This window comes from Cohnella abietis (assembly GCF_004295585.1).
GTDB lineage: Bacteria > Bacillota > Bacilli > Paenibacillales > Paenibacillaceae > Cohnella > Cohnella abietis.
On record NZ_AP019400.1, the window covers coordinates 645172 to 702842 of the forward strand.

The 57671-nt window shown below is 43.5% G+C and carries 39 protein-coding genes (1 of these 39 running past the window's edge); 31 read left to right on the forward strand and 8 right to left on the reverse strand.

Features of this window, described 5'->3' with window-relative positions:
• Window positions 1-357 precede the first annotated feature (357 nt).
• The 13 genes from KCTCHS21_RS02775 to KCTCHS21_RS30765 all read left to right on the forward strand — a co-directional run bounded on the left by KCTCHS21_RS02775 (window position 358) and on the right by KCTCHS21_RS30765 (window position 23121).
• Window positions 358-1884 carry a PIN-like domain-containing protein gene (locus KCTCHS21_RS02775; RefSeq protein WP_130605015.1) on the forward strand — a complete coding sequence of 509 codons (1527 nt, stop codon included), beginning with the start codon at window positions 358-360 and terminating at the stop codon, window positions 1882-1884.
• A gap of 202 nt (window positions 1885-2086) precedes the next feature.
• Window positions 2087-3250, forward strand: coding sequence for a hypothetical protein (locus KCTCHS21_RS02780; RefSeq protein WP_130605016.1), 1164 nt, complete (start codon window positions 2087-2089; stop codon window positions 3248-3250).
• On the forward strand, window positions 3240-4820 hold the full coding sequence (locus tag KCTCHS21_RS02785) for a hypothetical protein (protein WP_130605017.1): 1581 nt from the start codon (window positions 3240-3242) through the stop codon (window positions 4818-4820). Before KCTCHS21_RS02780 ends, KCTCHS21_RS02785 begins: the two co-directional genes overlap by 11 nt.
• Before the next feature lie 329 nt (window positions 4821-5149).
• A complete protein-coding gene (locus KCTCHS21_RS02790; protein ID WP_130605018.1) occupies window positions 5150-7585 on the forward strand; it encodes a hypothetical protein in 2436 nt (811 codons plus the stop codon).
• An 851-nt stretch (window positions 7586-8436) separates the two neighbouring features.
• Window positions 8437-10110 carry a hypothetical protein gene (locus KCTCHS21_RS02795; protein ID WP_130605019.1) on the forward strand — a complete coding sequence of 558 codons (1674 nt, stop codon included), beginning with the start codon at window positions 8437-8439 and terminating at the stop codon, window positions 10108-10110.
• A gap of 18 nt (window positions 10111-10128) precedes the next feature.
• Entirely contained in the window at window positions 10129-11721 is a 1593-nt protein-coding gene (locus KCTCHS21_RS02800) for a methylation-associated defense system protein MAD7 family protein (RefSeq protein WP_130605020.1), read from the forward strand.
• Entirely contained in the window at window positions 11714-16801 is a 5088-nt protein-coding gene (locus KCTCHS21_RS02805) for an FtsK/SpoIIIE domain-containing protein (RefSeq protein WP_162309251.1), read from the forward strand. The genes KCTCHS21_RS02800 and KCTCHS21_RS02805 overlap by 8 nt, the downstream gene beginning before the upstream one ends.
• A 27-nt stretch (window positions 16802-16828) precedes the next feature.
• The gene (locus KCTCHS21_RS02810) at window positions 16829-17704 is read left to right on the forward strand and encodes a DUF4007 family protein (protein WP_130605022.1); all 876 of its coding nucleotides are present in this window, start codon (window positions 16829-16831) and stop codon (window positions 17702-17704) included.
• Window positions 17704-21039 carry a DUF6079 family protein gene (locus KCTCHS21_RS02815; RefSeq protein WP_130605023.1) on the forward strand — a complete coding sequence of 1112 codons (3336 nt, stop codon included), beginning with the start codon at window positions 17704-17706 and terminating at the stop codon, window positions 21037-21039. Before KCTCHS21_RS02810 ends, KCTCHS21_RS02815 begins: the two co-directional genes overlap by 1 nt.
• A 27-nt stretch (window positions 21040-21066) precedes the next feature.
• On the forward strand, window positions 21067-21864 hold the full coding sequence (locus KCTCHS21_RS02820) for a phosphoadenosine phosphosulfate reductase domain-containing protein (RefSeq protein WP_232058052.1): 798 nt from the start codon (window positions 21067-21069) through the stop codon (window positions 21862-21864).
• Window positions 21865-21959: 95 nt separating this feature from the next.
• A complete protein-coding gene (locus KCTCHS21_RS02825) occupies window positions 21960-22352 on the forward strand; it encodes a hypothetical protein (RefSeq protein ID WP_130605024.1) in 393 nt (130 codons plus the stop codon).
• A gap of 95 nt (window positions 22353-22447) precedes the next feature.
• Complete coding sequence (locus tag KCTCHS21_RS31045) at window positions 22448-22615, forward strand: hypothetical protein (protein WP_162309252.1); 168 nt, start codon at window positions 22448-22450, stop codon at window positions 22613-22615.
• Between the two features lie 362 nt (window positions 22616-22977).
• Complete coding sequence (locus tag KCTCHS21_RS30765) at window positions 22978-23121, forward strand: hypothetical protein (protein ID WP_157993927.1); 144 nt, start codon at window positions 22978-22980, stop codon at window positions 23119-23121.
• 152 nt (window positions 23122-23273) lie between these two features.
• Here KCTCHS21_RS30765 and KCTCHS21_RS32025 read toward each other — a convergent pair whose 3' ends face one another.
• Complete coding sequence (locus KCTCHS21_RS32025; RefSeq protein ID WP_331871754.1) at window positions 23274-23426, reverse strand: hypothetical protein; 153 nt, start codon at window positions 23424-23426, stop codon at window positions 23274-23276.
• A 5-nt stretch (window positions 23427-23431) separates the two neighbouring features.
• On the reverse strand, window positions 23432-23761 hold the full coding sequence (locus KCTCHS21_RS31050) for a hypothetical protein (RefSeq protein ID WP_179952617.1): 330 nt from the start codon (window positions 23759-23761) through the stop codon (window positions 23432-23434).
• A 305-nt stretch (window positions 23762-24066) separates the two neighbouring features.
• On the opposite strand from KCTCHS21_RS31050, the gene KCTCHS21_RS02835 reads away from it, so the two are divergent.
• A complete protein-coding gene (locus tag KCTCHS21_RS02835) occupies window positions 24067-27633 on the forward strand; it encodes an S-layer homology domain-containing protein (RefSeq protein WP_130605025.1) in 3567 nt (1188 codons plus the stop codon).
• 404 nt (window positions 27634-28037) lie between these two features.
• On the opposite strand, the gene KCTCHS21_RS02840 is transcribed toward KCTCHS21_RS02835, so the two are convergent.
• The 6 genes from KCTCHS21_RS02840 to KCTCHS21_RS02865 all read right to left on the reverse strand — a co-directional run bounded on the left by KCTCHS21_RS02840 (window position 28038) and on the right by KCTCHS21_RS02865 (window position 35580).
• The gene (locus KCTCHS21_RS02840) at window positions 28038-29726 is read right to left on the reverse strand and encodes an alpha-glucosidase (RefSeq protein WP_130605026.1); all 1689 of its coding nucleotides are present in this window, start codon (window positions 29724-29726) and stop codon (window positions 28038-28040) included.
• A gap of 16 nt (window positions 29727-29742) precedes the next feature.
• Window positions 29743-31428 (reverse strand): glycoside hydrolase family 13 protein, encoded by a 1686-nt coding sequence (locus KCTCHS21_RS02845; RefSeq protein ID WP_130605027.1) that lies wholly within the window; start codon window positions 31426-31428, stop codon window positions 29743-29745.
• A gap of 47 nt (window positions 31429-31475) precedes the next feature.
• Window positions 31476-32303, reverse strand: a complete 828-nt coding sequence (locus tag KCTCHS21_RS02850; RefSeq protein ID WP_130605028.1) for a carbohydrate ABC transporter permease — start codon at window positions 32301-32303, stop codon at window positions 31476-31478.
• 5 nt (window positions 32304-32308) lie between these two features.
• Window positions 32309-33169, reverse strand: a complete 861-nt coding sequence (locus KCTCHS21_RS02855) for a carbohydrate ABC transporter permease (protein ID WP_130605029.1) — start codon at window positions 33167-33169, stop codon at window positions 32309-32311.
• A gap of 65 nt (window positions 33170-33234) precedes the next feature.
• Window positions 33235-34482: an ABC transporter substrate-binding protein gene (locus KCTCHS21_RS02860; protein ID WP_130605030.1), complete on the reverse strand. Its 1248-nt coding sequence runs from the start codon at window positions 34480-34482 to the stop codon at window positions 33235-33237.
• Window positions 34483-34572: 90 nt separating this feature from the next.
• Window positions 34573-35580, reverse strand: coding sequence for a LacI family DNA-binding transcriptional regulator (locus KCTCHS21_RS02865; RefSeq protein ID WP_130605031.1), 1008 nt, complete (start codon window positions 35578-35580; stop codon window positions 34573-34575).
• A gap of 289 nt (window positions 35581-35869) precedes the next feature.
• Between KCTCHS21_RS02865 and KCTCHS21_RS02870 the strand changes: the two genes are divergently transcribed.
• The 17 genes from KCTCHS21_RS02870 to KCTCHS21_RS02940 all read left to right on the forward strand — a co-directional run.
• The gene (locus KCTCHS21_RS02870) at window positions 35870-36481 is read left to right on the forward strand and encodes a GNAT family N-acetyltransferase (protein ID WP_130616318.1); all 612 of its coding nucleotides are present in this window, start codon (window positions 35870-35872) and stop codon (window positions 36479-36481) included.
• A 275-nt stretch (window positions 36482-36756) separates the two neighbouring features.
• Window positions 36757-38919 (forward strand): beta-galactosidase, encoded by a 2163-nt coding sequence (locus KCTCHS21_RS02875; protein WP_130605032.1) that lies wholly within the window; start codon window positions 36757-36759, stop codon window positions 38917-38919.
• Between the two features lie 35 nt (window positions 38920-38954).
• Entirely contained in the window at window positions 38955-41105 is a 2151-nt protein-coding gene (locus KCTCHS21_RS02880) for an alpha-amylase family protein (protein ID WP_130605033.1), read from the forward strand.
• Window positions 41106-41143: 38 nt separating this feature from the next.
• On the forward strand, window positions 41144-42775 hold the full coding sequence (locus KCTCHS21_RS02885) for a response regulator (protein WP_130605034.1): 1632 nt from the start codon (window positions 41144-41146) through the stop codon (window positions 42773-42775).
• 35 nt (window positions 42776-42810) lie between these two features.
• Window positions 42811-44556: a sensor histidine kinase gene (locus KCTCHS21_RS02890; RefSeq protein ID WP_162309253.1), complete on the forward strand. Its 1746-nt coding sequence runs from the start codon at window positions 42811-42813 to the stop codon at window positions 44554-44556.
• Between the two features lie 225 nt (window positions 44557-44781).
• Window positions 44782-45771 (forward strand): ABC transporter permease, encoded by a 990-nt coding sequence (locus KCTCHS21_RS02895; RefSeq protein WP_130605036.1) that lies wholly within the window; start codon window positions 44782-44784, stop codon window positions 45769-45771.
• Between the two features lie 35 nt (window positions 45772-45806).
• A complete protein-coding gene (locus KCTCHS21_RS02900) occupies window positions 45807-46739 on the forward strand; it encodes a carbohydrate ABC transporter permease (protein WP_130605037.1) in 933 nt (310 codons plus the stop codon).
• 121 nt (window positions 46740-46860) lie between these two features.
• Window positions 46861-48468, forward strand: a complete 1608-nt coding sequence (locus tag KCTCHS21_RS02905) for an ABC transporter substrate-binding protein (protein ID WP_162309254.1) — start codon at window positions 46861-46863, stop codon at window positions 48466-48468.
• A 690-nt stretch (window positions 48469-49158) separates the two neighbouring features.
• Window positions 49159-49281: a hypothetical protein gene (locus KCTCHS21_RS31890; protein ID WP_269472740.1), complete on the forward strand. Its 123-nt coding sequence runs from the start codon at window positions 49159-49161 to the stop codon at window positions 49279-49281.
• Window positions 49282-49654: 373 nt separating this feature from the next.
• Window positions 49655-50278 (forward strand): hypothetical protein, encoded by a 624-nt coding sequence (locus KCTCHS21_RS02910; RefSeq protein ID WP_130605039.1) that lies wholly within the window; start codon window positions 49655-49657, stop codon window positions 50276-50278.
• Complete coding sequence (locus tag KCTCHS21_RS32070; RefSeq protein ID WP_197726530.1) at window positions 50268-50384, forward strand: ATP-binding cassette domain-containing protein; 117 nt, start codon at window positions 50268-50270, stop codon at window positions 50382-50384. The genes KCTCHS21_RS02910 and KCTCHS21_RS32070 overlap by 11 nt, the downstream gene beginning before the upstream one ends.
• Window position 50385: 1 nt before the next feature.
• Complete coding sequence (locus KCTCHS21_RS31615) at window positions 50386-50517, forward strand: ATP-binding cassette domain-containing protein (RefSeq protein WP_269472741.1); 132 nt, start codon at window positions 50386-50388, stop codon at window positions 50515-50517.
• Window positions 50518-51118: 601 nt separating this feature from the next.
• On the forward strand, window positions 51119-52819 hold the full coding sequence (locus KCTCHS21_RS02920; protein ID WP_130605040.1) for a TolB family protein: 1701 nt from the start codon (window positions 51119-51121) through the stop codon (window positions 52817-52819).
• 275 nt (window positions 52820-53094) lie between these two features.
• A complete protein-coding gene (locus KCTCHS21_RS02925) occupies window positions 53095-54453 on the forward strand; it encodes an extracellular solute-binding protein (protein WP_130605041.1) in 1359 nt (452 codons plus the stop codon).
• Between the two features lie 59 nt (window positions 54454-54512).
• The gene (locus KCTCHS21_RS02930; protein ID WP_130605042.1) at window positions 54513-55376 is read left to right on the forward strand and encodes a carbohydrate ABC transporter permease; all 864 of its coding nucleotides are present in this window, start codon (window positions 54513-54515) and stop codon (window positions 55374-55376) included.
• 2 nt (window positions 55377-55378) lie between these two features.
• A complete protein-coding gene (locus KCTCHS21_RS02935; RefSeq protein WP_130605043.1) occupies window positions 55379-56200 on the forward strand; it encodes a carbohydrate ABC transporter permease in 822 nt (273 codons plus the stop codon).
• Between the two features lie 48 nt (window positions 56201-56248).
• Window positions 56249-57671: the 5' portion of a sensor histidine kinase gene (locus tag KCTCHS21_RS02940; protein ID WP_130605044.1), read on the forward strand. It continues 368 nt past the right edge of the window; only the first 1423 of its 1791 coding nucleotides appear in the window; it begins with the start codon at window positions 56249-56251; its stop codon lies beyond the right edge, outside the window.

Here is a 57671-nt window from a genome sequence, read left to right on the forward strand (position 1 = left end):
GTTTCACCATAGACGTATTGTTTATGACTATTGCGGTTCGTAAATCTTTTTTCATCATATCTCTGTCTCTCGGTTGCTTCCATAGTTACTTATATAACTAATGGCAAATCACAATAATAAATTAAAAACGCAAATATTTTATTATATTATCAGCCCGATCAAGGATTTGCTTCGTTAGGTATTGTCCTAGTTTAGCTTAGTAGTTTCTGGCACTATTCTAACAAGTTTAGGTAAGATTCTTAAGGATTAAGTTGTTAAGAAAAATAGAAATATTCGCTGATGTGGGTTTAAGGCGATCAGCGACAATTCTGAATAATTATATGTTATTATTTGTAATAATTGATAGGGGGAGATTAAGTGAGTTATTCATATCCTTTTGAGAATTTTAGAGCACTTTGGGATTTGGAACCATTAATTATTTCTGATACAAATGGACTTCTAAATATATATCGTTTTTCACCAGGTACAACCGGTGATATTCTTAAAATCTTTGAGCAAATTTCAGATCAAATATGGCTTCCAGCACAAGTTTTAGAAGAGTTCAACAGGAATCATAAAAATGTTGTTAATAAAGAACGCAACAAATATAGAGAGGTTAAGGCAGAGGTAGAACGTATCACAGATAGAGCCAAAAATGATTTTGAGAAACAGTTCCTTAAGTTTGGTAAGTTTAGGTTCCCTCAAGTTAAGGAACTCGGTAGTTTCGTAGAATCTGCAATTGAGGGAATTCGTAGTAAGTCCCAAGAGTATGAGTCTCAAATTACAGAAGAAGTAGAAAAAAATAAAGCAATGCTAAATGAAGATAAAGTTAAATTATTTGTTGATGCGCTCGTTCAAAATGGTCGTGTTGGAAATGCTTATAGTATAGCGACATTATTATCTATCTTCTCAGAAGGGGAAAAACGTTACGAATATCAGATACCTCCGGGCTACAATGATATTGGAAAAGATAAGGATGATCCTACAAAAAGACAAAAGTTTGGGGATCTCATTCTCTGGAAGCAGATTTTAGACCAAGCCCGTATATGTCAGAAGCCCATTATCTTCATAACAATGGACGAAAAAGAAGATTGGTGGGTCCTGGATGAGAAAAATAAACATGTTCCTCTAAGACCAAGAGATGAGCTTTTTATTGAGTTTAAGGAGTATAGTGATCATGAATTAGCGCTGATGAGTCTCACGCAGTTCGTCAGACACATAACTCAAATAAATGATATCATTATCGGGAACAAAACCTATTTAGAGTTGAATTCAGATTTAGTCAGTAGAGACTTAATTGAACAAGCAGATTGGTCTGTAATAATGGTTGGTTCAGATCTAACTAGTTATTTTATCCATAGTGGTGAACTACAAGATTTTTTGGATAATTCGCTTGCAGATGTGGAGTTAGAGGATTTCTCGATACCTAATATAACAATAAGCTCAGTTGATATTGATGAGGATCAGGTTGTCATTGAAGGCAGATTTGAATCTGAAGTAGAAACCATTGTTACAGAATCATATTCTAAGCATTATTCTACTAAAAAGAGAGTTCAAATTACGATTAGGGGTTCCATCAGTTTAGAATTCACGGCTGACTTTAGTAAAGAGGAAAATCTAGTAGAAGCGGAGTCCGTTGAAGTAAAAGTAGGTGGCTTTGAAATATTGGATGTAGGCTATTATGGTGTTGATTCTAAAGATTTTGATGATGATTATGATAATGAAGATTATAATGAGTCTTGCGTTGACTGTGGGAATCCTAACATTTCGTATTTTATGGAAAATGATGATCCAATCTGTCAATCATGCTCAATTTGTTACAAGACCTGTTCTGATTGTGGGAGATTGTTTGATTCAGGGATGATGGGGGGAGCATTTTGCATCAGTTGTGAAGGGCAAAAATAAGTTCCGTGTTTAAATCATATGCAACCTGAACGATTGTTTTGGAGAACTTCATGTAAAATTTATGTTTTCATGCGGAGGAGCTGGCTACACCAGCTCTTTATTCTAGTTCTATTAAGAACACTAGTTCTGAATGTAGTATTAGAGATCAAGTGTTACAATAGATAGAAAAAACATTTTTCCTTAAATTTAGGGGGAGTTTTACATGGCACTTGCAGAACGGGAAGTACCCGAATCTGAAGAGGAAGTTAATGAAATAACGGAGCTTCTCAGCTTGATTCGCTCTGTAACAAAGGAAGCGCTAATTCTCTTTCTGAAAATAAAATATGGACTTGATTTAAAGAAAACGACTAAACTGACTGAATTACATACTTTGGTGGCAACGTATAGCGATAATGAGTATATTATTCAATCTTTAGTAGAAATAAGTGATTGCATCAAAGAAATTAACCATGAAACCTTTGCAGAATTGTGTGATAACTATGGAGTAAAAGATATCATTTATAATGAAGATATCCGTCTTACAGTTGTGCGCTGTTATTTAGAAGTAGATATTGAACTTTTTCGTAGAATTAAGGTCGTTGCAGCCGTTAACAAAGATAAGAATTTTGAAGTTTTAGCAGGGAAAGTAATAAGCAATCAAATTACTTTTATAGAAGAGCATAAGCAAGAGATTTCCGAAGTCATAGCGGGTTTAATTGAAAAGGGTAGGAATTATATCATTAATACTGAACTTGTTAAAAATGATATCATAATGACTGCACATTTCGAACAACGAAAAAAGACCTTTACTACAATCTCAAAAGGCAAACAAATATCATCTGTTACTGTAATTCCAACAACTAAGGCAGTTGCTAAGTATAATATAGAGTCTAATAGGATTCAATTGAAATGCGGAAGAAACAAAAGAATTAGAGAAAGTATAATAAACACATTTGGAGTTGTTTTTTTCAAAGATAACACACATTTTTCTGATGAAGAACAACAACGGGTATATAGACTTGACAAAGTTAAAGATGCTGAATTCGATGTTAGCATCGATGATGAACTAGCAGTAGAACTAGAATCAGCTCAGGTAGTAGAAGAGACATTAAGAGTTCCGTTTGATGATGGGTGGGCAGTATTAACTTTGAAATCAAAGGATGTTGAGTTCTTACTTAAGGAACTTTCAAATGAAAAATATGATTTGAAATCAATGGAGAGAATAGAAGTAACTATAGAATTAAAATTAAAGCCTAAAAAAGAAGGGGAAAAGTCTAAGCTGATTAAAGTTACAATTTCAGATACAAGTAAAATCGATTGTGATCCCCAATATACAAAATTAATTAACAAGTGTCTTTTTAAGTGGGGGATTCATATTGGAATATAATGATGAATCACTAATAGAGGTTGCAGTAAAGAGGTTAAGCAAAAATTCCCTTGATTTTTTTACTAATCAAGAATACTCGTTGTTAAAAAGTGAAAGCAAGGGTGAGTGGTTCAAGTCTAAAAGAATGGATTCAAAATTATGCTCTATTTGTAGGGGGAAAACTTGTACTATAAATTTCGAGTCAATTGATCGGTTTGTTCCATGTCCATATGGGGAAAATCAAATAATAAATATCTCCGATCAGGATAGAATTAGTTATAAATTTGATTTTGATAAATTTCTTAGGGGAATCCAATCTCAACTTGAAATTAATCATGATGTTGAAACATACGAAGGATTTTATTTACTAGGGAATGTCGAGATAGATAATGATAACTGGCAAATTGTATTCAGTTTTAGAAAGCGTATTTCGCTTGGTAAAATCCTAGGATTGAAATATAAATATTCATCCCCATTTACACTTGTTATTATAGATAATGCAGAATTTGATGATTCATTTGACATGGCCACTTTAAGTACATTCGGAGTGTTTCTAATTGTATGGAAAGATCCGCCTTTAGAGTACTTACGTCTGAAGTATGCTAATAATTCTGGACAACTATTAGCTCTTAAAGAACTGTCACAAAACCCAGAACTGTACAAGCTATTAAACGAACAACTAGATCGCACAGCTACTGAAGGCAAAGGTACACCTTTTGAAAAAGCTGTATTTGGAGCAATTGAAAAATTGTTTAGTATTGTGCTTCCCTTTGGGGGAAATCTTAGTGGCTTTAGTATACCTGATGGTTTAATTATGGATGCTACTGGGGATAGACCCTATCCTACACTATTTTACGATTGCAAATCATTCGATGGAATGAGTTTCAAACATAGTGCTGGTATACCTATGCAAGCCAATTATTATCATGATTTCCTAAGTCCCTTTTATAGCCTTCGATCATATAGTAGGACTGGATTTATAATTTTTGCGAGTTCTTTTCCCGATAATGTTAAAGCACAGATATATGGATCGCCGCAATGGAAATATGTATTTGAAAATTTCAAAATCTTTTTTATCAATATTAGTTTTCTTCAAAGAGCAAATAAGCTAATAAGTAAGTTTCGACTTCAGAGTGACCAAATAAATAAAGCAGACTTCATGAGGTTTTGCTTTCAGGAAGAAATTTCAGTGCTCCAAGACTCAGAGGTAGAAACATATTTCAAAAGAAATTATGATAAGAGTGCATTTGAGAATTATAGGTTTATAGATGAAGTTATTGCTGAATTAGGCTTAATTTCATCAGTTATAAATTCTGCAAAAGACTTTAGTTTTCTTTCTGGAGTAGAAACTGATCTTAAAGATGTAATAAAAAAAGCAAAACATGATAATCAAAGTAAAGACGTTAAAAGACCACTCATTTCATCATATTTAAGAGAATTTGTGAATAGAGCCAAAGATAACAGTATAACAGATATATTGCACCCTCTATCAATTTTGCTAACTTTAAATCGTTTCGAAGATGACCTCAGATTACAACTCCCCAATTTCGAAAATTTATATGATCAAATGAAAGAAGTAATACAGACTTAATTAATCAAGAGAGTGTCGAGTATTTTTGTAAGCGTTTAAACGTATTGAAATGCATTAATAGGTGTTCTGTTTAGGCTATAGAAGTCCGACTGAGTGAATGTGATTTGATTGGTCCCAAATAATTCAGCAAAACACCTTTCTCACAGCTTGAGACGGTGTTTTTTGTATACAGCGAAATCAGGATCAGTATTCAATATGGAAGGGATTGGGGGTGATTTGTCGAATATTGTATCTGTAGATTCAAGAAGACCTGCTGCATGGCTAACCGGATGTATGATTTGACTGACATAAATAGTGCTATTATAGCCAGCGGAAGGTAGGAAATAAACGTGGAAGTCAATGATAACTTGAAAAGTATTATGCTACAAGCTGGAGTAAACTGGAATTCAAAACACAAAATATTCGTTGCAGGTATCCATAAGGATCTTTTCTTAAGAGAAGAGGAAGTCTCGAAAGAGGAAGATTTAAAAGCTTTCTGTAAATTAGTTCATTATCTTAAAAGCCACTCTGAATACGGTGTTTCTACCATGTGGCATAAATCAAAGCTTAATCGGTATGTTTTTTTATCAAACAAGAATAAACTGGAGGGTATGTTTCCGCCTCATACTCTAAATGCATTAGAGAGATACTATAAAGAAACGGATATATTGAAATTATATAAGCGGCTAGGAGCAGATAATCCCAATATTATTGATTTAATTGGAACTACTGCTGTGGGGAAAACCACATTTTGTTCACAGTTAGTTGATGATATTAGTAAGGATTATCTTGAGTTAACAATAGGCACAGGAAACAGTACCCTGATTCAAACCGATATTTTGATACTCGAGAAGACAGATAGAAAACTAATACTGTCAGTCAGAACAAAAGAAGAAATCTTAACTGACTTTATTTTAGTAGCCTTGAAAGGAGATTTCAAAAAATTAGAAAGCATAAAACAATTCAAAAAGTCCTGTGGAGAAAATATTCAATTACAATTGGATGAGGATGTTGTCCAGAATGTATTGGATATGTTTGATCGAGAAGATTTATATAATGCATTTAGACGATTTGTTACAAACGTTAAGAAGTGTTTTGATGAAACTGATACAAACAAGGTAGAATTCGATTACTTTAAATGGGCAAGAGAGGCATCTCAACAATCTGAATTAGCTGTTGAACTAGATGAAATAATTCGAACCGAGTTTTTAGCCACTACTGATATGGATTTAAATAATGTCTATGGTTATAGACACGAGTTTTATTTATCTGGTTCCAAGAGTAATATAAATAACTCGGAAAAGATTGTGTTAAAAACTATAGCAAAAAAAGAGTTTATAAGCAGAAAAGAAGATCTGGATAATTATCCAGAAATGAAAAATATGGTATCATTAAGAATCATATTTGAAAATGCAATGTTTGTTTTTCCTCCTGATATTGAAGCGAGGAGACACATTAATTTTATCAATGGTGTAGTTTTACGGGATTCACAGGGGCATAAAACTAAAGAGCAATATTCACTAGCCTCCGATTTTTCTGTAAAGAGCAAAATTATGCTTATTTCTGTGAGTACTGGAGGTTCATTAATTGATGAAGAAAAGAGAGATTTTCTTCAGAAAATAGCGATTTCAGAGCCTAAAGATACTGTTTTTATTATAACCAAAATAGATAAGACTGATGAATACAGTAAGTTCATGGATGAATCACAAAATGAACTCCGATTTTTAAGTAGTTTAAAAACAAAGATAAAAGATACACACAAAAACATGCTAGATTCTTGGAAAAATAGAGCTCCGCAAACCTACATAGACATCGATAGTTCCGAATATGAACTAAACGATAAACAGGCTTTTAAGTTCTTTATAGAAACCTTTAATAATGCTTTTTTAACCTCCTTAAAGAGTAAAAAGAAATTAGCGTATAGAATTAATTGTGACATTGCTCCTGATGGAAGCCTCATTGATAAAGATGATGTTAAAATAAAAAAGTTAAATTCGTGGTATGAAATACTAGTGGGGCTAATTAACAATTCTAACGTATCTAGCTATGCAAATTTGGACAAGAATGCTATCAAAAAAGTAAATAATAATGTTCATAATATCTTGAAATCTGGGCTAATAGAAAACGTAAATCGTATCGTACAGCACTATAATAGCCAAGAGAAATGGGAAGTAAGGGTCACAGAAGCATTAAACTGGTTCGAAGAAGATTTTAGAACTTGGCGTCCAGAAGGTGAAATATGGTTCTATGGTTCATTCAGAAACGAAAGAGTTATTTCGAATATTACCAGTGTATTTAAAGATCCTGTTTCGCTAATGTTAAATCAGTTAAATAAATATACAATGAAAGATGGCGGGTACAATGCGATAGATAATTTGCTAACTGATAAGTTGTCATCTGAACTGTTAAAATATTACGAATGTACTGATAGTGACCTCTTAAGAGACATATCTAAACGAATTGTTAATAGAAGTCTGGAAGCTGCAATTAAAATTGCTTACAAAGTTTATGATAGAAAGTTATATAATCAAAGTTGGTATGAAATTCTAAAACCTATCATTAACGACATTAATTCTGATGATAAGTATATAGTTGGCAATGCTCCGGAGTGGTTAAAGTATCAGCAAAGATGGTATGGATACATTAATACTGAAACTGGGCAAAGATTAGCGATGTATTGTCACTTGCTATCTGTCTTTAAGAAGAACTTGGAAACCCATTTTGAGTCAAATTTTACCACTGTTTTGGCAGATGAATTGACGTTACTAGATTCGAAAGTCCTATAGAGATCTGTACATCTAATGTTATGAACGAAAGAATACTATCTAACAATAGGGCATATTGTATCAAACTCCTGTCCGTTTTTTGTAGACAAGATGTAGACAAACACAATAAATAGAATGATTTACAGTAATGCGGAATGATATGTACTAACAATCGAAATCTCGAGAAGCCTTAGAGGATAAGGCTTCTCGAGATTTCGACAACATAAATTAGAGTAGGTCGGAGGGTCAGGGACTAGAGTTCGACTCCCCTCTCCTCCACCATATAAATCCACAACCGCACGCACGAGGTTGTGGATTTTTGCTTTCACTGTTTAACCTACCCCTGCATGCTAATTCATCCGATCAAGTCTCTATTTCGGATGGATTACCAAACTCGGTGTAGTCGAACAAATTATTTGCTGCGTTATTCTTAAAGAAAATTTTGACACAGGCATTATTATGGAATCTCCGATTATTTTACGTGCTGAGTAGACTTTAGACTCAGTAGAGAGGAGGTAAGGTGCGTATCAAAAGTAACCTAGCCTCTTCTTGTACTATGTAAAATCTACTCTGCATTTTTAAATGTGGCATTCCGTCTTTCTTGATTAGGTCTGTACCAAGATGGACCTGAAGAGAGCTATAAGATCCAAGCATTCTTGGAAGCAAGTCCAAGGTTATTGAATAGGTTATTGAATCCCGAGAAAGTCGAATAACAAGTCTAAATACCTAAAATGTCGAAAGGTTGTCAAATTTGACACTCTTTTGATAGTTCAATTGTACCAATGGGATAATGATGATAATATGGGGGATATGGAATTATTGACCATGGCTTCATGGCATTGGGGCTAGAGTGCTCGAATCAGGAGGATAAGATGAATTCTTTCATTCAGTATTTGGATCAATTTAATGTTCTTTCCCCAAATCACGCCAAAATATATGACGAGTACACTCAGCACTCAGATCAATACCGATTTTCTATCGACACGAAGATTGAGCAGTTTCTAATGACACTATTTGTCGAAGCGCCTCGAAGCGTCATCATGACCGGGAATGCGGGAGATGGCAAGACACGATTGTGCAGAACGATCTACGAGGAAATAACAGGACAGTCGTTGCATCAATGGCCAAAAAGCGGAATTGTAGAGGCACCATTCAGCAACGGAAAGATTCGTATTGTGAAGGATCTATCGGAGCTAACGGAAACGGTCATTTATGAAGAACTGGCACGTCTTCAGGATCAAGTTATTAATGGTCATTCAGATCACATTTATTACTTAATTGCCGCCAATGAAGGGAAATTAACGAAATTCCTTGCTCAGAATGCCTCATTGAAGCCTCTATCGGAACAAGTGGAGGTGCGCTTTCTTAGTCACAGCAGGAATGACGAGCAGTTCCACTTGGTGAACTTGCAAGATGTTACATCTTCTATCTACGCTGGCCGCATTATGGAAGAGTGGAATAAAGAAAAAAATTGGGCAGCTTGTGACTCATGCAGTAAGGTGAACAGTTGTATGATTCACTTGAATCATCGCAGAGTATCACAAGAGTCCATAAGGAACAATCTTATCGAGCAATACCGACTTCTGGATTGCATGGGAATTCATATAACGATGCGTGAAATTCTCATTCACATCAGCTATGTACTGACAGGCGGTTTAACCTGTGAGAAGGTGCTAGAAGCACATTATCTAGACATAGAAGACCACGCTAAGCGTGCGTATTATGACAACTTTTATGGAATTCACCTGTCGGATGCTGGTTCTGCTGAACTAGGGGCCATTCGACAGTTCAGACGGTTAGACCCGGGTCAATTATCTATTTCAACAATTGATGATTTTCTGCTGAATGGGGACATAAGTGGAGAGAGTCATATTGAAAGCAGGCACTCGGCGCTATTTGATGAAGAAATCGATTTGCTATTCGGTTATTATCGTAAGTTAATTGAGAAATATCGTACACATGATCCAAATATGGATTTTAAAGTGATATTAGAGCAGATGCCTAAATTCAGACGTAAATATTTTTTCGAGTCAGATGAACAAGAGCAGCATATACGAAAAAAGTTGGTTCCTTATTTATATTTTTTCCAATTTACAGATAGTTTAACAAACAAACAAGCGCTTGCTTCCACTCGCAAAGAACTCATTCAAGGATTAAATCATGCTTTCTCTAAGAAGTTAATCGATCGAGCGGAAAGTCAACTATTCGTCGTAAATGAAAACCTGCTTATTCATGAGACATTCTCGGCTAGTCAGGTCAAGTTGGCCACTGATGAGGAACGTTCGGATATTGATTATTTACCATCTAAGCTATACATAACAGTAAACCAAGAAACGAAGTTGGAAGTAAAACTTCCGGTATTCGAATATTTACTTCGGCTTTCTCGCGGAGGGCTTTTCATTACACTTAGGCAAGAGGTAGATATCTTGTTAAGCACGTTCAGAAATGACTTGATTAATCGCAGTGAGCTAGATGAATTTAGCTTGCAAGTGTTCGCGATTGAACCTAACAAGGGTGTATATACCCGCTGCGAAATTGACATTTAATAACGGAGGTACTGCGACATGGCTACTATAGAAGCCTCGAATAAGCTGGACAGATTTACGTCGCAGTTGTCTGCGCATATCTGGGGGCATCGGTTCAAAGAAGGACAGCGGGGTCCGGAGTATGTATTGGAATTTCTAAACGTACTGTTCGGTGCTAGCTATTCTTTAAGTCATGAATATTATCATCGTAAGAGATCGGTTGGCCTTCGTAAATTCATATTCGAGGGAGTCAAAGAAGGTAGCGGATCGAATGATATTCTAGTTCTTAAAGAAGAAGAAAAACAGAAGCTCGTGCAGGCCGTTCAAGAGAACAACGTTCATGTGCTTAAGCAATTTTTGAAAAACTTGGAAGTCGTCTTGTATAATACAACCGGCAAAGAAGCAGACCGCTCTTGGTTCGCCAGGTCACTTTACCCACTGCATGAATCGTTGCTGTATGTGGAGCTCCGAAAGAAGGGCAAAGATCTTTCCTTCGAACGCAATTTTTTTGCCCGTGGTGGAGAGCTTTATTTCCTTATGCTTGGACACGGAACGGATAAACACATCAATCGTCGTAAATTTATAGAGAACCGTTTTCAGCAGTTGCTAACGAAGAATAAAATTATCGAGAAAGTCGTGGACAAGATTTCGTCTGCATTCGAAGAGAAAGAGCCTTATCAGGATCGGACCTGTAAGCTTCGTTCTTCTTCTCAGGATGAGAATGTGCCCGCATTGCCTCCATCTGCTCCACAAGATAATGAACAGTTGTTTGAAGGTTTTGCGGACGAACTCGAAAGACTGCTACTAATCGATCTAGATATTTATGAAATGTTCCATCTACTTACATCATTAATTTGCTTTCAATTGGCCCGGTATATGCACGAACGAGCGCTTATCGTACCCAGCCAATTTACCTATTTCTTCGATTGTCTTGACGGGATCAACAAGCCTATTACTCAACAAGCCGCATCGAGCTTTGAGCAACATGAGAATTTGATTAAACAGAAATTCGAGCATGAGTTCGAGCAAAAGGTTCAAGAGTCGCTTGGCAGTTCCGACCATATTGAACAGCAATTGCCCTTATGGAAAGCTGATCCAGAAATTTTCTTCGAGAAGATGGGTTTAAGCCAATTGCGTAGTCGAAAAGGAATCATCGAGACGATGTTGCTTAGATGCAATAATGCTGATGATGTATCAGGCAAGCTAAAGGATATCGTACGTGAGGCGGTGTCTGATCAACTGAAGAAGAATCAATTGAATATCACGCGTGTCCTATCGAGGGATGGTGGATTCGCCACTTATCGTCGCGGATCGGCTTCGAATTACCGTTATACTATCTCCGATTCCTTTCTACAAATGCTCGTATTCACGAAGGTTAAGCCTAAAGAGAAGATGGAATATAACGAATTTCTAGACGTGCTGTTTCGGGAATATGGCATCGTAATAGGAGTGAGCCAGGCGAAGGAATCCGGCCTGTACGAGCAGTCTAGATTAAATGTCCGTTATTTCCAAGACAATGAGAAGGCGCTACGCGATAAGTTAAGGCACAATGGGTTGCTCATCGAATTCTCGGATGCAACTGCAATGATTCAAAATCCTTATGCCAGCACTGCGGAGGTTAGTTATGCATAGCTCGGGACGACAATTACTAGGTCAGTGGGTCGTAAATCTCGTGCTTCGTTACTTCAGCAATCAGAAGAAAGCCAATGGCGACAAGCTATTTACGAAAATTGTAGGCATAGACGACACGGCCTGGGCAGATGTTTTGCATGCATTTCAAAAGGTGGAAGTTGAACTAGCGACCTACTTTGAACCGATCATCCGAACTTTGTCGAAGGTGAATGGATTTGAAGCTTATCAGTGCCAACAGTATGAGACGAGTACTTGGCTACGCAATAATACTTCCTCAGGTAGTGCGTTGTTGATTTTCATGAACAATGATTCACCTGAAGCGCAAAGTCTCGAGAATATTTTTACAATTGATGAGGCGCGTCTCTTGAGTGCCGAAGGCTTGGAAGTCTTGTACCAGTTATTCGCTGAAACTTACAAATGCTACGGAGATGAACTGAAGACTCTTCAAGTGTTCCTTGGCATGTACAACCGGATATCAGAACCGCAGTTGCGCAACATTTTAGCTTTTCTGGCAGCTATTATTGACGATCCCGAGCTTTCGATGGTTGATAAAATTCAGCGAAATCTGGATCAGCTTCTGCTGTTTCGTGATAGCAAGCTTTCCTTCAATAACAGCGATGGATTGACACGATTGAAGCGTAATTATCAGCTGTCGCGTCTTGAGAAGGAAGGTAAAGCATCCAAAAAGGATGATTTCATTGAAAACCTCTTCGAGTTTATCGGAAAGGGAGCTGGAGATCAGGATGGGCATGAGCTATGGGAACGGGTTAAACCAGATGTTTTCCGGCAGCAAGCGCTCGATTTCATTCATAATCAGTCGACTGAGCTGTTTCAGTATGAGTATGACCATGTCGTCACTGCGCTGCTCTTTAAGGTAGGTAAGCCGAAATTGAATGAAAGAGTCAACGAATTTAAGATGACGATTGAAGATCAAGACGAATGGTCTCAAGATAAGAATAAATTGCTGTCGGAAGCGCTGGAAGCGATCGATGAGAACCGTAACCCGGATAAAATACAAGAGTTCATTGATGAGCTTTCTTTCGAATTGCAAGGAGCTCCAAAGCTGCGCAAAGATCTTGAGCGGACGATCATTCGGCTCCGGCAGCTGCCGGAGTACACCGAGCTAAGCGAAGCATTACTGCGGGAGTGCATTCTGTTGCTCGAGGAGTATTCGGACGATTACTTGATGACTAGTGTCGAATTTGAGCTTCGCATTATGGATGCCCAGGTAAGCGAGCAAATGCATGCAGCTTTGCAATTCCATCTCCTCCATTTGGAGCAATTAACAGGGCGTATATGTTTCAACGCATCGACACTGATTATGTCTAGCGAGAAAGCAAAGGAAAGCGATATATCGTTGCAGTTGCACATGTATGTGGAAGGAAAGGAAATTGATAAGAAAAGGTTCAAGCTTGTAAGGGCTTTTTCGGGATCATTATCAGGAATGATTAGTCATGTGCATGACACAGGTCGTGTACCTTATGTGCAGGAGTACTTTGGATCCGATATGAAGCTGATAGATGTGATTGAAACAGTTAAGGATAATGTTAGCGGATATGTAGCGGTTAATGATGAAGGTGTCAAGGTTGCGGTAGATATATTTTGCGAATTCGTGGATTACTATACAGAGGAATTGCTAGGTGCGCTACATCAAGGGTTGTGCAGTTTGGATGTTTACCAGCTTGAAGCCAGATTGGAGATTGTGCTGCAGCATGCGCACCAATCGGCACTTATATCCAAGCATATACTTCAGTATATTAGCTGCCTGGGAGCCATTGACCGATATGATTGCAAAATATATGAGCCTGTCGGTTACGTACAGGATCGTATCTTAACCTTGCTGAATCCGCTTCGGTTGCTTAGCTATACTAAGCGGATTGTGCACATAAAGACGGAATTACAAAATTGGATCGATCAACAGCAGGCATCTGCAAATGCAGTAGATGAGATGGGCGCTTATTTACAGCAGCTTCAGGAAGAAACGGCACACCTCTCGCCGCATTATTTCGCAATAGATGGCGTTCCTGATCAGTATTTGATTGAACAGCAAGAACGGATGGGGGAAGGCACTTTCGTCCTGAATGGCAAGAGCAGCGGGGAAGAGCAGTTTGTCGATACGTTTGCCGGGGAATTTCTGTACACGGTTAAAACGTACCTCGATGTATATCCTTACGCCCGGGATTGTTTGGATATCGTGTTTCTGTACTGCCCACATGCGGAATATGTTACAAGTGCCATCGATCAAATATTTAAGCATACAGATGTTCGCAAGGTGAAGGCAATCATTCATAGCGAGACGAAGGGCGCGGCCATTCATGAATATTTGAACGGCTGGATCAATCAGGAGGAGCAGTACTCCGAACGATATTTCAGCTTTCCAAGGGTAGAAATCCAAGTTGTTGCTGAGAAACAGATAAACGCCATGATGCAAAGTGTATCCCATTCGTTGTTGGATGCAGATCTTGGTATACTGGTCAATTATTTCGGTCAAACGACTCATATCCAGTATAAGTTGGAAAAAGTGCACGTGAAGGATTCTGACAATTGGTTCGACACGATTTATCGAGAGCCGTTGAAGAAGGACGATGCGATTAAGAGGGTCAGTTTAATTAGCGAGAAGCTGCCCAAGCTTATGCAATTTTTCTATCGGATGCAATATGTCCTGCACAGCAGCGAGGCTATTTCTTCTGATGAACATTATTTGCTGCGCACTGTCATCTCGATAACGCATCATTCGGATGCTAAGCTGATTGACTACATGCACGATAAATTCAATTGGTCGCTCTTCATTGATCGACATTTGGATAAATCATTGCTGCGGCAGGTGTCTTCCAAAGCGCAAATTATCAAGTATAAGTCACGAGTAGGCAAGAATAAAGATTTCCGAACGCTTCTGTCCTCTTCGAAATATATTAGAAAACTGGCCAACGAACAGGACGATCATGCTTATTATGATAGATTGCATCAGAAATATGTGAAGCTGCTACAGAACGGTAATATCGATAAACAAACGATTGTAAAGGCGACCGAGCGGGTAAAGGAGATTTCCGGAGGCGTCGTACTTCGAGCTATCGGACCTGGAAAATTTGCGCATGAGCTAATGGCGATGTATTTGTCGACGGAAGCAAGATTGGCTCTAGACGGGGAGCTTGTTATTTGGTCTGTCTGTGACGAGCTTCCCTGGTTTCAAGGCTCGGTTCGCAGACCGGATCTCGTACGAACTTCCATTAGACGCAATGAGAGCCGGATAAGCATTCAGTTCGAATTAGTAGAGCTGAAGTTTATTTCACACACGATTTTCGAGACAGAAAGATATGACGCTATTAAGCAAGTGAAAGCGGGTCTTGAGCTGTATCGCAGTAGGTTCATGTTCAATGAACATCCGGCAAGTGCTGAATTATGGCGAAAAGAGCTTATTTATTACTTGCTTGAATACGGCACGTACTCAGTGGAAGACGCTTTGCTGTTGAAAGAATTGCAAGGCATTCCTATCAATCATATCGATGTTGCACTATCCGGCTCGATTGACACGTTCGTGTACACTTCGAATCTTCTCGAACTCAGCGTGATGGAAGGTCATATGGACGGGTATCAAACAGAGCTTCTGAATAATGATTTTACGAATCATATATACAATCGTTCATATATCTTAAGGGCGTTAGGTGCAGCTCAGGAGAGTGCCATCCCTGAGTATGAAGAGCTTCAGAATCTAGAAGTATTCGTCAACGATAAGATTGGACAAGAGCAGGTACGGGAGCTTGTGGCTGAAGAACCAATTAAAGAAAATGATACGGAAAAGGCGGTAGGTTTGGAGGCGAATAGTCTGTTTCTCGTGGCGGTAGGTCGGGAGGACGATACCGCGCAAGCTGATAATCCTGCCCAAGCTAGTGCATTGACGCTAGAACGTTCATCTCCGGCTTCTTCTGTTGCCTATCCGGAACAAATAGCATTATCGGGAGATCCACTGATGGAGAATCCTTTATTGGAGGACGTGATGCCTTTGGTGGAAAACTACCAAAGAAAATTGCGCTTCGGCTTTAATCAAATCGGCATATCGATCAAAATCGTGGAATCATTCGTAGGAGTCAGCGTTATCCGCATGATCGTGGAAATACCCAATGACAAATCCTACAGCAGCATTGAGAAGAAGGCTGAAGATATCTATTTATGGCTGCAGTTATCATCCATTCCTCTCATTGCCTTGCGCAATGGAAGAATCAATATTGATATCAATAGAGATACGCCAGAGATCGTTTACTTTGAAAATTTTATGAAGCAGACGAGAGAGTTGTACCCTCCAAGTCGTCTGAAAGGGAAACTGATCGCGCCGATTGGAGTCGGACAGCTACGAGAACTGATCGTCATGGACTTCTCGAGTCCAAATACGCCGCATCTCCTAATTGGTGGAACTACGGGAAGCGGTAAGAGTGTGACTATTAACTCTATTATTCTTGCGATGATGTGTATGTATGATCCGTCAGAGGTTCAATTCATGTTCATCGATCCGAAGAAGGTCGAATTCCTAACCTATGAAAATCGCAGCCACACGAAACAAGTGATAACAGAAATAGAAGAAGCTATTCGAGCGTTGGAGCAACTAGTAGAGGATATGGAGCAGCGATACCTTATGCTAGCGCGTGAAAGCGTATCGAGCATTGATGAATATGTTGAGGTAACAGGTATTGCTATGCCGAGGATAGTCATGGTGTTTGACGAGTTCGCAGATTTTATGGAGCGGGAGAAGAGCTTAAGCGGACGTGTAGAGAATGCCATCCTGCGACTTGGGGCGAAAGCACGTGCAGCGGGTATCCATTTGCTCATCTGTACGCAGAATCCGAAGGCGGATATCGTTCCCACGAACATTCGCAACAACCTGCCGGCCCGATTGGCACTCAAGGCAGCCGATCACCATGCCTCCAAGATCATTATTAATGAGGATGGTGCAGAGAAGCTAGGCGGCAAAGGGGATTTCCTAGTGAAATTGGATTCGCCGGAGACGGTCAGAGCTAAGAGCCCCTATTTAACGCCTCGTGTAAAGCGAGCATTGCTGCAATATTTCAATAAGAACGAAGAGCTGTAACACCGCTTGAAAGGATGAACTCGCGTTATGAAATTCGGACATCATCAAAGCTTTTACTTGCGGGTGAACTGGCTTTCCAAAGCTATAAAAATGCTGAAAGATGACCCGCAGTTTTTCTATGATGAATTTGGCTTCGAGAAAATTGGACTTGGCAGAAACATGGCGAAGTCCTTGAGGTATTGGGTTTTGGCAACGACCGTGATGAAAGAAGGCAAGGATGATCATCAAAAGCCGATTCATCGGTTGACTGAATTTGGGACATTAGTCTCTCACTATGATCGCTTTATTAGGCTGTCTTTAACTTCCGCTGTGTTACATTATTTGCTCGCTTCGAATAAAGATCAAGCGACAACCTGGTACTGGTATTTTAATGAGTATGGCCATCGCTCCAGCACCAATGAGGATTTGCTTGCGGCGTTGAATGTATGGGTAATGCAGCACCACAACCGATCTATATCGGCCAATACCCTGAAACGGGATTTGGATTGCCTTAAGCTGATGTATACCTCGCACATTAGATACGAAGACGACCCCGAGGATGTTGTAGCGAGCCCTTTGTCCGGGCTGGGCCTGCTCTATGATACGAAGGAAAAGTTTGTGAAGCACAGTCCGGGACTCCAACAAATTGACCTAGATGCGCTTTATTTCGGATTGCTCGACTATTGTCACCAATATCAAGTAGATAGTGTGACATTGGAAGAAATCCAAGTGAAGCCGACGTTATGGGGAAAGCTATTCCATCTGTCTTCAAATCATATACTAGAAGCCTTAGAGTTGCTTCATGCCAACCCTCACTATCCAGTCTCGTTTGTTCGTACTAATCAAATTTACAGCCTAAATATAGATGTGGAAGACGCGTACGCCTTCTTGCGGAAGGCGTACGAACGGAAGGCGGCTTATTAATGCAAGGATTCCGCTCAAGTATTAATCTGCAATTCGACCTACCTAATTCGCAACTGCTGGATCGATACGTATTGTCTTCTTCGCATTGCGAAGTATTTCATGGGATTCTTGAGGGTGTTACTCAGGACACAACACATGCCCACTTATTAATCGGTCCATACGGAACAGGTAAGTCGCTTCTCTCGACGATTGTGTGCCAGTTGCTATCTAAACGATTCTCAGGGGAATGGCAAGAACGTCTTCTCGCTCAGTCAGAGAGGATTGACACGAAGTTAGCTAGTCTGTTGCGCGACTTCGGGAATACAGCGATGACTTATGTACCAGTTATGATCAACGGCAGGACAGGTAGCTTACGTACAATCATTAATCAAGCAATCTTTCGCGCCTTGCAACAGGCGGATATTTCAATTGTAACTCCGAACGAAGCAAGCTCTATATTAAGTACGGTCGATCGCTGGAAAGGTTCGTATCCGGACACCTACATAGCATTTCTGAGCCATTTGGAGCAGCGGAGCTGCCAAGAAGAGGATTGGCGTTTGCAAATCGAAAACTGTCTTGAGGAGCCGATTCGGGACTTTATTGCCTTCTATCCGACGGTTACTTCGGGTACGCCTTGGACAATTGAATATGAGATGTATTTTGTGGAAAATCTTGAGCGACTTTCTGCCGAACTTATGGAAAGAGAGACAGGCTTGTTTATCGTATACGATGAATTTGGCCGATTCCTACAGTCGCTTTGCGGGGCGGATGCACTTCAGAGCATGCAAGACTTGCAGGACTTTGCAGAATTCGTAAACCGGACTCCTAATATGCATTTGTTGGTAGTAGGCCATAAACATATCAGACAATATGCAGCCAATAGCCGGGAGTCGATTCGCACAGAGTTTGAGAAGGTGGAGAAGCGGTTTCGATTTTACAGTCTTGAGACTGATGGCGCTACCTTTCTTCGGCTCGCTCAAGAAGCGATCGCGGAGACCAATGCTTTATCTCTCAACAATGTGGTTGAGCTTGAAACATTGGAGGTGCTTCAGAGTTATCCATTATTCGCCGAGTTTACTTCTTACCAGCTCGAACATGGAATCATCCAATCCTTATACCCGCTTCATCCCGTCGCTGTGATGCTGCTACCCCACTTATCAAATATATTTGGGCAGAACGAGCGTACCTTATTCTCTTTCTTATCCGACAACGAGCGATACAGCGTGCGTGATCATGTTCATCAGCGTCGCGGATACTATTATGCGGATCAGTTATTCGATTTCTTTAGCATCACTCTTGCTGAGTATGGGGACCAACCGAGCCTGCAATTGTATCATACGATTGCACCATATCTTGATGGCCAGCTTCCGTTACAACGGCGAATTGTCGAGTTGTTGGCTTTATGGGCAGCTACTCTACTTACTCAGAAACAACCGGCAACATTGGCATTCCTTGCATTTTCGCTAGGTATCGCCAAGGATGAAGCGGGAGCAGCGTTGGAACAGCTGTCTAAGGCTAAGATTGTTCGGTATAATTCCATTCGCGATCATTGGGAACTATTTGACGGCAGCTCAATCGATCTGAATGCTGTTGTAGCGGAGAAAATCACGACGACCTCCCTCCAAGGGAGAGAGCACATGGCGCTACTGGAGCGGCACTTGCCCATGTCTTATGTCTTACCGTACGAGTACAATGACGACATGGACATGATTCGCTATGCGGATGTTCGATTTACAGATGTTTCTGAATTGAAATCTTTTGATGAATCGCTATTAACGGCAGACGACCGAATCTGGCTCGTGGTCTATTCAGGCGAGGATCAGATGGAGGAACCGATCGCTACGGCAATTGAGATGGCTAATCCCTTCCTTGTAGCCTTTCCTAAATTCACTGCCGAAAGTGTGTATACCAGTCTTCTGTACTACAAAATCATTGATGAATTGCTGCACGATCCGGCATTCCTGGCGCTAGATGTGAGAGTGAAAAACGAGCTGTTGTATATGCTTCAGGAAACGAGTGTGAGAATTAAATTATTCATAGATCGATATTTCGTCTTCGATGAACTGGAATGGTGGTCGGGAACGGAACGGGTCATAGTCAAGGATTTGCTGGGACTTGAACGATTGGTGACCAAGCGGTTAAGGAATAAATACCATGAAACACCGCTTATTAGGAATGAGGCCTTTAACAGAAATCGCATTTCTGCCATTCAGAGGAGAGCACTCATAGACGTCATTGATCGCGTAATCCAGCAGCCTGGGGCGCCCAGTCTCGGCATAACGGGATACGGCCCTAACTATTTGATTTATGCGAGTGTACTTAAAAATAATGGCTACAAGTTGGATACGGAGGGCAGGGTTGAATGCGGTGGCACGCTTGCAGCAATTAAAGGGGAACTGGAAAGACGGCTGGACGATCAGCCTATTGGGAAATTGTCCAATCTCATCAGCATGATGGAGGCTCCGCCTTACGGTATTCGCTCGGCTGTAGTACCCCTGCTATTCGTTTCGCTATTAAGAGAACGTTGGGATCAGCTCCTCTTTTACTCACATGATATGCTGACCACCCATTTAAACGGAGCCTCGGTTCTTGAATTGATTGACTTGTCCGATTTATATGAATATCGCTATTACAACTGGACAATAGAAGAAAGAAACCAGCTCGAGGAGCTGGGACAGCATTTTGATCTTTCTGCCCAGGCATGTGTGAGCTTCCTGCATGTTCGGGATGCTTTGCTACATTGGCTTCGCCAGTTGCCTAAGTTTTCACAGATTACTCGGCAGGTATCAACGATAACTGAGCGAATTCGGGACAGCATCCGTGCTGCAGAAATCGACCCATATTATCACATGAAGGAATTGGCTTTAAACGGCGATCTCCTAACAGGGGCAAGGAGAGAGCTTGAAAAGTTTCTAGTATGGAACGAAGCTGACCTTGAACGAAAAGTTCTCGACCTGACAGGTCAAGAGACGCTTACACATGTGTTCGAGGCTCTAAGGAAACTCCGCAACGAGGCGATTGGCAAGAAGAGTAAGCTACTTACGTTAGCGGAAACAGGAGAAGAGTCAGGGCTGATCGATCGATTGGCGGAACATCTTGTCGGTGTTGCTCGAACGGAATGGTCCGATGCAACTCAGGATCTCTTCCTTAGTCAGATTAAATATGAGTGGCAGCTGCTTCATGCAGGTGATGAAGTTGCTGCGGCGTCTGAATGGATCGTTGATCAAAACGTACTACTTTCAAAGAAGTCCCAAACCCTCTATGCAAATGTTAAAAACATGTTGAAATATGCGGGCAAAGATGTACCGACACAAGAAGTAAAGCAATTGTTAATCAAGCTACTTCAGGAAATCTAGGATGCTGCATGAGAGGAGTGAACGGCAATGTCACGGAAACCCGTACATATAGCCATGTACAGCGGAGGCGCTTCTTCTGCTTATGTGGCCTATCATATGGTACAGACCTATGGAAGAGAGAACAGTATTCTCTTCTTTACCAATACTCTGTGGGAGCATGAAGACAACTATCGATTCATGGAAGAAGTTGCAGACTATTTGGGCATGGAAATTACTTACCGTACGGATGGTAGAACACCTGAACAGGTTTTTTACGATTATAGATTTATGGGCAACTCGCGTCTGGCCAAATGTTCCGAAGAGTTGAAGGTGAGGCAGACTATCATTTTTCTCGAAGAATTGAGAACGGAGCATGGCTTGGAGCCTATACTCTACTTTGGTATCGGTCGCCATGAACAGCACCGGGCAGAAAATTTGAAAGATTTCTATGACCATGTGCCGCTTGAGCCGGTCGAAACAAGGTTTCCACTCATTTCAACATTTCGGGAAGAAGTTGATGTGAAGCAAATTATTCAGGAAAAGTGGGGAATACAGCTCCCCGTTATGTACGAATTGGGATTCTCTCACGCAAACTGCGGCGGCAGATGCGTGAGAGGGGGGTTTCAACATTATGCACAGCTTTACCGGACATGGCCGAACGTTTATCGGGAGCAAGAGGAGATGGAGGAGCAGTTTCGTAGTCATTTCGATAAAGATGTCTCCATCCTGAAGCGTAATGGCGGCCCATATACGCTTCGCGAGTATCGGGAAGTACTGGAGAAAGAGGGACTTGAGCGATACTTGAACGTTCAGGATGATACTGTTCCTTGTGTTTGTACTGTATAACAAGCGCATTACACGTAAATATTTGGTACTCCTAGTCTTAAAACCGCATACTCTTCGCATACTAAATAGTATTACTGAGAGAATGGATGAAGAGTATGCGGAGAAACACGGAAATTCTAGCTTTAGAAGAGGGACAAACTATATTAATAGCCTATCATCTGTATAAGAGGTGTTTTTCGATTCGGAATGCTAACACTCGAAAAGTGATCGGCTATACAGATCGAATTGTCATTTGTAATGTCCGTTTTCTCGTGTCGCTGTCTGGTAGAGAGCGGGTACTACGGGAAAACAAGAAGAACGTTCACGCGTATGTAAAAGGCGAGTATGCTGAGCTACAGAATATTTCAATTGACGATGGCGATGTGCGGCAAGCTTACTACAATCCATATTTTACTCCTGCATTTGTAGATAGAATTACAATAGAACCGATTCAATGCGCAGACATGGCCATTTGCGAGGATGGGAAGGTGTTTTATCGAGTGCTTTAAGGAATAAGTAAGTGGATGAGGCAAGAAGGTTTATTCTTTTGCTGAGTACATGGAGTGCCAGAGACAGAACGGGTCTGTGAGAAAGATTTCTATGTATGTACCTACATATATCGCCTACGATTGATAAATATCAAATCAAAAAAGTTAATGGTACAGATACGCTAGTTGCGAATCTCTACAACGGTAACCTCACTTGGACAATCAACACTGATAAAAGCTTGAAAAGTATTTCGGTGAGGCAGAAGATAGAGTTTCCGACGTAAAAGGAAATACAAGAAGCAGAAGAAGCGGTGCAACCTTAAAAGTAAGAATGGGACACATCCTTGTATCTACGGGGAAATGTATATGCTTGATCCAAATGGTATTCAAACTGACACTACAAAAATCCAGAATTGAATAAAAGATCTTCCTAACAAAAAGTCGAGCAACCCGATTAATTTAAAGGTTATCCAAAACGGAATTTCATACAACCTAAGCGTTAAGGACGTTTATTTTCATCTAACGGCAACTAGAGCATAAGTGTGAATAAAGGCTCCCAATCATCACACTCCGCGAATTGTGGTTTTGCACAGACAGGGTTCGCCTTCACGCAAAAAAGCCAGCCGCAAGAGGCTGGCTTTTTTACGTGAAGCAAGGGTTTGTCGATTACCCTGTATCCGAAGGAGGACAATGGATATCGTTCCTCGCACAGGGAGCAAAGCGGACGAGCACGGCATCTCATTCTACAGATAAGAACGTCATCCGCGAGTCCTCTTCGTCAGCAACTTAAATCATGAATGGGATACCCCTGAGCCGAATAAAAGAATCGCGACACAAGAAACCGACACAAAGTAGTCGCGTTTCGTTTGGGGAGCTGAGAGGCTCTTGCAACAAAGTAAAACCCCGATAGCAGGAGATCGGGGTTAATCTTATACATTCTATTTACTTTTTATGAATCTCTAGCATTTCAGTATCGATAATGACGCCCTCAATTCGCATAAAATCAAAACCTAAGATACCATTGATTTCAAATCCATAATTCATTTCTCCAACTTCAATCTCAAAATGATCTAACTGAATTTCTTCAATCTTCAAGAAATTCACAGTTTTGAAGAAAACGATCTCAGAGCCACCAATTCCTCTAATGGCGCAGGTTGAATCAGTTGGTTCTGGAGGTAACCCGATATTGCGTAACATCTCCGTTCACGAATTTCTACCCTTGGTCTAGAAGTATGAAAAAAGTAAAATTCATTGGCTGGACGTTCTCTTTGCAATTCATTACATTGCTTCATCGCTTCAAAAGAGTCGTCGAACTTTTGCACAATTGCCATTTCGTCTACGAGACGGAGCCCTTCATCAGAGTGTGCCTGAATAGCTTCGATAACTACCCATTCGTTTGGGTAAAGATTTTGCACTTCGTTCCACTTCATGATGATTCTCCGTTCTTTATTTTTGATTTTAGTATATATCAGCACAGCATTACCTTCAATGGCGACAGAGGGAGCCTCTAGGGTGACCATCAGCAGGCGGGTTGTGGATATAACTGGCCACGATTCGGCTCCACTATGTAAATCCACAATCGCATGTGAACTGATTTTAATTGGATTTCCACTATACAATTTTGGGTATTTTTGCTATTATAAGTGGTCATAAGCTAATCATTCTGATAGTAATAATAGATATAGTTTCCAGATTATCATCTGTCGATAAATTTCCTTTGGAGGTAGAGGGTTTCATGCGCAATCATTGGGGCAAAAATTTGATTTGTATGTTGATGGCCATAGTATTTTTCATTCCTTACGGACTCGTGCACGGTCAAACAAACCAGCTCGAAGATATTCAAGGGCACTGGGCTGAAGCGGATATTCGGGAGTGGGTCGAACAAGGCATCGTCTCAGGTTATCCTGATCAGACCTTTCGGCCTGATAAAGTGGTGACAAGAGGGGAATTCGTAGCACTTGTAAACAGAGCGTTCAAGTATTCAGAGAAAGGTTCAATAGGATTCAAGGATGTAAAAAAGACGGATTGGGTGCACCTAGAAGTACAAAAGGCGATTAAACAGGGCTATATCAATGGGTTTAGTGACAATACCTTTCGCTCTAATCAACAAATTACCCGTCAAGAAACAGCTGTAATTCTATCGAAAATTTTGAAATTGAGTCAAGCTGTTTCGGCATCGACTATTCCTTTCAAAGATTCGAATTTGATTCCTGACTGGAGCATCAGTTCAATCAGTCAAATCGTACATAGTGGAATCATGGATCAATATGCGGATGGAACTTTTCAACCAACGCGTCAAATGACTCGTGCCGAAATGGTGGTATCCATTAAGAAAGCATTGGCCGCAGTTATGATAACGTATGATAAACCGGGTGTATATGGAGAAGCTGCCAAGAAGGCGGTAGCAACTAATGTGACCATTCAATCCCGAGACGTTACACTCCGGAACATGCATATATTTGGTGATTTGGTTATAAGCAAGGAAGTGGGCGAGGGCAATGTTTATTTGGACCAGGTTCAAGTAGATGGCACTACTCGTGTTGAAGGCGGCGGCATGGAAAGTGTCCATTTAATAAATAGCAAGATGGGAAAGCTGCTGGTCAATCGACTAGAAAATCCGGTGCGTATCGTTGCGGAAGGAACGACCGTCATTGGGGATACTCAAGTACTTTCAAGTGCAAGCTTGGAAGAAGCGACCGGTTTAACGGGAGAAGGTTTTGGCGATGTTACGGTGCTCTCAAATATCCAGAAATTAAAGCAGAGAGATCTCATTCTCTCAGGAAATTTCAATAAGGTTAACTTGATGACGGACTTGAAAGAGATTAAGGTTCGTTCTGGAGCTATAAAAATTTTAGCCATTCAAGGCAAATTGACGATTGCAAGCATTGTTTTGGATAAAGGTGTAAAAGTTGATGAACTTGATTTGCAGAGCAAGACAACTGTCAGTGGAGAAGGACAAATCGGTTCAGTCACTCTGTCAAAAGAAGCGGAAGATTCCGTTCTTCCGAAAAGTAATTCCACTACATCAATCCCTTTTGGCGGCTTTCCCGGAGGCGGCTTTCCCGGAGGCGGTATCCCTGGAGGAGGCAGTCCTGAGGGCAGTACTCCTGGAGGGGGAGGATCCTCAGGCGGCACAAGCGCTACTGTAAAAGGAACGTTATTTTATTGGGGGTATGATAAACCCAACAAGATTCCGATCTATAATCAAACAATCTTTTTAAATAATGTAAATGAGACATCCAAATCCTATACGGGTGTTACAAATCACAGTGGCGCTTTTAGTATCTCTAATATTGATCCGGGCACTTATACAGCAAATGTTTATTTAGGATTAACAAGATATTATTCGGACGAATTCACGGTAAAAGCGGGGCAGACGTTAACACTGCCGGATTTAGTAATTAAGGAAGAGGCACCTCAGCCTTCTGTGGAAGGGCCGATTTATACCGATATCGGTTATACAAGCGGCCGTGTCTTTTATCTGAAAGAGAATTATTCGGTCAAAGTAGAGTTGAGCGATGGAACGGTGCTTCACACGCCTGACAGTAAGTTTAATACGTTCTTCAGCTTTAATCTGTTTGATTATAATCCTGATTTGATCTTGCACGGAAATGATGTTCTATATGTTACGTTATATGCTGATAGCGGATGGACAAGCGGGAGAATCGCAGTTCTGGTTGTGGAAAGGCCGCAGACCAAGTCGCCTGTCGTGACTAAAAACGTCTATGACGATACCAGGACTATTCGAGTCCAAGTTACGGATTGGTCTAACGAGATTAAGATTACCAAGCTGGATGGAACAGTGATCGGCTCAAATCATAATGCTCTTGGAAATACGGTAGAGATATATTTGCCTAAAAGTGGGCAATTAGACGTCGGCGAGAAAATTAAGGTATATGCGCAGGCAAACGGGAAGAGAATTAGCGAACCGACATATGTTACTGTGCTCGCGCCTGTCGTACAGACATTGCCTCCAAGTGTAGCCGAAGTTGTCTACGATGACGATAACTACATTGCTGGCACAGCCGAAGGAGAAGCCATCATCGTTGTGAAACGGTCAAACGGGACGGTGATCGGTGAAGGTGCAGCAAACTCGGAGTACGGTGGGGGTAGATTTAATCTAAAATTGACTTCGCCACTAGTTGTCGGAGAAGTGTTGTCGATTACGGCCAAAGGTTATGAGAAGATTGTAAGCGGGTCTACACAAGTGACGGTTGCATTAAGGCCAACGACAGCAACACCGACAGTAGTCGGGGATATTTATGCCGATTACACTTCGATCCAAGTTGATTATCCGCTTCCTAACATATTGTTATATCTGAAAGATATGAACGGAAACGTAATTAGTCAGCCTTACTCAAGTGCTGGCGGGACAACCTATATTCACAATTTGAATTTGGATCCCGAAACCCAATATCAACTGACAGCCAAGGCGTCGGGCTTGAAAGAAAGCCAGCCTTTCCTATTCACTACTATTGTTCCGACTGAACCAACGCCTGTTCCTTCCGTTACAGCGCCGGTATATGCGGATGCGAACTATGTACTACCCGGTGTTACGGAGCCATATGCTAAAGTTTACTTCTATTATGGAGACGGCACGCTCATTCATAGCATCAGAGCTAATGATAAAGGTGATTTTAGCTTTGTGATGCCATCATTCCCCCCATTGGCGCCTGGAGAAACGCTGCTGCTCAGAGCTGATGCGGAAGGTAAAGTAATGAGCGAAGCGCTCGTGCTCACGACTGTAATGCCAGTAGAGAAGACCAGTCCACCTGTTGTTACGGATCTGGTTTACGGCTATACAAGTGGATTAGAAGGTAAGGCGGCACGGAGTGCGTTAGTAAGCGCCTATCGTGAAGATGGCACGCAGATTAGTACGGGGATCTATGCTGACAAGAATTCAGGCAACTGGAAGATTGGTTTAGTGTTTACTGTTCTGCGAGGCGGGGATCGAATTTATGTGATTGCCGATGAGGCAGGAAAGCTGCCTAGCGATCCGGTATACATTACGATTCAATCAGCGCCTAAAAGTAATTTACCCTCTATTTCCGGAAATGTTAGCGCCGAAACCAAAAATATAAACGGGACTTACAATGGTCCGAGACTTGTTGACCAGATACTAACAATAATTATGTTAGTCAATGATAATGGCAATGCAATTGAAACTAGCCTTGTTGGTACAGATGGTTCGTTCTCGATCAATGTTTCTTCGATTCATTTGGTTGCAGGCCAGAAGTTAAAAATAGTAGCGAAAGAAGCTAAAAAAGAAGCTAGTGATCCATTAGTCATTACGGTGAATTAGCAATGAGGAGCTCGACATCCCGTATTCCTTAGGATAGCGGTTACCAAGAATCAGGCAGAACGAAAGTGGTACAGCCTAATGGACAAAGTCTGGGCAAAACCAAACCTGGAGGAAGCTTTCAGAGAGGTCAAGCGGAACCGTGACGTGGCAGGGATCGATCAGGTGACCAGAACATATAGGACTTAAATAAAGGTTACCCTCAGAGTGAATGAAGAAATTACTTTGAGGGTACCTTTTGCTTTTTAAAAGTAATAATTGCTCCTAGTCCTCCACACCATCTGCCATTTCATCTAGCTCCCAAAGTTTTGCTACGTTCCCGATTACCGGAGGGAAAACACCTTTAAACTATAAAAAACCCCCTTCAAGCTCACTCGATTCTGAGTGGTAGCTTAAAGGGGAGCATTTTAACGTTCCGAGGTCATGTAATAAACTCTCGATTCATATGGTCTGAAGGTAATTTCACGCGGAACGGATTCTGTATCCATCACTTGGTAGTTGGAAAGCAACAACTTACCGGATGGCTCCAACAAGTCTTCTGGCCATATCCATTCGCAATCGACTGCGAAGAGGTTAATAATCATAACCAATTTCTTGTTATTCAACGTTCTGGAATACGCGTAGATGTACGGATGATCTTCAGCAACCAAATCATACGTTCCATACACCGCAGCGGGGTATGATTTGCGAAGTTGAATCAATTGCTTGTAGTAATGGTAGATCGAATCGGGATTCTTCTGTTCTAGTTCCACATTTATTTCTTTGTAATTCGGATTGACTTTCATCCAAGGCGTGCCCGTCGTAAAGCCGGCGTTCTGCCTGTCGCTCCACTGCATAGGCGTACGGGAGTTGTCCCTTCCTGTCTTCCAGATCCGACTCATGATCTCTTCATGGCTCGTTCCGTTGGCCGTCTCGATTCGGTACAAGTTCTTGATGGCAACGTCGTTATAATCTTCGATGGAATCGAATTGGACGTTCGTCATGCCGATTTCCTGTCCTTGATAGAGGAAAGGCGTTCCCTGCATGAGGAAATACAAGGTGGCTAACGCTTTGGCAGATCGGACGCGGTGTTCTTGGTCATTCCCCCATGTGGATACAGAACGTGGCAGGTCATGGTTTTCCAGGAATAATGCGTTCCAGCCAAAGCCCTCCAAGCCCTTTTGCCAGCTTGAAAATGTTTTCTTTAACTCGAGAAGATTAAGGTTGCCATCACTCGCTTGATTCCACAGCTTTAAGTGTTCAAACTGGAACACCATATTGAATTTACCTTTGTCCGAGCCCACCCACAATTCAGCATCCTCGAGGTTCTTCACGCTGACGCCGTTGGCTTCCCCGACCGTCATAATATCGTATTTAGCGAAGGTTTCCTGTTTGAGTTCGTCCAAGAACTCGTGGATTCCTTCCCGATTCATATGACCTTCGAAGGACGGAACGTAAGGGAGGCCCTTGGGGTTAGGAAGGTCCGGAAACCCAGCCACTTTCTTAATATGAGAAATAGCGTCGACTCGGAACCCGTCAATGCCTTTGTCTAACCACCAGTTTACGGTGTTATACAGTTCAAGGCGGACCTTGGGGTTCTCCCAGTTAAGATCCGGCTGTTTGCGGGAGAAGACGTGCATATAATATTGGTCAGTGGCCTCGTCATATTCCCATGCAGGTCCGCCAAAGATGCTCTCCCAGTTGTTCGGCTCGGCACCGTGCTTCGAATCACTCCAAATATAATAATCCCGCTTATCGTTCGTCTTGTCCTTGCGGGATTCAATGAACCAAGGATGTTCATCCGATGTATGGTTGATCACGAGATCCATGATCAGCTTCATCCCGCGCGCATGAACCTCATGCAGCAAGTGATCGAAATCCTGCATCGTTCCGAATTGTTCCAATATATCCTGGTAATCCGAGATGTCGTAGCCGTTATCATCATTCGGTGACTTGTAGACCGGACAAATCCAGATGACATCAATTCCTAGATCCTTAAGATAGTCGAGCTTGGTCGTAATTCCTGACAGGTCTCCGATTCCATCCCCATTGCTATCCATGAAGCTTAGCGGATAGATTTGATATGCAACGGCTTCTTTCCACCAAACCTTTTTCAAGATGCTGTTCCCTCCGTTAGTTGGAAGTATTGTTTAGTTTATACACGATAGCTTCATAAGGACGAAGCTGCAACGAGTGCGGTTCGACAGCTTCAGGTGCGTCATAGTTCCCAATTAGGCGTTCGAATGAGCCATACATCACCGTCTCCGGAAGTTCGAACTGAACCGGTTCTTCGAAGAAGTTTAGGACAACAAGTAATCGCTCATCCCCGAGTGTTCGGGTGTAAGAGTAAATCCGTTCATTCTCTTGCAAGAGCAGTTTATATTCGCCATAAACGATGACATCATACTGTTTGCGAAGAGCGATCAAGCTACGATAGTAGTGATAGATCGATTCAGAATCGTTCACGGCTTCTTCCGCGTTAATGTCCGAATAATTAGGATTAACGGTCAACCAAGGCGTTCCGGTCGTAAAGCCACCATGAGTAGTAGCATCCCATTGCATCGGAGTCCGAGCGTTGTCTCGGCCTTTGCTATGAATCGACTTCATAATGTCCGCTTCGGAGAATCCCATTTCCCGATATTCCTTGAACATATTTAACGTTTCAATATCTTGGTAGTCGTCGATGGAGTCGAACTTGACGTTCGTCATCCCCAGCTCCTCACCTTGATAGATATAAGGCGTTCCTTGCAGGGTGTGCAGAAGAGTCGCCAGCATTTTAGCCGATTCCTTGCGGTACTTCTTATCGTTTCCGAATCGAGAAACCATTCGGGGTTGGTCATGGTTATTTAAATATAGACTATTCCAGCCTTTACCGTATAGCTCGGTTTGCCATTTGCTCATAATGCGCTTGAATTCCTTAAGCGTCCATGGGGTGACATTCCACTTCCCACCGGGACCTGCATCAATGTCCATGAGCTCGAATTGAAACACCATGTTCAATTCTTTGCGGTCTTCTCCCACGTAAAGGGCTGCTTCTTCCGGGCTGACGCCAGGCGTTTCTCCCACAGTCATAATGTCGTATTTGGAGAGTACCTCTTGGTTCATTTCCTGCAAGTATTCATGAATGCGAGGGCCATTCATGAAATACTCTCCGCCGGAGTTATATTTCAGATCGCCAGCCGCATCCGGCAGTCCTTCCACCTTGCTGATGAGATTGATGACGTCCATTCGGAAGCCGTCGACGCCTTTATCCAGCCACCAAGTCATCATGTCATACACCTTGTGGCGAAGCGGTTCATGCTCCCAGTTCAAGTCAGGCTGCTTTTTAGAGAACAAATGCAAATAATACTGATCAGTCTCTTCATCCAATTGCCATGATGACCCGCTGAAGATTGAAGACCAGTTGTTCGGCTCCTTATTGTCTTTCCCATCCCGCCATATATAGAAGTCACGATACGGATTGTCTTTGGATTTACGGGATTCAACAAACCAAGCATGTTCATCGGAGCTATGATTAACGACCAAGTCCATGATTAATCGCATTTTCCGCTGGTGCAAGCCGTCTAGTAGCATCTCCCAATCCGCAAGGGTACCAAAGTCATCCATAATTTTCTGATAATGACTGATATCGTATCCATTGTCATCGTTAGGGGATTCATATACCGGACTAAGCCAGATGACGTCCACGCCTAATTGTTGTAAATAGTCCAGTCGAGAAATAATACCGGGAATATCACCGATTCCATCTCCATTACTGTCTTGGAAGCTGCGAGGGTAAATTTGATACACGACGCTTTCTTTCCACCATGTTCGATTCATAGAAAATCTCCTATCCTGTGTGTCTCTCTATGGTCACCGGGAAGAACTTACTTCACGGCGCCTTGGGTAATCCCATTAATAATCCACTTTTGAACGAACAAATACACGATAACCATCGGTGCCAGCGCAAGCAAGTAGGAAGCGAAGGCTAGGTTGAAGTCGGTGCTGAACTGTCCTTGGAAAACATACTGAACTAACGGAAGCGTATAGGATTCCGGTTTACCCAAAATGATTAGCGGTAGTAAGAAATCATTCCATATGGACAGACAGCTCAGTATGGCTATTGTTGCGTTAATCGGTGCAAGTAGCGGGAAAATCACGCGCCAGAATGTGCCATAGGTGCTGGCACCATCTACTGTAGCCGCTTCTTCCAGTTCAATTGGAATAGAGCGGATGTACCCGACATAAACGAATATATTGAATGCGAGTCCGTAAACAATGTATAGGATGATTAATCCAGGGATGTTGTTCATTTGCAAAGTTGTCGTCAGCTTGACTACAGGCAGAATAATGATCTGAAACGGAATGAATAACGCACTGATAAAATAAAAGTAAAGCCCCTTATAAAATTTGAACTTGTCCATGTTTCGGGCTATCGCGTAGGAAACGAGCGAGTTGGTAAGCAAAATAATCCCAACGGCAACGACCGTGATGATAGTACTGTTCTTTAAAGCGCCGAAGAAATTCGTCGCTTCGATTGCATTCGCGAAATTCTCGAAATGTAGTCCAATAGGTAATGAGAAGACCGAATTTGCCATTTCCTCAGGATTCTTGAGAGCGATGGAGATCGTCATATATAACGGAATTAATATTAACACGGAACCAAGAGCAATGAGTAACGTGACGCCCCAGTTCGTGGAATTTTCTTTGTTCATTACGATCACATCTCCTTTCTCTGAAGGAATTTAAGCTGGGCAATGGAAACGGCGATGATTACGATAAAGTAGATGACGGCATTGGCGGATTGATAAGCGAATTCGCCGCCTTGGAAGCCCCCTTGGTAGATCAACAAGGCAATCGATTGCGTCGATCGGCCTGGACCTCCCCCGGTAAGAGCTATGATCTGGTCAAATACAAATAAGCCATTTTTCAAAGCCAATACCATGTTGATCGTAAAGAAGCCTGCTAGCATAGGGAATGTAATTTTCCAGAAAGTTGTCCACTTTCCTGCACCATCTATATTAGATGCTTCGTAGAGATCCTTGGGAATCGTTTGAAGTCCTGCCAAATACAAAATTGTGTTAAATGCGATACCTTGCCAGACAGATACGATAACAACACCGATCCATGCCCATTTTTCGCTACCTAGAATATTAACGGACAGGACGTCGCTACCTAATTTATCCCCGAGTTGAGTGAGGACGTTGGAAAAAAAATAATTAAAGATGTATCCAATGATGAGAACTCCGAGAATATTAGGTAAAAAGTAAATGCCCCTAAATAAGTTGCGGTATTTAATGTTTGAGTTGAGGCCGAGTGCAATCAACAAACTCAAGACATTAATAAGGATGGTGACGACCAAGGCGTACTTAAATGTAAATAAGTAGGAGTTGAGAACGTTATTATCTTTAAATAAAGAGGCGTAGTTGTTAAATCCGACAAATCGGTATCCTTCACTGAAGCCATCCCAGTTCGTAAAGGAATAAAAAATGCCTTGAATAGCCGGATAAGTATGGAGCAGGAAAAACAAGAGAAGCGCCGGAATGGTCATACTATAGAACGCGGCTTGTCGCTTGGTCATAATGAACCTCCTTTTGTAAGAGGAGAGCGTCATCAGGCGCTTCTCCTCCATATTAGCCGCAGTCCTTATTTACGACTTGCAACTTTATCCCATTCGTTGTCGAACTCTTTTACATAAGCGTCCAAGTTTTTCTTTTGGTAGAAGCTTTGAATGATCGAATCGGCTTTCATTGCACTTGGAATGTAATGATCCGAGAAATCAACGATATTGCCACTGTCGAAAGCGGCTTTCAAATCCTGTACGGTTGCATCAGATTGATTCACGCCTTTTACGGCAGAGAATGCTTTTTGCTCATCGATGTAGGCTTGGATATTTTCAGCTTGTTGAAGGAACGCGATGAATTTTTTAGCTTCTTCCAGGTGTCCAGTATTCTTGGAAATGGTCAACAGCGTGTCCACACCCGAAACGACTTTATTGTTAGCCGGTTCGTTCGTTGCAGGGAACGGGAAGACGCCCAGTTGCATTTCCGGGTTAGCCTTCAGGATCTCCGGAATGGCCCATACGCCTTGCAAATACATCGCTGATTCGCCTTTAGCGAAAGCAGTATTACCGTCATTGTAGTTCTTTCCTGCCATGTCTTTATGACCGAAATCAAGCAACTTCAGTTGCTTCTCAGCAACTTCACGGAATTTAGGACTATCGAACTTGATTGTTCCTTCCTTGCGTTGGTCATAAAAATTGATTCCGACAATGTTAGAGGAAAGGGAGTTGAAAGGCACCAGCAATGTCCAAGAATCTTTGTTCGTCAGGTAGAAGGGAATTTTGCCGGCATCTTTCACTTTCTGAGCCACTGCTATGAGTTCATCCCACGTTGTAGGGATTGTAAGACCGAGTTCAGTAAACATTTGTTTGTTGTATATGATCCCGCTTGCGTTGGCAGAGTATGGGATACCATTCAGTTGTTCCGATCCAGTTAGCTTCTTCAGCGTCTCGGTATATACGGGTTGAAGGTTGGTAGTCAGTGGATCTCCAGAGAAATCTATGAACAAACCTGCTTTGGAAAGCTGAGAGAAAGTATCAGTAGCGCCCATTCCTATGATGTCGGGAATGTCTTTTTTCGATACGCGGGTTTTCAGAACGGTTTCTGCATCTGGTGGATTCACTTGAGTGACGACAATGTTAGGATTGGCATCGTTGAACTTTTTAACGAGCTTATCAAAGGAAGCTTTCGCTTCCACTTTATTTTGGAAAAATTCCAATTTGACTTTCTTCCCGCTGTCACCAGCGGCATTGTTGTTTGTATTGTTTCCACAAGCGTTGAGTGCTAACAAAAGGATTATGCTTACAAGTATTACTGATGTTATTTTTCTCATGTGTCGTAAACCCTCCAAGTGATTGATGTTTAAGCGTAAACGTTTACGTAATAATAGCCTCACCACCCTAAAGAATATAATTAAATTGCCCTATTTGTATTGATTCAATTCCTTAACGGTGTTTCTTTCCACAATATGATGCATCACAATGCTGCTCGATACGGGATCCGAACTTTCAATCATCGTAATCAGCTTCTTCGAAGCCAGCTGTCCCATTTCAGTCAAGGGCTGATGAACCGTTGTCAAAGGAGGAAACACCATCTGGGCGATGACCAGGTCATCATATCCAATGATGGACAGATCTTCAGGAATACGAAGACCTCTCTCTAGCGCAACTCCCATGGCTCCAATCGCCATTTCGTCACCAGCCGCGAATAGAGCAGAGAAAGGTGCAGCTTCATCCAGCAGCCTTCTCATCGCGATGCGGCCGCCTTCTAGGAGGAAATCACCGTATGCGATTCGAGATTCATGAAATGCGATGCCATAGTCAGACAGAGCCTGACGAAATCCTTCTACCCGGGGAGTTCCCGCAATAGGGTCAGATTGCGTACCGGCGAGCATGGCAATCTCTCGATGGCCTTTCTGAATCAAATATTGCGTCGCTTGATAAGAGGCTTGACGATCATCCACTTTAATATAAGGAATCGAGTATTTGTGAGATTGGTTATTAACTAGGACGAATGGGACCCTCATGTCTGTGAGCGCCTGATAATATTCATCCTTCAGCTCCTCACTCGCGAAGACAATGCCATCTACCTGCTTTTCCCGAAGCACCTGCAAATACTTTATTGTTCTCTTACCGTCCGTATTACATACGATGACGCTGAAGCCTCTTTCATTTGCAACTTCCTCGATCCCGTGCAGCAAACCAGCAGAAAAGTAGCTAGATACATTAGGAAATAAGACGCCAATCGTCTGGGTCCGCTTGTTGATCAGTCCCCTTGCGATGGCGTTAGGTTGATATCCTAGGTCCTCGATAGCTTTCAACACTTTTTGTTTCGTGATATCGGAGTAGCCTGGGAGATTATGAAGAACTCGGGAAACCGTCGCCACGGAAACTTGAGCCTTTTTCGCAACATCTTTAATAGTTGGAAGCATATCAAAACCTACTTTACTATGAAGTAAACGTTTACTAAATCATAGATTCTTCGCAATTATATGTCAACGTAAATTATTTGGGTTTCACTTAAACGTTTTTTGCTTTTAAAATTGTGCCAGCTGACCCCGTATCTATGAGTACAGAGTAATGAAGAAATTTTTGCTATGAGGTTGAGTCTATGAGAAGTTTACATTAATCATAAATAGAGTTTATATACTCCCTAAAGTCCTTTTATATACTGAGATGGTCTGAGAATCTCGAATCATAAGAGGTAGGGTGGGAGTTCACATAATTAAAAAACATAATCTGCATGAATGTCATTCACTGTATAACTTAATGGTGGATCCTACCGTCTTTCCTTACGTTCGTTATAAATGCCAATCCTACGAAGAATATGTTTTCGTCACCAAACAGCTGATCGAACAAGAATTGCAGGAGACAATAATTTCGAGAACGATTATAAACGATTCGGGGCATCCGATCGGTACGATTCAGTTATACGATATTGTGAATAAAACGGGATTCTTGGCAACATGGATAGGAGCCCCTTATTTTGGTCAAGGGTACAATAGGCGTGCGAAAGAATCTTTCTTTACTGAGTTGTTTCTTGAACATCATGTCGAAACGGTATATTTGAAGATTCGCAAGCACAATATTCGTTCAAAAAAGGCGGTAGAGAAGCTACCGTACGTTCAATTAGCGAATGATCATAACCCGCAAATCTATGAGTCGATCAATTCGACGCAGCAGATCTATGATCTATATCGAGTGGAGCGGGCAAGCTTTCTAGAAAGCCGTAATCGAGTCATTCATTGCCGGATGACAAGAGGATGGTCCGATTGTCGGCTTCAGCGACAGCATGCGGCAGGAGAAGAGCATTCGTCCTTACATCAGTGGTGAATCATAGGTAGCTCAAAGCCAGTCGCAAGAGGCTGGCTTTTTGTGCGCGGAAAAGAGGGTTGTAGATTACCCTGAATCCGAAACCTTTCACAGAATATTTGTCACGTTAAAGTGTAAATTCGTCATCGTGTAAGGGACGCTAGTGTTTATATACTTAATTTTGACGGAAAAAGTAAAATCGTGAGCGATCTGCAACACTTAATGATCAATAATGTACACGGCTAATCGAATCATGCAAAATACTTGGTTCATTTACGATAAGGGGGGCGCACTTTATGCAACAAATTGAATTTGACAATCAATCTTATCTCATCGACGGAAAGCCCATTTATTTAATCTCTGGTGAATTCCACTATTTTCGGGTTCCAAAGTGTGATTGGAAACATCGCATGGAGCTATTTAAGGCGGCTGGAGGTAATTGTCTTGCGACCTATATTCCTTGGCTCGTACACGAGACAGAGGAGGGGAATATCGTCTTTGGTGGTACTGATGAGGATGGTACACGCGATTTAGAAGGCTTCTTGCAGGCAGCGCAGGAATGCGGCTTGTACGTTATTGCCCGACCGGGACCTTATCAATATTCGGAGTTAAAATACGGGGGATTGCCGTCGTGGCTGTGCGAGAATTACCCGGAGATAGGTGCGATGAAGCTGGACGGCAGCCGGATCAATCATGCAAGCGTGTCTTATCTGCATCCGTTATTTCTGGAGAAGGTTGTCCGTTGGTTCGCGGTGGTATGTCCAATTTTGGCTAAATTCACGGTGACTAGCGGCGGTCCGATCGCTTTCACGCAATTCGATAACGAGCTGATGGGTTTCCATTTATGGTTTTATGGACCGGATTACAATCCGGTAACGATGGGCTTCGGGCGAGAAGATGGGCGGTATCCACTGTTTCTACGGAATCGTTACGGCTCTATAGACCACCTAAATGAGGCATATGGTACGGATTTTGCCGATTTCGCATCGGCACTGCCTACTGAGCTCACGGATGACGCGCGGCCGGAGCTCATTCGTCGTCGGAAGGATTACTTTGACTTCTACTATGCATCGGTAGCGGAATTCGCCGTATTACTCTGCCGTGAAATGCGCGCGCACGGTATCGACACGCCATTCGTGCATAATTCGGCCAACCCGAACATGAACGCATTCTTTAAGGAAATGGCGGAGGAGCTTGGCGGGGACTTCCTGCTTGGTTCCGATCATTATTATAATCTGGGGCAGCATTGGGATCAGAACAACCCAACGCCGCAGTATGCGATTAAAGTGTTTTATTCAAACGAAATGCTGCGGCTCATGGGCTATCCGCCATCGATCTTTGAACTTCCAAGCGGAAGCTGCAGCGATTGGCCTCCGATCTTGCCGGAAGACTCGTTGGCTTGTTACATGACGAACCTGGCACTCGGCATGAAGGGGCACAATTACTATATTTTCACCGGTGGGCCGAATCCACCGGGGGCGGGTTTGACGACGGATTTGTACGATTTCGGCGCGCCGATCGGTACCAATAACGAAATTCGACCGTTGTATTATGTGCAGAAGGAATACAACGATTTCGTTCTTCATAATGAATGGCTTGTCCGGGCAGAACGCGCCGGCGACTTTCGGATAGCGATCGATTTCGAGCATGCGCGCTCGGATAAATATTGGAAGGCGGCCGGAGACTTCTCCTACACGAACGACCAAGCATGGGAGTTTACGCTGAAGGGCGTGATGACAACGGCGTTCTGTGCATCGTTGTCTCCAGTGATGATCGACTTGGATCTTGAGGATTGGGTTGCTGACATAACCACCCCGCTCTTTGTGGCGGCTTCGTTAAGTATGGGCGCGGACAACCAACGCCGCTTGGTTGACTTCGTAAAGTCTGGTGGCAAGCTGATTATCGCGCCAGTACTGCCGGAATATGACGAGGCTTTGCGTCCTTGCCGAATTCTCGCGGACTTCTTGGGTGCAAAACCGGCGATTCGTCACCAACTGCCTGTTACCCGAGCGACGGTATGCGGAGTCGTGAACGTGTCGAAGGAACGAATTTTCCATCAGGACGTACCCCATGGCGCTGAACAGCTCGGCGTGGAGGAGTTTACTGGCCTGCCGCTGAGCTGGAGCAAGCGATTCGGGGAAGGTGAAGCGATTTGGCTCGGTATGGAGTGGTGGCATTCGATGCGCGAACAGGAACTTTTGCTAGAGGCACTACTGCAACGACTTGGCTTACGTCGTCTCGTACAAAGCTCGACACCGCAAGTGTGGACGTCACTTCGCACGGACGGAGCGCGTAGTATGCTGTTCCTGATGAATCTTCATTCCTCGCCGGTCACAGTCGAGTCGAAGGTGAGCAAGGCGGACGGAAGCTGGTTGTCACTAGGAGAGCGCACGCTTGCAGCCATGAAGGTCGAAACGATCGAACTAGCACACGATGTGGTTTTCGGTACCGGTATGTAGGTAGCGGCTGGCACATTTACGAAAGGAGCTGGAAAATGAGCGCATTAATTTCCCAAAGACTGAATGCATTGCCGATACGCATTGTGCGGGGGCTGGCAGAGCTCGAATTGGACCCACGGACTGGCGCTTGGAAGCGTGCAGGCTTTGCCGGAACGGCCGGTGTCATCACTAGTTCGGCTCATATTTTCGAGGTTTACGTAGAAGATAAGCCGGTGTTCGGCGAAGAACGCCAAACGTCTTCGCATCGTGTCGAAGAAGCCGCAGGCATCGTCGAGTTGAAGTACGAGCGTGCGGGGCTGACTGCCGTACAGCGTATTTGCGTAGAGGAGGATCGAATCTCGCAGTGTGTGACGTTGAGCTGCGAGGCAGGTGATGACCGACTGTTGACGGAAATTCGCTATACGTTGCCTAATTTCGTTGTGGGTGATCCCGAAGATTGTCTATTGCAATTACCGGGACAGATTCTTCCTCCCGACAGTCCTTATTCGGCGGAGGCACGGAATCCGCTTGACTTGAGTTGGGCTGATCCGCACCCCGTGTATCCGCAAGGGTGGTTAGAATCAGCGCCGGATCAGACGTCCGGTCTGATCGCGGTAGAGAACCGAGCTAGCGGACGAATCGCCTCTGCATGGCTTTACTCGGAAGACGCTGTTGTCTTCCCGACAATCGACGGCAACGGACACACGATAACGGCGGCACACCGTCACCGATTGACCTGCTGGCTACGGCCGGGGGTTTCGGTAGTTTCCGGAGAGCATTGTCTCTTGCTCAGTAAAGGTAGTTTGGAGGAACATCTCGCGCGCTTCCGAAAAGCCGCCTACGACAGCATATTGTATAGCGTATCAGATGCACCAGAATGGCTCCATGATGCCCGGCTACTGCAAATCGATGCGCGTCCACTGCAGATCTGGATGGAACGACTTCCACACTATCGGGAGATGGGCTTCAATGTACTTTACCTTCTTCCTGTTTGGCATAATCAACGAAATCCGTATGCGTTAATCGATCATTACCAAATTGACGATGATACGAGTCGAAGTGCCGAATGGGCGGCCTATCCAGATGGGATCTGTCCAACGTGGGACGATAATCCGTTCCCGGTCGGTAGCGAGGAAGACCTGCGGCTATTTGTCGAATACGCCCGTCGTTTGGGCTTCCGAGTGCTATTTGATTTGATTCCGCAAGGCATCGGTACCGGCACCGCGTTCAGTCACGATCACGCGGATTGGTTGTCTGTCGACGAGCTTGGAAGGCCGCGCGCCTCTCACGGCTGGGGACCAACAGCTGGCGAACCGGCATCGGAGAAAGGTACGTACAGCATGGATTGGGGCAACCCGCAATATCGACGCTATATTGTCGAGTGGGCGCTCTGGAACGTGCGGACGTTCGGCATCGACGGTTTCCGAACTGACGCGATGCACTGGAAGGAGGCGAACCTGCGCCGGGATCTCCAACGGCCAGCTTGGCACACGACTTTCGGCGGCGTTAGACTGATCGAGGAGCTACGTGTGGAGCTGAAACGAGAATTCCCTGAAACGGTGCTGCTTAGTGAAGTGTGGGGACCCATCTTCCAGCGCGGACATGACGCGACGTATGAGAACGGCTGGATGCTTGGCCGTATGAACACCGGATGGCTCACGGGCGAACCGCTGCTGTCAGGCCGCGAATGGACACGGCATTTACAACTAGCGAAGCTGGCTCGTCCAGAAGGGCTTGTGCGCGCGACGTTCGGAGCAAATCACGATCTCGAGCTTTTCGTCGAGTTGGCCAAGTCACATCCAATGGCTGATGCCGTGCAATTTGTGCATATTTTCTCGGCGGCTGTGCCGTTTGTATGGTATAAAGAAGTAGAAGGGCGGGAGGAGACATTCCGCAATTTACTGGCAGAGCGCGAGCGTCTGAGTGGCTGGAATTGTCACTATGATGGGGCGGTGCCAGCATCCCGTCATCTGTACACCGCGTTGTGGCATAAGAGCGGAGCTTCGCCATTGTTAGCAGTGGCAAACCTATCCAATGAGGATGTACACACGGTGGTGAAGCTTTCCCGAGAAGTGGGAGGGCTACAGCCTTCGGGTGTGCGGTTACATAAAGGATTTACACGAGTGAAACCAGACGTAGATGGTCTTAATCTGGAGTTGCCAGCAGGCGGCTACGCGTTGATCGAGCTGTCGAAGCCAATCGGGTAAGCATTCGAACGACATCGTGAACGGGAGAGGATGACCGAATGGCTAGCGTGCTAATTGTAGATGACGAACCGATTATATGCGGTGCGGTGAGTCGCTTTCTGCTACGGTCGGATATCGGTATCGACCGCGTGGAAACGGCATTAAATGGATTCGAGGCTCTGGACTATTTACGTCTGGAGCCTTTTGACCTTGTGATAACCGACATCCAGATGGGTGGAATGAATGGAATTGAGCTGATGGAGATCATATTCTCCGAACATCCGGATTTGCCGGTAATTGTCATTTCAGCGCACGAGGATTTTCAATATGCTCAACAGGCACTACGGCTCGGGGCGCACGATTATTTAATTAAGCCCGTAGAAAGCGAGCATCTGTGCCAGATCGTAGGTTCTTTGCTTCAACGGCGACATATGCAGAAAGCCCGCGAGTGGGAGTCGACGATCCGCCACAAGTATGCCTTTGAACAGTTGATCACGACAAAGACAGTTCTGCTTAATGAATGGTTGACGGACGAAGCGGATTGGGAAGAAGAAGAGAGTAAGGCTGTATTGGACGATCTAGAATTGAGTTTGCCGGGACCGTATTTCTGTGTCTGGAGTGTGGAAATCGATCTCGACGTAGCGGAAGAGATCCGAAATACCCGATTTAAGGTTAAGGACCGACGACTCTTGCTCTTCGCCGCGCTAAACCTATTGGAGGAAAGTCTCTCAAATTGGGAGGCGCTTTCGTTCTATGCTCAAGGTGGTCATCTGGTGACGATTTTTTCAGTGAGCGAGGAGGAGATGAGGCAATGGGGGGGCGACGAACTGAGGCAAATGCACCTAATCGCCAGAACGGTTTACACCAATCTCACCCAATATTTGCGGCTGAAAGGCTCGATCGGCATCAGCCACACGGAGCGCGGCATCAGTCGGATTCCAAAGCTGTACCGGGAAACAAAAGAGGCACTGGAGAGCCGAAAAGTCGCCAACGATTCACTGCCGGTATACTATATCGGCGATATAGAGCGGAGTGCTGATAAGCTGATGCACGTCTGGCAGAAGCGGCTGGAAGGGCTCGTTAAAGACTTGCGACAATGCAGTGAGCCGCATGAAGCGGAAATCGTAACGGATGAGCTGCTGGCGGAACTCGAGAAGCTCGGTATGCCTGAGGATCGCCGCGCCAGCTGCCTACTGCAGGCGGCTTACTGCGTTTACGGCTTGTTAGACGTCAGGCTTGATTCGCATGAGGAGGGCAGACAGGTACCGGAGCCGCAATCGATTGCTTCAGCAGTCACTACACGTGAACGGTTGCCAGAAGTACGTGACTATTTCCGCAGCGCGGTTGAGGCGGTCATTCGTGGTCATTTGCAGCGCGAGCATTCGACTATGAAACGGGCGATCGAGTACTTGAAGCGGCACTATTCAAATAAGGGACTCAAGCTACAGGACGTCGCGCGCGAAGTGCACTTAAGCCCGAATTATTTCAGTTATTTGTTCAAGAAAACGACGGACAAAAATCTGTGGGATTACTTGACGGAGCTGCGCATGGAGGAAGCTAAGAAGCTTCTGCTCGGTAGCGACTTGAAACGATACGAAATCGCGGAAATGATCGGATACGAAGCGCCGGAACACTTCAGTCGTGTGTTCAAGAAGTTTTACGGCGTCAGTCCGGCCGATTACCGCAAGTAGCATAGCCGTTTGGGATGGCGTTAAGGGGGCAGGTCATGCAAATCAAGCATAAGGTGATACTGTCGTTCATCGTCATAATCGTCATTCCGTTTTTGCTCGTCGGTTATTTCTCTATGCGCCACGCATCCGACATGACAAAGACCCAAGTAAGCGACGCTCTTTACCGACTGGCCAAGCAGAATGGCATGACGATTGAACGAACACTGGACGGGATGAACAACAAAACGCTGAAGTTCATCGACGAGCATTTTACCGAAGACGCAAAGTCGCCAATTGATTTGAAGAGTATTGACGAATCGAATTACAACACTGTCAGTGAGCTCATCTCCAAGTATTCACTCGACGGAACGTCCTACGTGCTCTACGCCCGTCGGCTAGGTGAGAATCAGGACGAGCTACCATTCGAACAAGTAAAGTCAGGATTGATCTTCGCTTCAAAGGATGAGCTGCCGGATTTTTACGAGGAATCGGTCAAGCTGCGAGGTACGGGCATAATTCGTTACGTTTCGTTCGGTAACTCGTTGCCGACGATCTGCTATATCCGGGCCATTCTTGAGCCGGGAAATACGGAGAATGTCCTTGGTGTGTTATATGTTACCAATCTGGAGATTCTGCTCTACAATGATATCTGGAGCTCTCAGATTCCCAGTGGGAGCGGTGTTTATTTACTGAATGACCGATCCGAGATTCTTGTGTCTATGCCGGATCGGCCGCGAGGTGAGATCATGGAATTGCCCCAAAAGGCGCGGTTGCCCGTGACAGGCCAAGAGACATTGAACTGGAATCGTAAGATTACGTTCTTCGCACATATTTTTCAGACGAAGTACGATACGAAGCTCGTTTACGAAGTGCCAGTCAAATCGATGATCGGGGAGCAGGAGTCGTATCAGCGTGTGTTGTTGATCGTCATGACACTGTGCTTCTTATTGATCGCAGGTTATCTGGTCTACTTGGTCAGCGTGATGCTCGGACCTCTTCGGAAGCTCAGCCGGGTGGCGGAAAAGTACGAGCCTGGCATGACGTTCGGCATTGGAAAGACGACGCGTCGCAAGGACGAAATTGGTAAAGTGTATGAATCATTCGACCGAATGACAGATCGAGTGAACCAACTGGTGCGCGAGCGATATATGCTGGAAATTAAACAGCAGGAGATGGAATTGATAACGCTTCATACGCAAGTTACGCCGCATCTGCTGTACAATACACTCGATTCGATCTATTGGCTAGCCATCGATAAAGACAAGCCGGAGCTGGCACGAATGGTCAAGGACCTGTCGTCACTGCTGCGAATCGGACTTAGCCGTGGTCGGGAGCTCGTGGCGGTTCGCGATGAGTTGCAGCATATCCAAGCCTATGTGCGACTTCAATTGGAACGCTATAACCATGTCTTTACGGTACATTGGGTGATTGAAGAAGGCGTGATGGAGTTATTGACGCCGAAGGTGATCTTGCAGCCGATTGTCGAAAATTCAATTTTGCATGGTGTTGGCAAAATGGACGGTGAAGGGGAAATCTGGATACGAATAGACTCCACCGAAGAGGACCTGACGTTTGTTGTCGAAGATAATGGCTTTAAGGCACCAGATCCGGACATGCTGAACCGCCAATTGGCGAACGGGGAAGGCGGATACGGGATTCGCAACGTTGATCGCCGCATAAAGCTACATTTCGACTCAAGTTACGGCATCTGTTATTCGGCCAGGTCTGGCGGTGGACTACGTGCCGAAATACGCATGCCACTCCGAAAGCCGGAAACGCAAGCGAGCGAAGGAAGTACATAGTGCCACACCGGTAAGGCATTCGGCTATGTCGGAAAGCGTTCATTCTGCGACGAAGTACTCGCCGCAGGATGGCGCTTTTTTCTTTTTTGGCATCGGAGCGAGCGAAGCGGTTGCCTAAGTATAGGAATATCCGTCACGAAAATGGAAACACACGTCATCGTAACACATCCGGCCAGCTTCTATAATGAATATGTACACAAGGAGAGATTGTAAGGAGGAAGCAGTATGGCAAGCAACACGACACGGCTCCGCCCAATTGAGACAGGAGAACTGTTCGCCCAGGATCGTGAAACCGGCAGAATCAAGCGTTTCTGGCGCAGGTTATTCTCGTATCGGGCGCTTTATCTGATGTTCATTCCGGGACTAATCGTACTCATTCTCAATAACTACTTGCCGATTAGCGGAGTCGTAATCGCTTTCAAAAACGTGAACTACATCGACGGTCCCTTCGGTAGCCCTTGGGTTGGATTCCGAAACTTCGAGTTTTTATTCAATAACCCGGATGCGTTCCGAGCGATTCGAAATACGGTAGGCTACAGTCTGACGTTCATGATCATGACAACAATGATGTCGGTTTCCGTCGCTCTGCTGTTCAACGAGCTTCGAAGCAAGTACGCGGCACGGTTCTATCAGAGCTTGATGATCTTGCCTTACTTTCTGTCGATGGTTGTCGTAAGTTACCTGGTATTCGCCTTTCTGAGCCCGCAAGGCGGATTCCTCGGCGGGGTCATGTCTCGGTTTGACATACAGCAGGTTGACTGGTACACATCGCCTGAATATTGGCCGTACCTGCTCGTCCTGATCACGCTCTGGAAGGGAGTCGGCTACAACTCTATCATCTACATCGCGGGTATAACCGGCATCGATACTGAGTATTACGAGGCCGCCGTAATCGATGGCGCCAGCAGGTGGCATCAGGCTCTATACATCACGTTGCCGATGATAAGGCCACTCATCATCATCCTGACGTTACTGTCGATGGCTAACATATTTATTTCGGATTTCGGTTTATTCTATCAAGTGACGCTAAATTCCGGCATGCTGTACAATACGACGGATGTCATTGATACCTTCGTTTACCGTGCACTCATAAAACTTAACGATATTGGGATGTCTTCCGCCGCGGCGCTCATCCAATCGGTTGTCGGATTCATCCTCGTGCTCTCCTCGAACCTAGTCGTTCGTCGTATCAGCAAAGAAGACGCCTTATTCTAGGATAACGGTGCAAACAGCCTTTGGAGGTATCTTTTATGCAAACAAACGCGATTCCGCGACTAGCAAAGTCAGATAAGCGAGAGAATTCCGTCGGGCCGCTCGTATCGTTCCTGATCCATCTACTGTTCATTCTATTTTCGCTAGCGTGCATCGTCCCTGTCATTCTAGTCGTAGTTGTTTCGTTTACGAGCGAGTCCTCGGTCGTGGCACACGGCTATCAATTTTGGCCGCAGGAATGGTCGGTACAAGCTTATAGCTTCCTGTTCAAGGATTCGTCGACGGTCGTTCGAGCTTACATCATTAGTATTTTACTAACCGTCGTAGGCACCTTACTAAACGTTTTCATAATGGCATTGTACGCTTATCCGCTTTCCCGGCGCGATTTACCGTACCGACAAGTGTTCACGTTCCTCCTTGTGTTCGTCATGCTGTTCAGTGGCGGTACGGTTGCAAAATACATGGTGTTCACGAAAGTACTGGATATCAAAGACACGTACATGGCGCTACTCTTGCCGTTGCTGATGCTACCGTTTTACGTGATCGTTATGCGAACGTTCTTTCAGACGACGATCCACCCGGCGATTATTGAATCAGCCAAAATTGACGGAGCAGGTGAATTTCGCATCTTCGCCCGGATTATCGCGCCACTGTCACTTCCGGTTTTCGCGACGGTCGCTTTGTTCAGCACAATCAATTATTGGAATGATTGGTTTAATGCGCTTTTGTTCATCGACGATTCAAGCAAATTACCGCTGCAATATTTGATGATAAAAGTTATGAACGATGTACAGTTCATCAAGGAGCAAATGGATCCTGCCGCTGTCGTGCACCTCAATTTGGCAAATATGCCGGGAGAGACGCTGAGGATGGCGATGGTTGCCGTTGGTATCGGCCCGGTGATATTTGCTTATCCTTTCTTACAACGTTACTTCATTCAGGGTTTGACGGTCGGGTCGGTTAAAGGTTGACCTTTGGCAGGCTGGAGCGTGACGCGTTGCCGGCACCTAAAGAAGATTGGCTACTTCCGGCGTATTTGCACCGGTTAGCATAGTATTTGCAATGAAATCATTCATACTTGGAGGGTCAACAATGACAAAGAAAGGCAAGGTTTCGACATTATCGCTTGCTGTGCTAATGGCAACCTCGTTATCGCTCGCTGCATGCAGCAACAACGCGAACAACGGAGGTGATAACAGCGCTGCACCATCGAGTCCCGCCACGTCAAGCCAGTCGAATTCCACTACCGAAGCGACGCCGGCTGTTAAGGATCTTCAGCCTTACGAAGTTTCGATCTACATGCCGGGCTCACCGCAAAAGGATCAATCTGCAGTCGAGCAAAACATTGCGGAGTTACTTAAAGACAAGGTCCCGAACACGACTGTAAAACTGAATTACGTGGATTGGGGCGCTTATCAACAAAAGACTAATCTGATGCTGCAAACGGGCGAGCCGATGGATTTGGTATTTGCGCCGGAATGGTATCAATTTTTCTCCAATGCGGTTAAAGGTGCATTCCTAGCACTGAACGATGATGGATTGCCGCAAGGCAACCTGCTTGAACAGTATGGGCAAGGCATTAAATCTGTCATCGACCCGCTGTATCTCGAGGCGCCGATCGTGGACAGCAAGCTGTATGCAATCCCGACGAACAAAGAGATCGCTCAAGGCCGGGGTTTCGCGTTCCGGAAGGATATCATAGAGAAGTATGGCTTCGATGTCAGCGGCGTGAAGGAATTGAAAGATATCGAGCCGTTCCTGCAAACGATCAAGGAGAAGGAACCCAACATCTACCCGGTATACGCCAATAAGCAAGACTCGGCAGCCGACTGGCAGCCGGACTATGGCTATCAACCGCTATTCTCGAACGGTGCGTTTATTAATCGCAACGGCGACGCGAACAAGGTCATTTCGACGACCGATGCTGGCTATGCGGCCAAGGAGCTAGAAGGTTATAAGCTGCTAAATGAATGGTACAAAAAAGGCTACGTGAACAAAACAGCCGCCACGACGCAGGAGAAGATTGCTGACGTGGAAGCGGCAGGTAAAATTTGGTGGGTGCCGACAACGACAGCGCCAGGTCGGGCAGAGGCGCAACGCATCAAGAATACAAGCGGCCAAGGACCTGAGTTCTGGGATTGGATCGTTGTTAACAGTCAAAACCCGCTCGTCACGACTCCAATGGCGACTGGCTCGCAATTCGCAATCGCCCGCGCTTCGAAGGATCCGGTGCGCGCCATGATGGTACTAAACGAGTTGTACGTTAACAAGGATTTGCTTAATACGGTTGTATTCGGCCTGGAAGGTAAGCATTATAACAAAGTATCGGACAACAAAATTTCTCTGATTCCAGATTCCGGATACTCGCCAGGCAACGGCTGGATCATCGGGAACCAATTGAACAATTATTTGCTCGACAATGAGAAGGACGACAAGTACGAAGAATATGTAACCTTTAATAAAACGGCAGAACGTTCGCCACTGCTCGGTTTCAACTTCAATCCGGATCCTGTTAAGACTCAGGTCGCAGCTTTTAATACGATTTGGGATGAATACAAGGACATTCTTCGTACTGGTGCTGTCGATCCAGGGCCGATTGTGCAGAAGCGCAACGGGAAGCTAGAGAAGGCAGGCTTGCAGCAAATCGCCGATGAGGTGCAGAAGCAGCTGGATGCTTGGAAAGTTGCAAACGGTAAGTAAATGTAATGAATCGGGTCTAGAATGAGAGACGTGGGACCGGCATCTGAAGTGATGTAATTCTTCGGGGGGCCGGTCCTATTTTCTAATAAGATCAGAAAGTATAAAATCACTACCCTATTTCAATATGCACTGGTTGCTAGGAGACAAATAAAGTACCCCAAAGTGCCCCGCACTCTTGTGACAAGAGGAGTACGATGTATTTCGCTTGAGTAGAATGCTTTTCATCGTTAATAGCTAGTAGGGGCGTCTCCAAAGACGCAATAGTGATGTTTATGATCGTACTTTCTACACAATAGGCCTCTGCGCATGATCATTTTCTCCGAAGTAGAATGTTTTTCATCGTTAATAGCTAGTAGGGGCGTCTTCAAAGACGCAATAGCGATGTTTATGATCGTACTTGCTACACAATAGGCCTCTGCGCATGATCATTTTCTCCGAAGTAGAATGTTTTTCATCGTTAATAGCTAGTAGGGGCGTCTTCAAAGACGCAATAGCGATGTTTATGATCGTACTTGTTACACAATAGAACTCTACGCCTGATCATTTTCGTCAAAGTAGAATGTTTTTCAGTTATTCAGAATGGATAAGTTTCGCCATATCCATTTCTGAATAACCTCAAGCATAAAGAGCTTTCGCTATCCAAAAGACAGCGAAAGCTCTTTATGCTTGAAATGATAATATTACAGAAAAATGAGCAGCAGTATTCCTGCAGCGAAGCAGTCGATATTGGTGAGAGTATCGGCAAATGAAGCGTTAGACATTCACTCGATGGTCTCTGCGCCACTTGGAGTTGCAGACCGCATAATTGTTTAGGCGATTAAAGGCTAGTGTGAAGTCCATCATCGAATACAACGAAAGTGAGTGAAAGAAGCAGATGATTAGACGGGATTGTTCGACTAATAGTTATTGTAGAGCCTCCATCGTAATGACTGCTTTGTTATGCTGTACTCGATAGTGAGCCATGTACTGTAAATTCGCAAAATGTAATCACGGTTACAGATTGTAATCACCTTAAATGATATAACAATAAAGAAAGCACGCATATTTAGTGTTATTAATCGTAATGACGCCATTATTATCATTGCAGGTAGGTGATGTCATAACTAGGATGGACACGAATGAATTGACTATTTAACGGTATAAATAATGCTTGGGTAAATATCTATTTCAGAAAAGAGGAAATGGAATGAATGTAAAAAAGCTGGTTTTATCTATGTCAGGCACTTTCGTATTGGGGATCATCGTCGGGGCGACCTTATTATACAATAATTCGGTTTACAACGCAGTTAAGGATGCACTGAATGGAAATGCCACGCAAAATTCAGTAGGCAGCGTAAACGGGATTGGTGGTATGACACAGCTTAACGTTAATGGCATGGATCTTGAAACAGCGCTGATGGCTGTGCAGAACAATCGTGCAAGTTTGTTAGAGAGCCAGTTGAAAGATCAAATCGCATCCGTACAAGCCCAGAATGAAAAAGTCATAAAACTGAATCAATTGTTGGGAGTTATTAATGAAGAGCTAGGGAAGCTTCCTTCAGATGCTAAGGCTGATTATGCTGTGCAGCTAGCTGACAAGGGTGCCCTGTTCACTGCTATGGCTATGGCTATACCGCACACGAAAGAGGAACTGCAGAGCCTGCTGGGACAAATCAAGGCACAGATTGATAGTGCAAGCAATAGTCAGCAAATGGACATGCTTCGCCTGCAAAGTATAACTAATAAACGTAACGAAGCCTTCGATTTAATGACAAATTTTATTACTAAAATGCAAGAATCTAGAAGCAGTATTATAGGAAATATGCGTTGATGAGTTAAACCCATGCGAGAGCGGCTCTGGTAAGTCGACCTTGGCCGAATTGATAATAGGCCTGCAGCGACCGACCGTCGGTTCCATCGCGTGGGAAGTTCCATGAGGTGAAGCTATCCGCTGATTATATGGATCGCTTCACCTCGGCATGCTCCGGCGGACAGAAGCAGAGGATCGCGATCGCAAGGGCGCTGACCATGTCGCCGCAATTGCTTGGGCCGAAGAGATTACTTCGATAGTTCCTTCTGTTCCCGGTAGGGACGGGCTGATTATAGAATTATCATATTGAAAAGAAGAGCCATCGTCGAGGAGTGGTCAAGCCTACTTAAATCATGAATGGGATACCCCTGAGCCGAATAAAAGAATCGCGACACAAGAAACCGACACAAAGTAGTCGCGTTTCGTTTGGGGAGCCACATGGGGGAGTAGCTCAATGTCCTCCTTGGGTCTGAAGCGACTCCCTCGCCTCTACCAACCTGTGAGAGAGCACCGTACTAGGTGCTCTTTTGCTTTACGTTTGGGTACTTTTCGGATAGTTAATGGCGGTTAAAAAGCCTTGATATGAATGGGATAGCGGCGATGGCTGTTGTTGAATGTCGAGACTGCCTCTCATAGGCTATAGCGCGGAAATGTAACTCTTTCAAGGTCACGAAACGTTGTATTTCAACCTTGATGGGTGCTCATCTATTACACTATCCGGTTCCACAGACGGTGATATTGTACTATAATGTTGAATATTGGAAATAGAAAAGTGGTTATAAAATTATGGAGGCTACTCGAGATACTGGCTATTCAATGCAACTAAAATGCAATAATACTATGAATAATAGAGGAGACATCATGGAAAATTCCAACACACAGGTTGGTTCAACAAACACAGGATCCAAATCGCAAAAAAATAAAAAGGTAATGCTTATTTCAGCAGTCATTGTTATCGCTATTGTTATTGCAGTTATTGTGAAAATCATTAATTCCTACGGAACAGATAAGGCGTTGCTAGATTCCGATAATGAAAATGTAATTTTATATTATTCGAAAAATGAAGAAATTATCATTCAGCTAAATAATGAAATATTTAATTTAGGCAATGGCAGTGTAGGAGACAATGGTGCAGATTTTGATTTGGAAAAAGTATATGCATTAATAGATGACTCTCAAAATGATACGGAAAAATTATATCTTCTCAATAACAAAGTTAAAACTGAAATTGCGGATGATGTACATGCTGCTACTATATCAGATGATGGTAGCCAATTAGCTTATCTGAAAAATATGGATGGCACGAACTATACAGGAACATTATTTGTACATAATGTTGCGACAGCAGAAGCAAATAGAATAACTGACGATGTCTTACATGCAGTGCTTTCACCTGATGGTAATACGGTCATGTACAGTGTGTTTGAGTCGGAGGATAAGTGGAGTAGCTATTATAAAATAGGAGATAATGAGCCAGTAAAGATCGGTGAACAACTTATATTGTTTGCTCTGTCTAATGAGGCGCAATATATATATTACGCCAAGTCCAATGATCCACTCGATAAGAATGAAATAGGTACTTTATACGTTCAATCGAAAAATGAAACAATGAAACTTAATAACAATATAGCTCTAGACGATCATTACATGAGTGATACATACAATGATAATGGTAGTTCGCTTATTTTCAATAAGGATTATACTGAAGTTCTTGTATCGAGCGAAGAACAGAGCATTTATAGTAAAGGAATGAAATTTGCCAATAAAGTAAGTGAGACAGGCATTATGAACATAGTAAATAAAAACATAAAAAATAAAAAAGATCAACGCTATGATGCTGCTTCTACTCTAGGGATTGAAGTTTTGACTTACGATGTTGCTCATCTAAATGATTTAGTTTATAGATCAAATAATAAAGAAATCGTTATATTTGATGGGAAAGGAAATATCAAAAATATATTTGACGATTGCACCTCTAGAATGAACGATTGTAGTAGTAATAATCTTGCTATAGTTGGTAATGACTTATTTTATAATAATCCCATTATGGGCGTGTCAGGAAAATTTAATGTAGTGGATAACGTTCATGAAGAAGTTAAAGTAGTCAACGCAGATATTGACGATCAGCCTCTCTTTTTTGAAGATTTTTTGCAATCAAAAGATAGTAAAATAACTTATTTAATCGATAAACATGGCATATTCAAAGTAGGAAAAGATAGTAAAGTTGAACTAATATTTGCGAATCGCGATGCTGGTGAATTTATATGGGATTATTATATTTCAAGAGGTACTTCCAATCTATATTATACTATCTATAAAGATGGCAAAGCTTCTTTATTTGTTATGAATACCATCGGCGAAAAGAAGCAAATTGCGGATGATGCACAAGATATCATTGGTACACCTGATGGTACTCTGTATTACTTCAGAAAGGGAGATCAAGAAGGTAAATTCAATTTATATCGTTCTAACAAGGAAGGTACTTTTGATCTAATAAATGCAGATATCGAAGCGTATGGAGTCAGTTCTTCTTATGGTAATAGCAGAAATTCGCAAACATGAGTTTTAAACAGGCTTAGGTAAGGTGAATACTCACAGGAATGTTATAGATGGCTTCCTCATTGAAGATTTTTTCCTATAACTGTGCTATGACGTAGCTTTCAACGTATAAGCCTCCATTAAGCCACTCCTTTGCGGGTGGTTTTTTGCATGTTTTCATATCCACTGAAGAGCAAAAGAAATGTGACAGGTTCGCAAGCATTGTCAATTGTTTGAAATTTCTGGCGGATAGATAATAGAGAAGACCAAGAAGGATATAAAAATGGGAGGTTGCAAAAATGAACGCCAGATCAAAAACGGTCTCAATCGTACTTGCATCAATGCTTACCGTCTCATCATTGCTTGGAGCGTGCTCAAAGGACAACAACGCTAACGGGAATACGGGAGGAAGCCAGTCCGGAACGGAAACGAAAAGCACGGAAACCCCGAAACCGACAGGGAAACAAGATGTCACGCTAAGCATGCTGATTGATTCGGCCAACAACGAGCAAAATACAAGCATCATTAATCAGGCTGCGGAAATCGCCAGCAAGAACAGCACGAAGTATAACATCAAGGTGCGTTTGGACACGATTCCGAATGCGGATAAGGATAAAAAAGTAGATGTTCTCGCAGCAGGTGCCAATTTACCCGATCTGGTAGCTTCGGGGCCCAAGCAGGTTTGGATGAAGCGGGGGTTACTCGCCGATCTCACAGACTGGTTTAACCAATCGCCATTGAAGGACGATTATATGTACCCTAGTTTGCTGGAAGAAGGCAAAAATGACGGCAAGATTTACGCTGTGCCTATTAAAGCGGACTCCATGTTCCTAATCTACAATAAAGATTTGCTGCAGAAGGCTGGCATAGAAAACACGAATTTTACTTCCATCACTTGGGACGAATGGCAAGTGATGCTTGAGAAAATTAAACAAGCCAAGCTAAAAGCGAAAAACGGCAAGGATGTTAAAGGGTTTACTTTCCGCATCAGCACTTCTGAATCGGCCCCTTTCATCTTTAGCTCCGGCGGTGAATTTTTCTCGCAGGATGGAAATGAAGCGCGCTTCGATAGCCCAGAAGCTGCCGAGGGTTTGGCGAAGCTGAAGAGCTTGGTGACGAACGGCTATGCTGATAAGCCAGAAACGGACTATGCGAACTGGATGAGCGTGTTTTTTAACGAAAACGCAGCGTTCACGATTACCGGCGGATGGTCGCTGTCATCCTATAAGGATGGCGGACTTGATCTTAATAAATTAGGGTACTCCACAGTGCCCAAAATGAAAACAAACACTTCATATTTTGGTCCAGGCCTTTCATTTTCCATATTCGATACCAGCAAAAACAAAGAAGCGGCCCAAGAGTTTCTAACCGCTATGTACACGAGTGATATTTATAAGCAATGGCTGGAGTTGACTGCGGGCATTCCAGTTCTGAAGTCGTTGGCGGATGATCCGGTATTTGCCGACAACCCCATTAAAGGAGTGCTTGGCGAGCAATTGAACGACATCAAGCCGATTCATTCGGACAACTCCCCGAGCTTCTGGACCCAATACGATCAACTTTTGGAAAAGATTCTATTGACGAATACCGATATCGCCTCGGAACAAAAGACATTGCAAAGCACCATTCAGAAGGAAATCTCAAACAACTTAAAATAAGCAGGCGCGGGGAAGAAGGAGAACACCTTCTTCCTCCGTTGCTAGAGAGGTGACGCCAGTTGGGTTTTAAAAAGCGTGAGAGCTTGCAGGCCTATCTATTAACCAGTCCCGTCGTACTGTTTTATGTAATTATATTTGTGTACCCGCTGGCGCGTATGCTTGTATTGTCCTTTCAGAGCTACGATTTTTATTCTCCGCCAACTTTTGTCGGTCTGAGCAATTATATTCAACTTGTGGATGATCATGAACTGATCAAAAAATTGCTAGGCACGTTATTCTACTGGACGATTGGACCGGTAACTATTGTTGCTGCTTTTCTAGTTGCGCTATCGATGAGCAAGCTACGCTGGGGACAGACTTTATTTCGCGCAGCCTACTATGGAACCTCGATGGCCCCAATGGTAGCATTGGCAGTCGTGTTCACGTATTTGTTCTCTCCTAACCATGGCATCGTGAATTTCGTACTGACCGAGCTGCATTTGCAGCCGATTGAGTGGCTTTATCAGCCTTTGCTAGCCAAACTTGTCGTGATGTTCATTTTCTTTTTCATGAATATCGGATTTTATGCCATCTTGTTTTTGTCCGGCATCCTGGGTGTGGATCAAAATCTATATGCTGCCGCCGAATTGGATGGAGCTGGACAATGGCGGAAAACATTCCATGTCACATTGCCGCAAATTCGCCCGGTTATCGTCTTCGCGACCATTCTGATGACTATCTCCATATTTCAGATGTATGGACAGATTGTCATCTTAACGAAAGGCGGACCTTACGGCAGTACGGAAACGGTATTTATGTATGCGATTAATAAGGCTTTCTCCGACCATCAGATGGGGTATGCGGCGGCAATAGTCATTGTTCTCTCTGTTTTGCTGGCGCTAATCTCTTACGGCATATTAAAAATAGGGGAGGAGAAGGAGTAGTAATGGAAAATTCAAAGAAGCAGCATTATGTCAGCTTTATCTTTTTAACATGCGGAATTATATTCGTGTCATTTCCCTTGCTGATTCTGTTGTTCTCTTCTTTCAAGCCGAATACGGAGGTGTACACATTTCCGTTCCGCTTTTTCCCGCAGCATTGGACTCTGGACAACTATGCGGACGCCTGGAAAAACAATTTAAGCAGATATGTATGGAATTCAATTGTTACTTCGCTCGTTCCGACCGTTACGGCCATTATTTTCGGATTATTGGCGGCGTATGCGTTAGCTAAAATGAAGTTTGCGGGGAAGGGACTGCTGCTCAAGTTTATCGTTGTTATGATGCTAGTTCCTTTCGATATTTTGATTTTTCCTATGTTCCAGTTATTCAAAAGCTTTCATCTGCTCGACTCGTTGGCCGGAATTATGGTGCCTGGTCTGGTCAGCGCCTTTGGCGTGTTTCTGATGCGTCAATTTATGCTGCAAATTCCGGACGAGTTAATCGAGGCGGCCAGAATCGATGGCTGTGGACTGACTGGTATTCTTACATCCGTCGTCTTGCCGAACGTAACCCCCGGCATTGCAGTGCTTGGCATAACGACTTTCCTCTATAACTGGAACGTGTTCACCTGGCCTTTTATTATTACAACGGGTGAAACGAATAAGACGCTCTCGGTCGGATTAGCCAGCATGGTTACTTCTATTAACAATTTTAATCCCGGAGGTTTGTTGGCAGGCGGTATCATCATGGTTATACCCGTGTTTATTCTGTTCGTGTTTTTCCAGAAGGGAATTACGCAAGTCTATATGACTACCGGGATCAAATAGCGTATGCTATAGTGGTAAAAACTGGACAATGGGAGGGTGCGTTGTCCCGTGCTGACTTCAATGCGCAGCAGAATGGTTTTTCTCGTTTTGCTAATGAATCTGGTTCTGACAGTAGCCGTCGCATTCGTAATCCTCAATTACAATTATGTCGCAACCAAGCGTACGGTCGACCAGTATAACCGTCAGCTTGCATACGATACAATGGAATCGCTGGACATCAAAAACAAAAAATACGGGGAAGTTTCCCTGCAAATTATGACGAGCTCGATAGTGCAGGATAAGCTGTCGGAGTTGCTAGAATCGGATTTGACTGACATCAATAGATTGGCATTTAAAACGGAATTGATGAATTTTTTGAATCAATATTATTATACCTCGGATGAAATCGAAAGCATTCGTGTCTGGTTCGGGCATGACAAGGTCATCTATGTCGGTCAGCCCCCGCTCAAGGACAATAATGGTTATGAAAAGCAAAGCGGATACCGATTGTCCAGACAGAGCCCAACGCATTTGACCTGGGTGGCCAATTCCGATAAAACGTTGTCCCAATGGCACATTATTACGAAATTCCAGACCAACCGAGATCGATCGGACAGCAAGTCCAATCAGGTTATCGGAGCAGTGGAAATCAATATGAAGCCGGATCGATTGCTTCAAAGCATGGAGAAGCTTAAAGTCATTCCCGATGTCCGATTCAGTTATATTAATAAGGATCAGAGTCTACTATTTCACTATCCCAATCAGGACAATGGCGATGAGGACGTTATAGCCATTCTTGAGAGTTTCAAGAATGGCACCCAAAGCGCCGCTTCCTTTATGCTACAATCGAAGGGCTATTTTATTGAAAAATCTTATTTAGATATGTATTTGATTATTTCTTATCCCATTGAAAACTTCTTTCATTACATATCCGTCGCAGGCGCGCAGATCGTTTTCATTGCAGTCGTCATATTATTAATATCAATTCTCGGTGTTATCTATATATCGAACATGACGACAAAACCGCTAAAGACCGTATTAAAAGGAATTCATACCTTTGGCGGAGGTGCATTAGGTGAAAGAATTCCTGGTACGGGCGTCAGAGAAATTGACCTCATTGGTAGCGGTTTGAACCGCATGGCGAGACAGATTCAAAATTTGCTCGAAGACCAGGTTCAATTTAAGCAAGTTGAGTACCAATTGGCAATGAAGAATAAGCAAGCCGAATTGCGGGCTCTACGCAATCAGATCAATCCGCATTTTCTATTTAATACGCTGCAGTCCATTAATTCCGTTGCAATTCGAAAAACCGGTGCAGAAACCGAAGTAAACCATATGATTGTTCACTTGTCCAAGCTGCTGCGTGAGAGTATCTACAATATCAAAAATTTAATTAGCGTGGAAGATGAACTGAACAACCTGTGGGCTTACGTTCAGCTTCAGCACTACCGTTTCAGCGATCGTTTTCAAGTCAAATGGAAAATCGATTATC

Excerpts from the sequence above, each read along its gene's own strand:
- KCTCHS21_RS02780 (WP_130605016.1), top strand. The coding sequence starts at position 2,087 with ATGGCACTTGCAGAACGGGAAGTACCCGAATCTGAAGAGGAAGTTAAT.
- KCTCHS21_RS02795 (WP_130605019.1), top strand. The coding sequence starts at position 8,437 with ATGAATTCTTTCATTCAGTATTTGGATCAATTTAATGTTCTTTCCCCA.
- KCTCHS21_RS02800 (WP_130605020.1), top strand. The coding sequence starts at position 10,129 with ATGGCTACTATAGAAGCCTCGAATAAGCTGGACAGATTTACGTCGCAG.
- KCTCHS21_RS02805 (WP_162309251.1), top strand. The coding sequence starts at position 11,714 with ATGCATAGCTCGGGACGACAATTACTAGGTCAGTGGGTCGTAAATCTC.
- KCTCHS21_RS02810 (WP_130605022.1), top strand. The coding sequence starts at position 16,829 with ATGAAATTCGGACATCATCAAAGCTTTTACTTGCGGGTGAACTGGCTT.
- KCTCHS21_RS02815 (WP_130605023.1), top strand. The coding sequence starts at position 17,704 with ATGCAAGGATTCCGCTCAAGTATTAATCTGCAATTCGACCTACCTAAT.
- KCTCHS21_RS02820 (WP_232058052.1), top strand. The coding sequence starts at position 21,067 with ATGTCACGGAAACCCGTACATATAGCCATGTACAGCGGAGGCGCTTCT.
- KCTCHS21_RS02825 (WP_130605024.1), top strand. The coding sequence starts at position 21,960 with ATGCGGAGAAACACGGAAATTCTAGCTTTAGAAGAGGGACAAACTATA.
- KCTCHS21_RS31045 (WP_162309252.1), top strand. The coding sequence starts at position 22,448 with ATGTACCTACATATATCGCCTACGATTGATAAATATCAAATCAAAAAA.
- KCTCHS21_RS31050 (WP_179952617.1), bottom strand. The coding sequence starts at position 23,761 with ATGAAGTGGAACGAAGTGCAAAATCTTTACCCAAACGAATGGGTAGTT.
- KCTCHS21_RS02835 (WP_130605025.1), top strand. The coding sequence starts at position 24,067 with ATGCGCAATCATTGGGGCAAAAATTTGATTTGTATGTTGATGGCCATA.
- KCTCHS21_RS02845 (WP_130605027.1), bottom strand. The coding sequence starts at position 31,428 with ATGAATCGAACATGGTGGAAAGAAAGCGTCGTGTATCAAATTTACCCT.
- KCTCHS21_RS02850 (WP_130605028.1), bottom strand. The coding sequence starts at position 32,303 with ATGAACAAAGAAAATTCCACGAACTGGGGCGTCACGTTACTCATTGCT.
- KCTCHS21_RS02855 (WP_130605029.1), bottom strand. The coding sequence starts at position 33,169 with ATGACCAAGCGACAAGCCGCGTTCTATAGTATGACCATTCCGGCGCTT.
- KCTCHS21_RS02860 (WP_130605030.1), bottom strand. The coding sequence starts at position 34,482 with ATGAGAAAAATAACATCAGTAATACTTGTAAGCATAATCCTTTTGTTA.
- KCTCHS21_RS02865 (WP_130605031.1), bottom strand. The coding sequence starts at position 35,580 with ATGCTTCCAACTATTAAAGATGTTGCGAAAAAGGCTCAAGTTTCCGTG.
- KCTCHS21_RS02875 (WP_130605032.1), top strand. The coding sequence starts at position 36,757 with ATGCAACAAATTGAATTTGACAATCAATCTTATCTCATCGACGGAAAG.
- KCTCHS21_RS02880 (WP_130605033.1), top strand. The coding sequence starts at position 38,955 with ATGAGCGCATTAATTTCCCAAAGACTGAATGCATTGCCGATACGCATT.
- KCTCHS21_RS02885 (WP_130605034.1), top strand. The coding sequence starts at position 41,144 with ATGGCTAGCGTGCTAATTGTAGATGACGAACCGATTATATGCGGTGCG.
- KCTCHS21_RS02890 (WP_162309253.1), top strand. The coding sequence starts at position 42,811 with ATGCAAATCAAGCATAAGGTGATACTGTCGTTCATCGTCATAATCGTC.
- KCTCHS21_RS02895 (WP_130605036.1), top strand. The coding sequence starts at position 44,782 with ATGGCAAGCAACACGACACGGCTCCGCCCAATTGAGACAGGAGAACTG.
- KCTCHS21_RS02900 (WP_130605037.1), top strand. The coding sequence starts at position 45,807 with ATGCAAACAAACGCGATTCCGCGACTAGCAAAGTCAGATAAGCGAGAG.
- KCTCHS21_RS02905 (WP_162309254.1), top strand. The coding sequence starts at position 46,861 with ATGACAAAGAAAGGCAAGGTTTCGACATTATCGCTTGCTGTGCTAATG.
- KCTCHS21_RS31890 (WP_269472740.1), top strand. The coding sequence starts at position 49,159 with ATGAGCAGCAGTATTCCTGCAGCGAAGCAGTCGATATTGGTGAGAGTA.
- KCTCHS21_RS02910 (WP_130605039.1), top strand. The coding sequence starts at position 49,655 with ATGAATGTAAAAAAGCTGGTTTTATCTATGTCAGGCACTTTCGTATTG.
- KCTCHS21_RS02920 (WP_130605040.1), top strand. The coding sequence starts at position 51,119 with ATGGAAAATTCCAACACACAGGTTGGTTCAACAAACACAGGATCCAAA.
- KCTCHS21_RS02925 (WP_130605041.1), top strand. The coding sequence starts at position 53,095 with ATGAACGCCAGATCAAAAACGGTCTCAATCGTACTTGCATCAATGCTT.
- KCTCHS21_RS02935 (WP_130605043.1), top strand. The coding sequence starts at position 55,379 with ATGGAAAATTCAAAGAAGCAGCATTATGTCAGCTTTATCTTTTTAACA.